The 54,976-nt window shown below is 72.7% G+C and carries 61 protein-coding genes and 1 riboswitch (2 of these 62 only partly in view); of the genes, 27 read left to right on the forward strand and 34 right to left on the reverse strand.

Annotated elements, in window-relative coordinates:
* Together MicB006_RS11060 and MicB006_RS11065 are read left to right on the forward strand one after the other, a co-directional pair.
* Positions 1–137: the 3' portion of a GNAT family N-acetyltransferase gene (locus tag MicB006_RS11060; protein ID WP_192900226.1), read on the forward strand. It extends 373 nt beyond the left edge of the window; only the last 137 of its 510 coding nucleotides appear in the window; its start codon lies off the left edge, out of view; the stop codon is at positions 135–137.
* 73 nt (positions 138–210) lie between these two features.
* Positions 211–645 (forward strand): Hsp20/alpha crystallin family protein, encoded by a 435-nt coding sequence (locus tag MicB006_RS11065; protein ID WP_116505743.1) that lies wholly within the window; start codon positions 211–213, stop codon positions 643–645.
* A 4-nt stretch (positions 646–649) separates the two neighbouring features.
* Here MicB006_RS11065 and MicB006_RS11070 read toward each other — a convergent pair whose 3' ends face one another.
* Entirely contained in the window at positions 650–1,663 is a 1,014-nt protein-coding gene (locus MicB006_RS11070; RefSeq protein WP_116505745.1) for a YafY family protein, read from the reverse strand.
* An 82-nt stretch (positions 1,664–1,745) separates the two neighbouring features.
* Between MicB006_RS11070 and MicB006_RS11075 the strand changes: the two genes are divergently transcribed.
* Positions 1,746–2,735: a tyrosine-type recombinase/integrase gene (locus MicB006_RS11075; RefSeq protein WP_116505747.1), complete on the forward strand. Its 990-nt coding sequence runs from the start codon at positions 1,746–1,748 to the stop codon at positions 2,733–2,735.
* 134 nt (positions 2,736–2,869) lie between these two features.
* On the opposite strand, the gene MicB006_RS11080 is transcribed toward MicB006_RS11075, so the two are convergent.
* Positions 2,870–3,241 (reverse strand): VOC family protein, encoded by a 372-nt coding sequence (locus MicB006_RS11080; protein ID WP_116505748.1) that lies wholly within the window; start codon positions 3,239–3,241, stop codon positions 2,870–2,872.
* A gap of 122 nt (positions 3,242–3,363) precedes the next feature.
* Between MicB006_RS11080 and MicB006_RS11085 the strand changes: the two genes are divergently transcribed.
* Complete coding sequence (locus tag MicB006_RS11085) at positions 3,364–3,822, forward strand: hypothetical protein (protein WP_116505750.1); 459 nt, start codon at positions 3,364–3,366, stop codon at positions 3,820–3,822.
* A 3-nt stretch (positions 3,823–3,825) separates the two neighbouring features.
* On the opposite strand, the gene MicB006_RS11090 is transcribed toward MicB006_RS11085, so the two are convergent.
* From MicB006_RS11090 to MicB006_RS11100, 3 genes are all read right to left on the reverse strand, one after another.
* Entirely contained in the window at positions 3,826–4,512 is a 687-nt protein-coding gene (locus MicB006_RS11090; RefSeq protein ID WP_370013478.1) for a thymidine kinase, read from the reverse strand.
* An 83-nt stretch (positions 4,513–4,595) separates the two neighbouring features.
* The gene (locus MicB006_RS11095) at positions 4,596–5,987 is read right to left on the reverse strand and encodes an MFS transporter (protein WP_116505753.1); all 1,392 of its coding nucleotides are present in this window, start codon (positions 5,985–5,987) and stop codon (positions 4,596–4,598) included.
* A gap of 20 nt (positions 5,988–6,007) precedes the next feature.
* Positions 6,008–6,775 carry a glycerophosphodiester phosphodiesterase gene (locus MicB006_RS11100; protein ID WP_116505755.1) on the reverse strand — a complete coding sequence of 256 codons (768 nt, stop codon included), beginning with the start codon at positions 6,773–6,775 and terminating at the stop codon, positions 6,008–6,010.
* 88 nt (positions 6,776–6,863) lie between these two features.
* On the opposite strand from MicB006_RS11100, the gene MicB006_RS11105 reads away from it, so the two are divergent.
* Together MicB006_RS11105 and MicB006_RS11110 are read left to right on the forward strand one after the other, a co-directional pair.
* A complete protein-coding gene (locus MicB006_RS11105) occupies positions 6,864–7,307 on the forward strand; it encodes a helix-turn-helix domain-containing protein (protein ID WP_225980699.1) in 444 nt (147 codons plus the stop codon).
* Positions 7,300–7,668: a DUF4180 domain-containing protein gene (locus MicB006_RS11110; protein ID WP_116505759.1), complete on the forward strand. Its 369-nt coding sequence runs from the start codon at positions 7,300–7,302 to the stop codon at positions 7,666–7,668. Before MicB006_RS11105 ends, MicB006_RS11110 begins: the two co-directional genes overlap by 8 nt.
* A gap of 140 nt (positions 7,669–7,808) precedes the next feature.
* On the opposite strand, the gene MicB006_RS11115 is transcribed toward MicB006_RS11110, so the two are convergent.
* Both MicB006_RS11115 and MicB006_RS11120 read right to left on the reverse strand, forming a co-directional pair.
* A complete protein-coding gene (locus MicB006_RS11115; protein WP_116505761.1) occupies positions 7,809–8,459 on the reverse strand; it encodes a flavodoxin family protein in 651 nt (216 codons plus the stop codon).
* A 62-nt stretch (positions 8,460–8,521) separates the two neighbouring features.
* On the reverse strand, positions 8,522–9,292 hold the full coding sequence (locus MicB006_RS11120) for a 1-acyl-sn-glycerol-3-phosphate acyltransferase (RefSeq protein WP_116505763.1): 771 nt from the start codon (positions 9,290–9,292) through the stop codon (positions 8,522–8,524).
* 194 nt (positions 9,293–9,486) lie between these two features.
* On the opposite strand from MicB006_RS11120, the gene MicB006_RS11125 reads away from it, so the two are divergent.
* Complete coding sequence (locus tag MicB006_RS11125; protein ID WP_073829488.1) at positions 9,487–10,899, forward strand: cytochrome ubiquinol oxidase subunit I; 1,413 nt, start codon at positions 9,487–9,489, stop codon at positions 10,897–10,899.
* A gap of 17 nt (positions 10,900–10,916) precedes the next feature.
* Positions 10,917–11,915 (forward strand): cytochrome d ubiquinol oxidase subunit II, encoded by a 999-nt coding sequence (cydB, locus tag MicB006_RS11130; RefSeq protein WP_116505765.1) that lies wholly within the window; start codon positions 10,917–10,919, stop codon positions 11,913–11,915.
* Between the two features lie 70 nt (positions 11,916–11,985).
* Here the strand turns inward: cydB and MicB006_RS11135 are convergent, their stop codons facing one another.
* Together MicB006_RS11135 and MicB006_RS11140 are read right to left on the reverse strand one after the other, a co-directional pair.
* On the reverse strand, positions 11,986–12,672 hold the full coding sequence (locus MicB006_RS11135) for a DUF5320 domain-containing protein (RefSeq protein WP_116511354.1): 687 nt from the start codon (positions 12,670–12,672) through the stop codon (positions 11,986–11,988).
* Positions 12,673–12,737: 65 nt separating this feature from the next.
* Positions 12,738–13,202, reverse strand: a complete 465-nt coding sequence (locus MicB006_RS11140) for a peroxiredoxin (protein ID WP_305021794.1) — start codon at positions 13,200–13,202, stop codon at positions 12,738–12,740.
* A gap of 90 nt (positions 13,203–13,292) precedes the next feature.
* On the opposite strand from MicB006_RS11140, the gene MicB006_RS11145 reads away from it, so the two are divergent.
* Together MicB006_RS11145 and MicB006_RS11150 are read left to right on the forward strand one after the other, a co-directional pair.
* Positions 13,293–13,685 (forward strand): YciI family protein, encoded by a 393-nt coding sequence (locus tag MicB006_RS11145; protein ID WP_184685977.1) that lies wholly within the window; start codon positions 13,293–13,295, stop codon positions 13,683–13,685.
* A gap of 19 nt (positions 13,686–13,704) precedes the next feature.
* Positions 13,705–14,925 (forward strand): RNA polymerase sigma factor, encoded by a 1,221-nt coding sequence (locus tag MicB006_RS11150; protein WP_116505769.1) that lies wholly within the window; start codon positions 13,705–13,707, stop codon positions 14,923–14,925.
* 6 nt (positions 14,926–14,931) lie between these two features.
* Here MicB006_RS11150 and MicB006_RS11155 read toward each other — a convergent pair whose 3' ends face one another.
* A complete protein-coding gene (locus MicB006_RS11155) occupies positions 14,932–15,765 on the reverse strand; it encodes a patatin-like phospholipase family protein (RefSeq protein WP_116505771.1) in 834 nt (277 codons plus the stop codon).
* A gap of 75 nt (positions 15,766–15,840) precedes the next feature.
* Here MicB006_RS11155 and MicB006_RS11160 point away from each other — a divergent pair, with 75 nt between their 5' ends.
* Positions 15,841–16,569 carry an SDR family NAD(P)-dependent oxidoreductase gene (locus MicB006_RS11160; RefSeq protein WP_073829482.1) on the forward strand — a complete coding sequence of 243 codons (729 nt, stop codon included), beginning with the start codon at positions 15,841–15,843 and terminating at the stop codon, positions 16,567–16,569.
* Positions 16,570–16,618: 49 nt separating this feature from the next.
* On the opposite strand, the gene MicB006_RS32600 is transcribed toward MicB006_RS11160, so the two are convergent.
* Positions 16,619–16,744 carry a hypothetical protein gene (locus tag MicB006_RS32600; protein WP_255419521.1) on the reverse strand — a complete coding sequence of 42 codons (126 nt, stop codon included), beginning with the start codon at positions 16,742–16,744 and terminating at the stop codon, positions 16,619–16,621.
* Positions 16,741–18,159 (reverse strand): OFA family MFS transporter, encoded by a 1,419-nt coding sequence (locus MicB006_RS11165; RefSeq protein ID WP_116505773.1) that lies wholly within the window; start codon positions 18,157–18,159, stop codon positions 16,741–16,743. Before MicB006_RS11165 ends, MicB006_RS32600 begins: the two co-directional genes overlap by 4 nt.
* A 180-nt stretch (positions 18,160–18,339) precedes the next feature.
* Between MicB006_RS11165 and pdxY the strand changes: the two genes are divergently transcribed.
* The 5 genes from pdxY (at position 18,340) to MicB006_RS11190 (ending at position 23,031) form a co-directional block, all read left to right on the forward strand.
* Positions 18,340–19,191 (forward strand): pyridoxal kinase PdxY, encoded by an 852-nt coding sequence (pdxY, locus tag MicB006_RS11170; protein WP_116505775.1) that lies wholly within the window; start codon positions 18,340–18,342, stop codon positions 19,189–19,191.
* Between the two features lie 97 nt (positions 19,192–19,288).
* The gene (locus tag MicB006_RS11175) at positions 19,289–19,753 is read left to right on the forward strand and encodes a helix-turn-helix transcriptional regulator (protein ID WP_116505777.1); all 465 of its coding nucleotides are present in this window, start codon (positions 19,289–19,291) and stop codon (positions 19,751–19,753) included.
* A 5-nt stretch (positions 19,754–19,758) separates the two neighbouring features.
* Positions 19,759–20,169: a VOC family protein gene (locus MicB006_RS11180; protein WP_030503949.1), complete on the forward strand. Its 411-nt coding sequence runs from the start codon at positions 19,759–19,761 to the stop codon at positions 20,167–20,169.
* 8 nt (positions 20,170–20,177) lie between these two features.
* Complete coding sequence (locus MicB006_RS11185) at positions 20,178–20,627, forward strand: pyridoxamine 5'-phosphate oxidase family protein (protein WP_116505779.1); 450 nt, start codon at positions 20,178–20,180, stop codon at positions 20,625–20,627.
* 28 nt (positions 20,628–20,655) lie between these two features.
* A complete protein-coding gene (locus tag MicB006_RS11190; protein WP_116505781.1) occupies positions 20,656–23,031 on the forward strand; it encodes an excinuclease ABC subunit UvrA in 2,376 nt (791 codons plus the stop codon).
* A 15-nt stretch (positions 23,032–23,046) separates the two neighbouring features.
* On the opposite strand, the gene MicB006_RS11195 is transcribed toward MicB006_RS11190, so the two are convergent.
* The 3 genes from MicB006_RS11195 to MicB006_RS11205 all read right to left on the reverse strand — a co-directional run bounded on the left by MicB006_RS11195 (position 23,047) and on the right by MicB006_RS11205 (position 25,689).
* A complete protein-coding gene (locus tag MicB006_RS11195) occupies positions 23,047–23,754 on the reverse strand; it encodes a response regulator transcription factor (protein ID WP_073829980.1) in 708 nt (235 codons plus the stop codon).
* Between the two features lie 98 nt (positions 23,755–23,852).
* Positions 23,853–25,112 (reverse strand): sensor histidine kinase, encoded by a 1,260-nt coding sequence (locus MicB006_RS11200; RefSeq protein ID WP_116505783.1) that lies wholly within the window; start codon positions 25,110–25,112, stop codon positions 23,853–23,855.
* Between the two features lie 7 nt (positions 25,113–25,119).
* A complete protein-coding gene (locus MicB006_RS11205) occupies positions 25,120–25,689 on the reverse strand; it encodes a hypothetical protein (protein ID WP_116505785.1) in 570 nt (189 codons plus the stop codon).
* A 285-nt stretch (positions 25,690–25,974) separates the two neighbouring features.
* Here MicB006_RS11205 and lanKC point away from each other — a divergent pair, with 285 nt between their 5' ends.
* The 6 genes from lanKC (at position 25,975) to MicB006_RS11235 (ending at position 34,668) form a co-directional block, all read left to right on the forward strand.
* Entirely contained in the window at positions 25,975–28,581 is a 2,607-nt protein-coding gene (gene lanKC / locus MicB006_RS11210; protein WP_116505787.1) for a class III lanthionine synthetase LanKC, read from the forward strand.
* A 335-nt stretch (positions 28,582–28,916) separates the two neighbouring features.
* The gene (locus tag MicB006_RS11215; protein WP_116505789.1) at positions 28,917–30,188 is read left to right on the forward strand and encodes an MFS transporter; all 1,272 of its coding nucleotides are present in this window, start codon (positions 28,917–28,919) and stop codon (positions 30,186–30,188) included.
* Between the two features lie 135 nt (positions 30,189–30,323).
* Positions 30,324–31,064: a hypothetical protein gene (locus MicB006_RS11220; RefSeq protein ID WP_116505790.1), complete on the forward strand. Its 741-nt coding sequence runs from the start codon at positions 30,324–30,326 to the stop codon at positions 31,062–31,064.
* Positions 31,065–31,649: 585 nt separating this feature from the next.
* Positions 31,650–32,648, forward strand: a complete 999-nt coding sequence (locus MicB006_RS11225) for a tyrosine-type recombinase/integrase (protein WP_116505792.1) — start codon at positions 31,650–31,652, stop codon at positions 32,646–32,648.
* Between the two features lie 40 nt (positions 32,649–32,688).
* Positions 32,689–33,708 carry a hypothetical protein gene (locus MicB006_RS11230; protein WP_116505794.1) on the forward strand — a complete coding sequence of 340 codons (1,020 nt, stop codon included), beginning with the start codon at positions 32,689–32,691 and terminating at the stop codon, positions 33,706–33,708.
* A 93-nt stretch (positions 33,709–33,801) separates the two neighbouring features.
* On the forward strand, positions 33,802–34,668 hold the full coding sequence (locus tag MicB006_RS11235; RefSeq protein ID WP_116505796.1) for a bifunctional 5,10-methylenetetrahydrofolate dehydrogenase/5,10-methenyltetrahydrofolate cyclohydrolase: 867 nt from the start codon (positions 33,802–33,804) through the stop codon (positions 34,666–34,668).
* A 3-nt stretch (positions 34,669–34,671) separates the two neighbouring features.
* On the opposite strand, the gene MicB006_RS11240 is transcribed toward MicB006_RS11235, so the two are convergent.
* Positions 34,672–35,451 carry an endonuclease/exonuclease/phosphatase family protein gene (locus MicB006_RS11240; RefSeq protein WP_116505798.1) on the reverse strand — a complete coding sequence of 260 codons (780 nt, stop codon included), beginning with the start codon at positions 35,449–35,451 and terminating at the stop codon, positions 34,672–34,674.
* 174 nt (positions 35,452–35,625) lie between these two features.
* Here MicB006_RS11240 and MicB006_RS11245 point away from each other — a divergent pair, with 174 nt between their 5' ends.
* Entirely contained in the window at positions 35,626–36,396 is a 771-nt protein-coding gene (locus MicB006_RS11245; RefSeq protein WP_073829466.1) for a TSUP family transporter, read from the forward strand.
* Positions 36,381–37,184, forward strand: a complete 804-nt coding sequence (locus MicB006_RS11250) for a GNAT family N-acetyltransferase (protein WP_116505800.1) — start codon at positions 36,381–36,383, stop codon at positions 37,182–37,184. The genes MicB006_RS11245 and MicB006_RS11250 overlap by 16 nt, the downstream gene beginning before the upstream one ends.
* On the opposite strand, the gene def is transcribed toward MicB006_RS11250, so the two are convergent.
* Together def and MicB006_RS11260 are read right to left on the reverse strand one after the other, a co-directional pair.
* A complete protein-coding gene (gene def, locus MicB006_RS11255; protein ID WP_116505802.1) occupies positions 37,164–37,673 on the reverse strand; it encodes a peptide deformylase in 510 nt (169 codons plus the stop codon). The two genes, MicB006_RS11250 and def, sit on opposite strands and share 21 nt — an antisense overlap.
* A 21-nt stretch (positions 37,674–37,694) precedes the next feature.
* Entirely contained in the window at positions 37,695–38,192 is a 498-nt protein-coding gene (locus tag MicB006_RS11260; RefSeq protein WP_116511358.1) for a MarR family winged helix-turn-helix transcriptional regulator, read from the reverse strand.
* Between the two features lie 48 nt (positions 38,193–38,240).
* Between MicB006_RS11260 and pip the strand changes: the two genes are divergently transcribed.
* Positions 38,241–39,203: a prolyl aminopeptidase gene (pip, locus tag MicB006_RS11265; RefSeq protein ID WP_116505804.1), complete on the forward strand. Its 963-nt coding sequence runs from the start codon at positions 38,241–38,243 to the stop codon at positions 39,201–39,203.
* A gap of 16 nt (positions 39,204–39,219) precedes the next feature.
* On the opposite strand, the gene MicB006_RS11270 is transcribed toward pip, so the two are convergent.
* Positions 39,220–40,413, reverse strand: a complete 1,194-nt coding sequence (locus MicB006_RS11270) for a chorismate-binding protein (protein WP_116505805.1) — start codon at positions 40,411–40,413, stop codon at positions 39,220–39,222.
* A gap of 123 nt (positions 40,414–40,536) precedes the next feature.
* On the opposite strand from MicB006_RS11270, the gene MicB006_RS11275 reads away from it, so the two are divergent.
* Complete coding sequence (locus tag MicB006_RS11275; RefSeq protein ID WP_013286363.1) at positions 40,537–40,737, forward strand: DUF5999 family protein; 201 nt, start codon at positions 40,537–40,539, stop codon at positions 40,735–40,737.
* 94 nt (positions 40,738–40,831) lie between these two features.
* On the opposite strand, the gene gcvP is transcribed toward MicB006_RS11275, so the two are convergent.
* Positions 40,832–43,654 carry an aminomethyl-transferring glycine dehydrogenase gene (gene gcvP, locus MicB006_RS11280; RefSeq protein WP_116505807.1) on the reverse strand — a complete coding sequence of 941 codons (2,823 nt, stop codon included), beginning with the start codon at positions 43,652–43,654 and terminating at the stop codon, positions 40,832–40,834.
* A gap of 72 nt (positions 43,655–43,726) precedes the next feature.
* Positions 43,727–43,817, reverse strand: a riboswitch (glycine riboswitch).
* A gap of 59 nt (positions 43,818–43,876) precedes the next feature.
* Positions 43,877–44,719 carry an NAD-dependent protein deacetylase gene (locus tag MicB006_RS11285; protein ID WP_116505809.1) on the reverse strand — a complete coding sequence of 281 codons (843 nt, stop codon included), beginning with the start codon at positions 44,717–44,719 and terminating at the stop codon, positions 43,877–43,879.
* A gap of 89 nt (positions 44,720–44,808) precedes the next feature.
* On the opposite strand from MicB006_RS11285, the gene MicB006_RS11290 reads away from it, so the two are divergent.
* The gene (locus MicB006_RS11290; RefSeq protein ID WP_116505811.1) at positions 44,809–45,465 is read left to right on the forward strand and encodes an NAD(P)H-binding protein; all 657 of its coding nucleotides are present in this window, start codon (positions 44,809–44,811) and stop codon (positions 45,463–45,465) included.
* Between the two features lie 53 nt (positions 45,466–45,518).
* Here MicB006_RS11290 and MicB006_RS11295 read toward each other — a convergent pair whose 3' ends face one another.
* The 13 genes from MicB006_RS11295 to MicB006_RS11355 form a co-directional block, all read right to left on the reverse strand.
* The gene (locus tag MicB006_RS11295) at positions 45,519–46,202 is read right to left on the reverse strand and encodes a DivIVA domain-containing protein (protein ID WP_116505813.1); all 684 of its coding nucleotides are present in this window, start codon (positions 46,200–46,202) and stop codon (positions 45,519–45,521) included.
* On the reverse strand, positions 46,199–47,365 hold the full coding sequence (locus tag MicB006_RS11300) for a globin domain-containing protein (RefSeq protein WP_116505814.1): 1,167 nt from the start codon (positions 47,363–47,365) through the stop codon (positions 46,199–46,201). The genes MicB006_RS11295 and MicB006_RS11300 overlap by 4 nt, the downstream gene beginning before the upstream one ends.
* Positions 47,366–47,367: 2 nt before the next feature.
* Positions 47,368–47,757, reverse strand: a complete 390-nt coding sequence (locus MicB006_RS11305; RefSeq protein WP_073829457.1) for a group 1 truncated hemoglobin — start codon at positions 47,755–47,757, stop codon at positions 47,368–47,370.
* Positions 47,758–48,193: 436 nt separating this feature from the next.
* Positions 48,194–48,781 (reverse strand): MerR family transcriptional regulator, encoded by a 588-nt coding sequence (locus tag MicB006_RS11310; protein ID WP_192900227.1) that lies wholly within the window; start codon positions 48,779–48,781, stop codon positions 48,194–48,196.
* A 217-nt stretch (positions 48,782–48,998) separates the two neighbouring features.
* Positions 48,999–49,463 carry a bifunctional nuclease family protein gene (locus tag MicB006_RS11315; RefSeq protein WP_043330120.1) on the reverse strand — a complete coding sequence of 155 codons (465 nt, stop codon included), beginning with the start codon at positions 49,461–49,463 and terminating at the stop codon, positions 48,999–49,001.
* 211 nt (positions 49,464–49,674) lie between these two features.
* Positions 49,675–50,376: a MerR family transcriptional regulator gene (locus tag MicB006_RS11320; protein ID WP_192900285.1), complete on the reverse strand. Its 702-nt coding sequence runs from the start codon at positions 50,374–50,376 to the stop codon at positions 49,675–49,677.
* Positions 50,377–50,426: 50 nt separating this feature from the next.
* Positions 50,427–50,879, reverse strand: a complete 453-nt coding sequence (locus MicB006_RS11325; protein ID WP_030503922.1) for an FHA domain-containing protein — start codon at positions 50,877–50,879, stop codon at positions 50,427–50,429.
* A 216-nt stretch (positions 50,880–51,095) separates the two neighbouring features.
* Positions 51,096–51,476, reverse strand: coding sequence for a glycine cleavage system protein GcvH (gcvH, locus tag MicB006_RS11330; RefSeq protein WP_043330119.1), 381 nt, complete (start codon positions 51,474–51,476; stop codon positions 51,096–51,098).
* Positions 51,477–51,530: 54 nt separating this feature from the next.
* Entirely contained in the window at positions 51,531–52,454 is a 924-nt protein-coding gene (locus MicB006_RS11335; protein WP_116511360.1) for a DUF881 domain-containing protein, read from the reverse strand.
* 10 nt (positions 52,455–52,464) lie between these two features.
* Positions 52,465–52,797, reverse strand: coding sequence for a small basic family protein (locus MicB006_RS11340; protein ID WP_007071104.1), 333 nt, complete (start codon positions 52,795–52,797; stop codon positions 52,465–52,467).
* Complete coding sequence (locus MicB006_RS11345) at positions 52,794–53,750, reverse strand: DUF881 domain-containing protein (RefSeq protein WP_116505816.1); 957 nt, start codon at positions 53,748–53,750, stop codon at positions 52,794–52,796. Before MicB006_RS11345 ends, MicB006_RS11340 begins: the two co-directional genes overlap by 4 nt.
* The gene (locus tag MicB006_RS11350) at positions 53,747–54,385 is read right to left on the reverse strand and encodes a CDP-alcohol phosphatidyltransferase family protein (RefSeq protein WP_116505818.1); all 639 of its coding nucleotides are present in this window, start codon (positions 54,383–54,385) and stop codon (positions 53,747–53,749) included. Before MicB006_RS11350 ends, MicB006_RS11345 begins: the two co-directional genes overlap by 4 nt.
* Before the next feature lie 305 nt (positions 54,386–54,690).
* On the reverse strand, positions 54,691–54,976 hold the 3' portion of the coding sequence (locus tag MicB006_RS11355) for a MarR family winged helix-turn-helix transcriptional regulator (protein WP_116505820.1). 185 nt of this gene lie beyond the right edge of the window; only the last 286 of its 471 coding nucleotides appear in the window; the start codon falls outside the window, past its right edge; its stop codon occupies positions 54,691–54,693.

Below are 54,976 nucleotides of genomic sequence, written 5' to 3' on the forward strand. Positions count from 1 at the left end.
ACCTGGTCGAGGCGCGTGCCCTGTACGCCCGGCACGGCTACCGGGAGATCCCCGCGTTCACCAGCGGCCCGTACGCGCAGCACTGGTTCGAGAAGTCACTGCCGGCCCGAGTTGACGACGCGGCGCGGGCGCGTTAAAACAGAATCAGAAGTTGAGTCACCCGGGCTCAACTTGAGACCTTGGGCCAGGAGAACCGAGGAGGCAAGAGCCATGTTGATGCGTACCGACCCGTTCCGCGAGATCGACCGGATCGCCGAGCAGTTCTTCGGCACCGCAGCCCGGCCCGCCGTGATGCACCTGGACGCCTACCGCGACGGCGACTACTTCTACGCCGCGTTCGACCTGCCCGGCGTCGACCCGGACAGCATCGACTGCACCGTCGAGCGCAACGTGCTGACCGTCCGCGCCGAGCGCCGCCGCCCCACCGGCGAGAACATCGAACTTGTCGCCGCCGAGCGGCCGATGGGGACGTTCACCCGGCAGCTCTTCCTGGGCGACACGCTCGACACCGACCGGCTGGAGGCCGGCTACGAGAACGGCGTGCTGACGCTGCGCATCCCGGTCGCCGAGCGCGCCAAGCCGCGCCGGATCACAGTGGCCACGCCCGCCGAGGGCAACGGCCGGCGCCAGCTCACCACCGCCTGACCGGTCACGCCGACGCGGGGGAGGCCGGAGCGCCGGCCGACCCCGCGTCGCCGTAGAGCCGGGTCAGCGCGTGCGCGGTGGCGGTGAACCGGTCCCGCAGCTCCGCCGGGGCGAGCACCTCCACCTCGGCGCCGAGCTTCAGCAGCTCCGCGTGGGCGTGCCGGACCGACTCGATCGGCACGGTGGTCTCCAGCCACCCGTCCGGGCCGGGCTCACCGGCCGCGGCCCGGGCGGCCCGGCTCATCTCCGGCGGGAAGACGTACGGCATGAACTCCAGCGCGGCCACGGTGAGCCGGATGCGTGCCTGGTCGCGGTAGACGTCGCGCTCGTACCGGGCGGTCCATTCCCGCCAGTAGGCGGCCAGGTCGAACCCGTCGTCGCGCTCGTACCGCTCGGCGGTGACCTCCGCGTCGAGCACCGCGCCGACCCGGAAGGTGCGCACCTGCTCCCCGCACCGGCCCACCAGATACCAGCGGCCCGCCTTGAGCACCACGCCCAGCGGCTCGACCAGCCGGGTCACCTCGCGCGGCGCGCGCCAGCGCCGGTACCGCAGCCGCACCAGCCGGTCCTCCCACACGGCGCCGGCCAGCGTGGCCAGGTGCGGGGTGGCTTCGGGGTGCCGGAACCAGCCGGGCGCGTCCAGGTGGAACCGCTGCCGGATCCGGCCGCTGCGGTCGGCCAGCTCGTCGGGCAGCGCGGCGCGCACCTTCAGCTCGGCGGCGGCCACCACCGAAGCCAGCCCCAGCTCGGCGGCGGGTCCGGGCAGGCCGGCGAGGAACAGCGCCTCGGCTTCCGGGCCGGTCATCCCGGTCAGCCGCGTCCGGTAGCCCTCCAGCAGCCGGTAGCCGCCGGCCGGCCCGCGGTCGGCGTACACCGGGACACCTGCGGCGCCGAGCGACTCGACGTCGCGGTAGACGGTCCGCACCGACACCTCCAGGGCGTCGGCGAGTTCGTGGGCGGTCATCCGCCCCCGGGTCTGCAGGAGCAACAGCAGGGAGACCAGCCGGCTGGCACGCACCCGGTGACGGTAACCCGCTGCCGAAAATCGGGCCGGGCGCGCCTCGTCGCCAAACCCCCCGCCTACTGAGAGCCTTTCTCACATGCTTCGCCCCGAGGTGCTGCCCCGCGCCCGTACCGCCGCCCTGCCCGCCGGCCCGGCCGACGTCACCGAGGCGTGGCTGCGCAACCGGCGCCTGTCCGAGCACACCCGTGACGCGTACCGGCGGGACGTCACCGGCTGGCTGAGCTGGTGCGCCGAGCGGGGACTGGACCCGCTGCGGGCCACCTTCCTCGACGTCAACGCCTACGGGCGGGAGCTGGAGTCCACGCCGCGCGGCCGCGACGGCCGCCCGCTCACCCCGGCCACCGTGGCGCGCCGGCTGTCCGCGCTGTCGAGCTGGTACGACTTCCTGGCCAAACTGGGCGCGGTGACCGCCAACCCGGTGTCGGCGGCCGACCGGCCCCGCGTCGACCGGGACCACTCCGCCACCGTCGGCCTCACGCCGGAGGAGGTCGACGCGCTGATCGCCGCCGCCGAGGCCGACACCGGCCCGACCGCCGCCCGCAACCGGGCCGCCGTCGCGCTCCTGGCCGACCTCGGGTTGCGGGTCGGGGAACTGGTCTCGCTGGACCTGTCCGACCTGGGAACGGAACGCGGCCACCGCAGCGTCCGTTTCGTCGGCAAGGGCGGCAAGGTACGCCGGCGCGCGCTCACCCCGGGCACCGCGTACGCCCTCGACGCCTACCTGGCGGTCCGGGCCGAGGCGCAGGGCGTGACGGTGCCGGCGCTGACCGGGCCGCTGCTGGTCACCGCGACCGGTGGCCGGATGGACCGGCACGCCGTGTTCCGCCTGGTGCGCCGCCTCGCGCAGCGCGCCGGGATCGCCGCCTGGGCGAAGTTGTCGCCGCACTCGCTGCGACACGCGTTCGCCACCACGGCGCGCTCGGAGGGGGTGCCGCTGGAGGACGTGCAGGACGCGATGGGGCACGCCGATCCGCGTACCACCCGCCGCTACGACAGGGACCGGCACAACCTGGACCGCGACCCGGCGTACGCGATCTGGGCGGCGCGGGCCCGCCGGCGCGGCTGAGCGTCGTACCCGCGCCGTAGGGTGCCGGCGAGCGGACCTACCTGACGCAGCTGGCGGCGGCGGGCGCCACCTGGAGTACGTTCCGGCCGCGATGCGGGCCGCGGTGGCCCGCGGCCCGCATCGCTGACAGCCGGTCAGCCCTGAGTGCGGGGGCAGAGGCAGAACGGCTGCCCGACCGGGTCCAGGAGCACTGTCCACCGCTCGCCGCCGGGCTGGAACTCCGGCCGGGTCGCCCCGGCCGCCAGCAGGTCCTTCTCGGCGGCGGCCACGTCGTCGACGACGAGGTCGAGGTGGTAGCGCTTGGCGCCGGACTCGTCCGGCCAGGCCGGCGGCGCGTAGCCGGGCACCAGGCCGAAGCCGATCGACGTGCCTTCGGCGACGATCATGGCGTACTCGGCCTCGCTGTGGGTGGTCTCCCATCCGAGCGCGTGGGCGTAGAAGGCGGCGTGCGTGGCCGGGTCGGAGCTGTCGAGGTTGACCATGGCGAGGTCGGCGTGGGTTGTCATGCCCGCAGTCTGCCGCCGGTAGCTGCCACCTCCTGTCAGGTACGCGTGACCACCTCAGACGGTGGGCGACACGCGGCGCAAGCGGCTGCGGCCCGACCGCCGGTTGCCTACGGTCGGGGGTGATGGGCAGGCAGCGGGAGTGGCAGCACACGACTCGGCGGCGCCGGCCGCTGCGCGCCGGTGTGCTGATCGCCGGTCTCGGCGTGGGCACCTGCCTGATCGGGGTGGCCGGGCTGGCGGTGTGGAACGCCCAGGTGGTGCTCCAGGCGGACGGGCCCGTGCGGGAGACGGCCGACGGGTTCTTCCGTGACGTCGCCTCCGGTGACACCGACGCGGCGTACGAGCGGCTGTGCGCCGAGGCCCGGGGTAGGTGGAGCAAAGCCGGCTTCGGCAGTTGGGTGCGGACGCCGCCGCAGGTCAGCGGCTACGAGATCGTCGACGTGTCGGTGGCGACCCGCTCCGGCCGCCCGCACGGCACGGTGGTGGTGCGGATCAACCGCGACGGCGGCGGCAGCGAGGAACGCGAGTTGCCGATCGTGTCGGAGGGCGGGTCGTGGCGGGTGTGCGGGGACCCGTTCTGAGGCTCAGGCGCGCGGGCCGAGGTCCCCGGAGCGGTAGTGGCGCCGGCACAGCACCTGGTAGCGCACGTCGGCGCTGTCCACGGTGTCGCCGATGACGACCTGCGCGCCCTCGCGGACCACCGCGCCCTGCACGACCCGGGCGTTGAGCAGCCCTTCCCGGCCGCACCAGCACAGCACCTCGACCTGGATGCGGGCCACCTCGTCGGCCAGTTCGAACAGCCGCTGCGCGGCCGGGAACAGGCAGGAGCGGAAGTCGGTGGCCAGTCCGAAGGCGTAGACGTCGACGTCGAACCTGTCGACCAGCTCGGCCATCTGCTCGACGTGTTCGAGGTTGTAGAACGACGCCTCGTCGCAGATCAGGTAGTCCACCCGTACCCCTTCGGCCCAGGCGTCGCGGACCAGGTCGCGCAGGTCCAGGTCGTCGGTGACCTCGACGGCCTCGTGTGCCAGGCCGATGCGGGTGGTGACCTGCGGGCCGAGCGAGCGGTCGATGCGGGTGGTGACCAGGCCGCGACGGCCCTGGCGGGCGTGGTTGTGGTTCATCTGCAACGCCATGGTGGACTTGCCGCAGTCCATCGGCCCCCAGAAGAACTTCAGCGCGGCGGCGTGCAGCGGCCGGCCGTCGACGCCGCGGGCGGCGGCGCAGCCGGCGGCTCGGTCGTCGCCGGGCCCCGGCAGGGGACGGGCCAGGCAGGTCAGGGCGGCGTCGTCGGTCACGTCGGGGCAGCCTAGTCCATCGACATCGCCGGATCCGGTCCGCGATGATCCACCCGTCAGAGCACCCGGGGCGGGGTGTTGCCGGCGGCGATGATGGCCCGGCGCATCGGGACGGCGGCCAGCAGCGCGAAGCCGACGACGAAGAAGATCAACAGCGAGACCAGACCCACCCGGTACGACGAGGTCAGCTGGAACACCAGGCCGAACGCCAGCGGGCCGAGCCAGCTGGTGCCCTTGTCGCTGATCTCGTAGAAGCCGTAGTACTCGCCTTCCTTGCCGGCCGGGATGAGCTGGCTGAACAGCGACCGGCTCAGCGCCTGGCTGCCGCCGAGTACCAGGCCGATGCAGCCGCCGAGGATCATGAACGGCACGGGCGCCTCGGCGGGCAGCCGGAACGCGGCGATGATCACACCGGTCCAGAGCACCAGCGACAGCAGCACGGTCTTCCAGGCGCCGATGCGCCTGGCGAGCGCGCCGAGGGCGAGCGCGCCGCCGAAGGCGAGGAACTGCACCAGCAGGATGGTCACGATCAGGGTGCTCTGCTCCAGCCGCAGCTCCTCGGTGCCGTACTGGCTGGCGAGGGTGATGACGGTCTGGATGCCGTCGTTGAAGACCAGGAAGGCGAGCAGGAAGTAGAGCGTCAGCGGGTACGCCTTGATCTCGCGCAGGGTGCGCCCGAGCTGCCGGAACCCGTCGGTGAGCACGTTGCCGCCCGCCTGCAGGGCGGCGGCGGTGGGGTGTTCGCGCAGCCAGCGCAGTGGGATCAGGGTGAACGCCGCCCACCACACGCCGGCCGACACGATCGACCAGCGGGCCAGGTCCAGCGTGCGCTGGGCGTTGCCCTCCTCGCTGAGCATGGTGACCGCGACCAGGTTCAGCGCGAGCAGCAGGCCGCCGCCGAGGTAGCCGATGGCCCAGCCGCGGCTGGAGATGCCGTCGCGCTCGTCCGGTCCGCCGAGTTGTGGCAGGAACGAGTTGTAGACGACCACGGCGGCGCCGAAGGAGATGTTCGCGATCAGGAACAGCGCGCCGCCGAGCAGGTAGCGCTCGCCGGTGACGAACGCGAACGCGATGGTCGCGCCGGCGCCGGTGAAGGCCGCCGCGGCGAGCAGCCGCTTCTTGTGCGCCGACCGGTCGGCGATCGCGCCGATCACCGGCAGCACGAACACGGTGAGGAAGACCGACAGCGAGATCAGGTACGGGTAGAACGAGCCGGCGGCGATCTTGATGCCCAGCGGGTACACGGCGCCGTCGCAGCTGTCCGCGCCCAGTTCGCAGCCGGCGGCCAGCTCGGTGACGGTGGTCAGGAACGGCCCGAGGAAGACCGTGATGACTGTGGTCTGGAACGCGGAGTTCGCCCAGTCGTAGAAGTACCAGCCGGTGCGCTCGCGGCGGGTGCTGCCCGGTCCGGTGGGGTCGGCGACGGCGGGGGTGACCGTATCGGCCATCGGGGGTCGTCCTCGGGGGGTCAGGCGGCCCAGTGGCCGCGGCTGCGGTAGACGTCGCGGAGCACGCTGACGTGATCGGTCATGATGCCATCCACACCAAGATCAAGTAAGTGGTGCATCTGGGCAGGTTCGTCGATCGTCCAGACGTGCACCTGCAACCCGATCCGGTGGCAGTACGCGAGGAAGCGCCTGTCCACCACCGGCACCCGGCCGTAGGAGGTTGGCACCTGGGCGGCGACCACGGACGGGGGCAGCCGCACCGGCCGTCCGTGCAGCGAGGCCAGCCGCAGCCGGGCCACGCCACGCATGCCGAGGCTGGTGGCGACCTTCGGCCCGGCCAGCGCGCGCAGCCGGGTCAGCCGGGCGTCGCTGAACGAGGCGAGCAGCACCCGTTCGCCCGCGCCGGCCCGGCCGACGGCGGCGACAGTGGGCTCCACGCCGCCGTCGGCCTTGACGTCGATGTTGAACCGCACCTGCGGCCAGGCGCCGAGGACGTCGTCGAGCCGGGGCACCAGGGCGGCTCCGCCGACGCGCACCGAGGCCAGGTCGGCCCAGCGCAGGTCGGCGATGCGGCCGGGTTCGCCGGTGACCCGGCGCAGCGTCGGGTCGTGAAAGACCACAGGTACGCCGTCGGCGGTGGCGTGCACGTCGGTCTCCACGTACCGGTAGCCCAGCGCGACGGCCCGGGCGAACGCGGCGGCGGTGTTCTCGTCGCCGTCGGCCGCGCCGCCGCGATGGGCGAACGCCAGCGGCGCGGGCGCGTCGAGGTAGCCGTGACGGGGCTGCACGCGGGCAGTATGCCCGGCCTGGGTGGCGCACAGATGGCCAGCCGACGAAATTACCTATCGCTCCCTATCATCGCTAAGATACGGTGCGATGAGTAATGACATGTACTCGGTCGAGCAGGTCGCCGACCTGCTCGGGCTGCACGTACGCACCGTGCGCGGCTACATCCGCTCCGGTCGGCTGCGGGCCACCCGGATCGGCAAGCAGTACCGGATCGCGCGCGCGGACCTGGACGCGCTGACCGGCCGGCCGGCCGTCGCGGCGACGGGACCGGCGGCGGAGGTGTCGAGCGTCCTGCGGCTCGACGGCGTCGACCGGGCCGCCGCCGACCGGCTCGGCACGCTGGTGCTGGCCGGCGTGAACACCCACCACGACCCGGACCGTCCGCTGCGGGTGCAGACGGTCCACGACGAGGAGCGGCAGCGCATGACCATCATGATCCTGGGTGACCTCACCGCCACCGCCGACCTGCTGCGCCTGGTCGACGCCGTGCTGGGCGGCGGCAACGACCTGCTCGGCGGCGGCCGTGGCTGACCAGATGCAGGACCGGGCCGGCGTGGCGGTGCTGGTCTGCGACCCGGACGGCCCGCCGATCGCGACCGAGAGCGACGCGCTGGACCTGATCGGCGCGGCGTTCCTCGGCGCGACGGTGGTGGCGGTGCCGGCCACCCGGCTCGACCCCGGCTTCTTCACGCTCGGCACCCGCTTCGCCGGCGAGGTGATGCAGAAGTTCGTCAACTACCGGCTGCGCCTGGCGATCGTCGGCGACATCTCCGCCCACCTGGAGCGCAGTGGCGCCCTGCGGGCGCTGGTGGCCGAGTCCAACCGGCACGACCAGGTGTGGTTCGTCCCGGACCTCGACGCGCTCGACGCCCGCCTGCGCGCCACCACCTGACCCCGCCGCGCCCGGCCGCGCCCCGCCCTCGCCTCGCCGATCTTGCGCTTGCGGCCCTCGTCGGGGGCGGTTTGCCGGGTTCGCCGGGGCGCCAACTGCAAGATCGACGGCGGTGCGCGGCGGTGCGCGGGGGCGTCGGGTCAGCCTGGCTGGGTGCTGGGGCCGACGGCCGCGTCACGGGTTCCGGGCGGTGGGTAGGGCCGTTCCGCGAGCAGCCGGGCCAGGTGTGCACTGTTGAGCGCCAGCGCGGCCGTGGTGCGGCCGGTCGTGTCGGGTTTGGGGCGGGCGTCGACGTAGTCGGTCTTGTGCAGCGCCTCCCCGACCCAGTAGGTGGCCCCGGCGGCAGGGCAGGTGAACCCCACCTCGTTGAGGGCCTGCTGCACCTCGGCGATGGTGTGGTGCGCGCCGTCCTCGTTGCCGACCACTGCCACCCCGCCGACTTTGCCGTAGGTGCGCAGGCGGCCCTGGTCGTCGGTCTCGGACAGCTCGGCGTCCAACCGTTCGAGGACCATCTTGGTCACCGACGAGGGCTGACCGAGCCAGATCGGCGTGGCGATGATCAGGATCTGGGCGGCGAGCAGCTTGGCGCGGATGGCGGGCCAGCCGTCGCCGTCGCCCTCGTCGACGGAGACCCCGAAGCGCACGTCGTGGTCGACCACGCGGACGATCTCGCCGTCGACGCCCTGGTCGGCCAGCGCGGCGAGCACCTCCTGACCGAGCACCTGCGAACTGGACGTCGCCGGTGAGCGCTTCAGGGTGCAGTTGAGCACGAGTGCTCGGACAGCGGTCATGACCAGGTCCTCTCCGCCTCGGGAGTGCGGGACTTGATACCCGCCATCGGGTCCGGGATGCGTCAGCCGGCGCGGTGGCGGCGGTGCGCGCGGGCGGTGTCGACCGGCCGCCCGGGGTCGACGTGGCGGGGCAGGTCCGGCTCGTCGGGGCGCAGCGGGACCAGGTCCTCGGTGATCGCGTCGATGATCCGGTCGGTGGCCTGCCGGGCCGCGCCGGGGGAGCCCGAGCGCAGGTCGTCGATCGACACCGGGGCGCCGAAGTGCACCCGGATGGCGGGCCGGCGCACGAGCGCCCGGCCCACGCCGCGCAGCATCCCCTTGGGCGCGCGGTACGGCAGCACCTCGTGCGAGCCCCACTGGGCCACCGGGACGACGGCGGCGCCGCTGGCGAAGGCGAGCCGGGCCGTGCCGGTCTTGCCCCGCTCGGGCCACATGCCGGGGTCGAGTCCGATGCGTCCCTCCGGGTAGACGAGCACCACCGAGCCGCCGGCCACGGCCTGGGCGGCGACCTCCAGCGAGCGGTGCACGGCGGTGGTGCCGCGGTCGACGCGGATGTGCCCGGCGTGGCGCATCAGCGCCCCGATCACGGGAGTGCGGAACAGGCCGCCGGTGGCCATGATCCGGGGCGCGACGTCGCGGGCCCGGCACGCGTCGGCGAGCACGACCGGATCGAACGGGCTGATGTGGTTGGCCGCCAGGATCAGCGGGCCGCGGCGCAGCGCGTCGGGCACGTCGCCGGTGACCTCCAGCCGGCCGACCAGCCCGACGGCGGCGCGGGCGAGCGTCTGCGCGCCCCGCCAGAACAGCGGCGCGCGCCAGAGGGTGCTGTTCATCAGTGCTGGATGGTCGCACGAGCCGGGGCGACCACGGCACCCGGCACGGTGATCCCGGGCCGGCAGGTCCTCCGGCAAGGGTGATCAGGGTCATTGGTCCCGGGCCGGGTGGGGCCCTGCGGCCCTGCTGCTTTCGCTACGACGCCGAGTAGTATCTACTACGTCTCGTAGTATGCACAGCTGGGGGTTTTCTGGTGGACGCGTTGGACGTCGCCCGCTGGCAGTTCGGTGTCACCACCGTCTACCACTTCTTGTTCGTGCCGTTGACCATCGGCCTGTCCGTGCTGGTGGCGATCCTCCAGACCATGTGGCACCGCACCGGCAACGAGCGGTACCTCAAACTCACCAAGTTCTACGGCAAGCTGTTCCTGATCAACTTCGCGATGGGTGTGGTCACCGGCATCGTGCAGGAGTTCCAGTTCGGCATGAACTGGAGCGACTACTCCCGCTTCGTCGGCGACATCTTCGGCGCGCCACTGGCTATCGAGGCCCTTGTCGCGTTCTTCCTGGAGTCCACGTTCATCGGCCTGTGGATCTTCGGCTGGGACCGGCTGCCCAAGCGGCTGCACCTGGCCTCGATCTGGGCCGCCGCGATCGGCACCAACCTGTCGGCGTACTTCATCCTCGCCGCGAACTCGTTCATGCAGAACCCGGTCGGCTTCCGGATCAACCCGGAGAGCGGCCGTGCCGAGCTGACCGACTTCGTCGCCGTGCTCACCAACAAGGTCGCCCTGATCACGTTCCCGCACACCCTGGCCGGCGCGTTCCTGGTCGCCGGCTCGCTGATGGTCACCGTCGGCCTGTGGCACGTGATGCGCAACCGCGACAGCGCCGACACCGGCGCGTACCGCTTCGCCACCAAGCTCGGCTCCTGGGTCGTACTGGTCTCCTCGGCGCTGGTCCTCCTCACCGGCGACATCCAGGGCAAGATCATGACCGAGGTGCAGCCGATGAAGATGGCCGCCGCCGAGGGCCTCTACACCACCGAGAGCCCCGCCTCGTTCTCCGTGCTCACCGTCGGCAGCCTCGACGGCAGCCGCGAGCTGTTCGCCATCAAGATCCCGTACCTGCTGTCGTTCCTCGGCACCGGCGACCCCAACGGCACCGTGCAGGGCATCAACGACCTGCAGGCCCAGTACGCCAGCCAGTACGGCCCCGGCAACTACGCCCCGATCATCCCGGTCACCTACTGGAGCTTCCGCTTCATGATCGGCTTCGGGCTGGCGGCCGCCGCGATCGCGCTGCTGGTGCTCTGGAGCCAGCGCAAGGGCCGCACCCCCACCAGCAAGTGGCTGCTGCGCGCCGGCCTGGTCATGCCCGTGCTGCCGCTGCTGGCCAACTCCTTCGGCTGGATCTTCACCGAGATGGGCCGCCAGCCCTGGATCGTCTTCGGCGAGATGCTCACCCGCGACGGCGTGTCCCGCAGCGTCTCCCTGACCGAGGTCCTCACCTCCTTCACCGCGTTCACACTCATCTACGCCGTCCTCGCGGTGGTCGAGTTCAAGCTGCTGGTCCGCTACGCCCGCGCCGGTGTCCCGGACGTCACCCCGCAGACCGACGACGACGACACCGACGACGCCGAGCGCCCGCTGGCGTTCGCCTACTGACACCCCGGAGCCCAACCGTGGAACTGACGACCGTCTGGTTTCTCCTCGTGGCCGTGCTCTTCACCGGCTACTTCATCCTCGAAGGCTTCGACTTCGGCGTCGGGATGCTGCTGCCGGTGCTCGGCCGCGACGACCGGCAGCGCCGCGTCATGATCAACACCATCGGCCCCGTCTGGGACGGCAACGAGGTGTGGCTGATCACCGCCGGCGGCGCCATGTTCGCCGCCTTCCCCGAGTGGTACGCCACCCTGTTCTCCGGCTTCTACCTGCCGCTGCTGCTCATCCTGCTGGCACTGATCGCCCGCGGCGTCGCCTTCGAGTACCGCCACAAGCGGCCCGAGGCGGCCTGGAAGCGCCGCTGGGACCAGGCCATCTTCTGGGGCTCGGCGATCCCGGCCGTGCTGTGGGGCGTGGCGTTCGCCAACATCTTCCGCGGCGTGCCGCTGGACGCCGACCACGAGTACGTCGGCGGGCTGTTCGACCTGCTCAACCCGTACGCGCTGCTCGGCGGGCTGACCACGCTGGGGCTGTTCCTCACCCACGGCGCGGTGTTCCTGGCGCTCAAGACCACCGGCGACATCCGCGAGCGCGCCGGCGCCCTCGCGGTGAAGCTCGGCGTCGGCACCGCCGTGGCCGCCGTGGCGTTCCTGAGCTGGACGCTGACCATCCGTTCCAGCGCCGCCGCCGTCGTGCTCGCCGTCGGCGCCGCCCTCGCGCTGCTCGGCGGTCTGGCCGCGGCCAAGGTACGCCGGGAGGGCTGGGCGTTCACCGGCACCGCCGTGGCGATCGCGCTGGCCGTGGCGACCCTGTTCGCCGCGCTGTTCCCGAACGTGATGCCGTCCACCCTCGACGCGGCCGGCACGCTCACCGCCACCAACGCCGCGTCCACCCCGTACACCCTGAAGATCATGACCTGGGTGGCCGTGGTGTTCACCCCGATCGTGCTGGCCTACCAGGGTTGGACGTACTGGGTGTTCCGCCGCCGGATCGGGGTACAGAACATTCCGCAACACTGATCGACCTGTGGGCGCAGGGGCGCGGGGCCGGTGCGAGGGGGTCGCACCGGCCCCGCGGGGCGTCCAAGGGTCAGCGCGCCTCGCGCAGCTCCGCCAGCCGCGCCTCGATCTCGGCCAGCTCGGCGCGCAGCTTCTCCGCCTGCTGCTCCGCATCGGCCCGCTCGGCGGCCAGGCTCTGCTCCACCGCCTCCTGCACCCCCGGCACGTCCACCAGCGCCACCATCCGCAGCGCCTCGGCCGGCTTCACCACGTACGGCCGGGCCAGCGCCTTCGTGCCCTGCTGCGCGGCGACGGTCCACTCGCCCTCGGCGTAGGCGAGCGTCACCGTCAGCCCCGGCGGGGTCTTCGGCTTCGCCGCCTTCGCCGCCCGCTTGGCCGGCTTCGGTTCCGCCGCCGACTGTTCCACCTTCGGCTCCTCCCGTCGTGGCGCCGGCACCCGCGGCGTGTCCAGCACGAACTCCGGCTCCGGTGGCGCCGGCGGCTGCTCCGGTTCCGGCTTCGGCTCGGCGGCCGGCCTCCGCCCGGCGCCCTTCGGCGCGATCGCCACGTCGGCGGGGGAGAACGGCAGCTCGTCGCGGCCGAAGCGGACCACCACGAACTCCTCCGACGCCTCCGGGTCGGTCAGCTCCACCACCTGCCCGATCTGCCCGGCGATCTGCCCGGCCGTCTCGGTGAACACCACCCGGGGCTTGCGGCCAGCCGCCAGCGCCTCCCGGATCCCCTGAACCTCGTCAGTGGACAAACCCTGACCCGCCATCACGCCCTCTTCCGTACACCTGTTTGACGCAGCCTTGATACCAGCCGGCTGCGACACCTCGGTGATCAGCCCCCGAGGGCCCGCAACGCCGCGTCGGCGTGCTCGTTCATGCTCAGCTCACTGCGCACCACCGCGAGCACCCGCCGGTCCGCGCCGATCACGAACGTCATCCGCCGCGTGCTCAGCGGCCCCAGCGGCAGCCGCCGCCGCACCCCGAACGCGTCCGCCACCGCGCCGTCGACGTCGGAGAGCAGCGGATAGTCGAACCCGTGCCGGCGGGAGAACTCGGCCTGCCGCTCCACCGGATCGCGGCTGATCCCCACCCGTTGTGCCCCCACCGCCGCGAACTCCGCCGCCAGGTCCCGGAAGTGGCAGCTCTCCGCCGTGCAGCCCCGCGTCATCGCCGCCGGGTAGAAGAACAGCACCACCGGCCCGGCGGCCAGGAACTCCGACAGGCGCCGCGGCGTTCCCGTCTCGTCCGGCAGCGTGAAATCCTCGACCAGGTCACCGACACCCATCGTGTTACTCATGACGCGAGGATATGTAGACATCGGCGATCCGGCTCCGTCGTACCTGGCGAGCGGCGGGGAGGCACCGCCGCACGACGCGAAGGACCGACAGTGAAGTACGTAATCATGATCCACTCCAACCCGGAGCCGTGGGGTCACCCCACCTCCGAGTATCTGGCCTCCTACCAGGAGCTGCCCGCCGAGGTACGGGACCGGCTCAATGCCGACTTCGAGCAGGTGCTGACCGAGCTGCACGCCAACGGTGAGCTGGTCGTCGGTGAGGCGCTCGCCGACCCCGGCACCGCACGGCTGTACCGGTGGAGCGACGGCGCGCCGCTGGTGACCGACGGCCCGTACTCCGAGGCCAAGGAACACCTCGCCGGTTTCTTCCTGATCGACGTGGAGGACCAGGCCCGCGCCGAGGCCGTCGCCGCGAAGTTCGCCGGCCCGGGGGAGACCGTCGAGCTGCGGCCCCTGATGTGGCCGGGCGGCTCCGATCAGTAACGCCACGGCGCTGGCGGACGTGTGGCGCCGGGAGGCGCCGCACGTCCGCGCCGCGCTGCTGCGCCGCTACGGGCACCCCGACGCCTGCGAGGACGCCCTGCAGGACGCGGCGGAGGCGGCTACCGCCCACTGGCCGCGCACCGGCGTCCCCGACGACCCCCGCGCCTGGCTCATCCGGGTCGCCGCGCGACGGCTGATCGACCGGATCCGCGCCGACGCGGCCCGTACCCGCCGCGAGCGGCTCGACGCGGCCCGGCAACCCGACGCCGGCGTCGTACCGGCCGTGGACGACACGCTTGTGACCGGCGCCGACGACACGTTGCGGCTGCTGTTCCTGTGCTGCCACCCGGCGCTGAGCCGCCCCTCCCAGGTCGCGCTGACCCTGCGCGCGGTGGCCGGCCTGCGCGTGGAGCAGATCGCCGCCGCCTACCTGGTGCCGGCCCGGACCATGACCCAGCGGCTGAGCCGGGCCCGCGCGACGCTGCGCGAGGCGGGCGCCCGGTTCACCATGCCGCCGCCGCACGCGCTGCCCGGCCGGGTGGCCGCCGTGCTCGACGTGTGCCACCTGGTGTTCAGCGAGGGCTACACCCGTACCTCCGGCGACCAACTCCTGGACGTCGAGCTCGCCGAGGAGGCGATCCGGCTCACCCGCCAGGTCCACGCCGCGCTGCCCGAGCACCACGAGGTGACCGGCGCGCTGGCGCTGATGCTGCTCACCCACGCCCGGTCGCCCGCCCGTACCGACGCCGCCGGTGACCTCGTGCCGCTCGCCGACCAGGACCGCTCCCGCTGGCGTGACGCCCTCGTCGACGAGGGCGTCACGCTGCTCGGCCAGGCCCTGCCCCGGGGCCCGGTGGGCCGCTACCAGCTCCAGGCGGCCATCGCGGCCGTCCACGCCGAGGCCCCGACCTTCGACGACACCGACTGGATGCAGATCAGCGTCCTCTACGACATGCTGAGCCGGGTCGCCCCCAGCCCGTTCGTCACGCTCAACCAGGCCGTCGCCGTGGCCATGGCGCACGGCCCCGACGTCGGGCTGGCGCTGCTCGGCCCGCTGCACGCCGACCCGGCCATGCGCGGCCACCACCGGCTGCACGCCGTCCGCGCCCACCTGCTGGAGCTGCACGGCGACCCGCAGGCCGCCGCCGAGCACTACCGGCTGGCCGCCCGGCTCACCGGCAGCCTGCCCGAACAGCGCTACCTCAACCGGCGGCTGGCGCGCCTGACGAGTGGCTCCTGATCGCTGTCACTGCCACACCCCGGCCACCTCGGCGGCCACGACGTCGGCCTGGGCGAACCCGGCCCGCGCTGACGCCGCCCGCCGCGCCGGGTCCAGCACGTTACGGCCGATCGCCGTCCGCGCCGCCCGGTCCGGCGACACCACGGCCACCCGCGCGCCCGCCGCCCGCAGCGCCGCCACCTGCGCCGACAGCCGCGGCATCGGCCCCACCGCCGCGCGGGTCGGCGCCAGCACCACCACCCGCTCGCACCCGGCCGCCAGATCCGCGTTCACCGGGGAGCGGACGCCGCCGTCGACGAACCGCCGGTCACCGATCGTCACCGGCGGCCAGACCCCGGGCACCGCGCAACTGGCCCCGACCGCGTCCACCAGCGACGCCCCGCTGTCGGCGTCGAACACCACGAACTCTCCGGAGGCCGCGTCCACGGCGGTCACCAGCAGCCGCGCCGCCGGCCACTGCGGTGACGGCAGCCGCGCCGCGATCACCGCCCGCCGTGACTGCTCCGACGGGGTACGCGCCGACAATGCCATCGCACCGATACGTGCCCGGGCCCGCGCCGCGTCCCGGCCCCGCCCACCGGCCCACGCCCAGCGCAACAGCACCGCCGTCCCGAGCCGCGCCGACGCCTCCTCGCGGGGCGGCCGCAGCTGCGCCTCGTACAACTGCGTCAGCGGCGTGCCCGAGCGCACCTGCGCGCCGACCACCGACCCGGCGGACGTGCCCACCACCAGCTCCGCCTCGTCCAGCCGCAGGCCGTGCCCGGCCAACCCGGCCAGCAGACCCAGCTCCCAGGCCACCCCGGTGACACCGCCACCACCCAGCACCAACGCGCGCCCCATGTGACAGTCCTCTCCACCCCGGATGGTCCCGCCCACGGTAACGTCGCCCCCACCACACGACAGGGGAGAAGGGCATTGACCTCCGTCACCATCGTCACCGGGGGAGGGCGCGGCATCGGCGCGGCCACCGCCCGCCGGCTCGCCGCCGAGGGCCACGACCTGGTCATCGGTTACCGCGCCGACCACACCGCCGCCGAGGCGGTGGCCGCCGACGTGCGCGCCGCCGGCCGCCGCGCGGTCACCGTCGCCGCCGACACCACCGACCCCGACCAGGTACGCCGGATCTTCGACGCCGCCGACCAGCTCGGCCCGCTCACCGGCCTGGTCAACAACGCCGGCGTCACCAGCCCGATCGGCCCGTTCACCGACCTGCGCGTCGACGACCTGCGCGAGGTCGTCGACGTCAACCTCATCGGGTACGTGCTCTGCGCCCAGCAGGCGGCCCGTCGGCTCACCCACGGCGGCGCCATCGTCAACGTCTCCTCCGTGGCAGCCACGCTCGGCTCACCCGGCGAGTACGTCCACTACGCCGCCGTCAAGGCCGCCACCGACACCCTCACCGTCGGGCTGGCGAAGGAACTCGCGCCGCGCGGCATCCGGGTCAACGCCGTCGCTCCGGGCATCATCCGCACCACCATCCACGCCCGCTCCGGCGCGCCCGACCGGCCCGACACCGCCGCCGGACGGATCCCGCTGGGCCGCGCCGGGGAACCCGAGGAGGTCGCCGGCGCGATCGCCCACCTGCTCGGCCCGGACGCCTCGTACACCACCGGCGCGGTCCTGCGCGTCGGCGGCGGGCTCTGACACGACGGCGGCCCGGGGGTCCCGCCCCCGGGCCGCCGCGTCGCGTCTCCTACTGGGTGAACAGCTTCGCCGCCGTGATCACCGTCTGCACCACGCCGTAGCCCAGCAGCGCCGACACCACCAGCCACGACACCACCAGGCGAACCAGCTGCCCGCCACCGCTGTGCTCGTTCACGATCCGCTCCTCTCCGTCGACCCCGGCTGTCCCTGCTCCGTCTCGCCCCGCCCGGACGCGGGCTCGTGGTAGCGCTCCGGCACCGGCCGCACCAGCAGGTTCGCCACCAGGCCCACCGCCAGCACGCCGACCATCGTGAACAGCGCCGGCCGGTACGCCGCCGCGGTCAACGTGCCCGGCTCGCCCTGCGCGTCGAGGAACCCGTTGACGATCAGCGGCCCGGCCACGCCCGCCGCCGACCACGCGGTCAGCAGCCGGCCGTGGATCGCGCCCACCTCGAACGTGCCGAACAGGTCCCGCAGGTACGCCGGAATGGTCGCGAACCCGCCGCCGTAGAACGACAGGATCACGGACGCCAGCAGCACGAACAACGCCGTCGAGGTCTGCCCCACCAGCGCCAGCACCAGGTACAGCACCATGCCCACACCCAGGTACACCACGTAGATCGGCTTACGGCCGATCACATCCGACGTGGACGACCACACGAACCGGCCCGCCATGTTGAACAGCGACAGCAGCCCCACGAATCCGCCGGCCGCCGCCACCGACACCGCCGACGTGCCGCCCTCGCGGAAGAAGTCCTGGATCATCGGACTGGCCTGCTCCAGGATGCCGATGCCCGCCGTCACGTTGCAGAACAGCACCACCCACAGCAGCCAGAACGACCGCGTCCTGACCGCGTTGGCCGCCGACACGTTGGCGGTGGTCACCAGCGGCTTCTCGGCCACCTGGGCCGGATCGAACCCGGCCGGGCGCCAGTCCGGCGCGGGCACCCGCACGTTGAACACCCCGAACATCATGATCACGAAGTAGCCGATGCCGAGCGTCACGAACAGCCACACCAGCGCCGACCCGGACGCCGTGGAACCGCTGTCCGACGGGTCGTATCCGGCGTCGTAGAACGACAGCAGCTGTCGGGACAGGGGAGAGGCCACCATCGCCCCGCCACCGAACCCCATGATCGCCAGCCCGGTCGCCAGACCCGGCCGGTCCGGGAACCACTTGATCAACGTGGAGACGGGGGAGATGTAGCCGATTCCCAGACCGATGCCGCCCAGCACGCCGTACCCCAGATACAGCAGCCACAGCTGCCCGGTCGCGATGCCCAGCGCACCGACGAGGAAACCCGCCGCCCAGAAACACGCCGAGACGAACATCGCCTTACGCGGCCCGTTCGCCTCCACCCACGTACCGGCCACCGCGGCCGACAGCCCCAGCATCACGATCGCGATGCTGAAGATCACCCCGATCGCCGTCTGACTCGTGTCGAAATGCGCGATCAGGGAGTTCTTGTACACGCTCGTCGCGTACACCTGCCCGATGCACAGATGGATCGCCAGCGCCGCCGGAGGGATCAGCCAGCGGCTGTACCCCGGCGGCGCGACGGTGTGCCGACGATCGAGTGCGGAAAGCATCGTTGCTTCCTCCGTCCAGATGGCGAGAACACAGGCGGTTCATGCCCCCACCGCACGCTGCGCCCAAACCCGCTCCGCGCCGGGCGGTCGAAACGCTGAGCCGAACGGTCACCGCCGCAGCCACCCGTCATCACGCCACCACCGCCCGTCACACCCGCCCCGGGATGCGACCATGAGCAGGTGAAGATCCTGTCCATCCAGTCGTCGGTCGCCTACGGCCACGTCGGCAACTCCGCCGCCGTGTTCCCATTGCAACGCCTCCGACACGAGGTCTGGCCGGTTTTGACCGTGCACTTCTCCAACCACACCGGCTACGGCGCCTGGCGCGGCCCGCTGCTCGCCCCCACCGACGTCGCCGACGTCATCGCCGGGATCGAGGACCGCGGCGTGCTCGGCACCGCCGACGCGGTCCTCTCCGGCTACCAGGGCGACCCGGCCGTCGGCGCGGTCATCCTCGACGCGGTCGCCCGGGTCAAGGCCGCCAACCCGGCCGCGCTCTACTGCTGCGACCCGGTCATGGGCGACGTCGGCCGCGGCATGTTCGTCCGCCCCGGCATCCCCGAATACCTGCGCGACACCGTCGTGCCCCGCGCCGACATCGTCACCCCCAACCAGTTCGAGCTGGAGTTCCTCGCCGGCCGCACCACCGACACCCTCGACGACCTGCTCGCCGCCGTCGACACCGTCCGCGCCGCCGGCCCACGGCACGTCCTGGTCACCAGCGTCCTGCACGGCGACCTGCCCGCCGGGCACCTGGAAGTCGTCGCCGTCTCCGACGACGGCGCCTGGGCCGTCACCACCCCGCTGCTGCCGATCGCCCCCAACGGCGGCGGCGACGTCACCGCCGCCCTGTACCTGGCGCACCTCGTCACCACCGGCTCGCCGCAGACCGCGCTGGAACACACCACCAACTCGATCTACGCGGTACTCGAGGCGACCCTCGAAGCCGGCACCCGGGAGCTGCAGATCGTCGCCGCCCAGGACGCCATCGCGCAGCCGCCGACCCGGTTCACCGCCCGCCGGCTGCGCTGACCGTCGCCCGGGTGCACCTGCCGCGCGGGTGCACCCGGCGACGACTCGCCGCCCGAACTGGTGGACGACACCACCGCCCAGCAGGCAGGATGCGGACGTGTCACCGCACCAGGGCACCGACGACCCCGCGTTCGCCCAGCGCCTGCGCGACCTGACCCGGCTCCGCCGCGTCCGCGACCGCATCGACCGCGAGTACGCCAGACCCCTCGACGTCGAAGCCCTCGCCCGCGGCGAGCACATGTCCGCCGGCCACCTCAGCCGCCAGTTCCGCCTGACCTACGGCGAATCCCCGTACGCGTACCTCATGACCCGCCGCATCGAACGCGCGATGGCCCTGCTGCGCCGCGGCGACCTCAGCGTCACCGATGTCTGTTTCGCCGTCGGCTGTCAGTCCCTGGGCACCTTCAGCACCCGGTTCACCGAACTCGTCGGCGAGCCGCCCAGCGCCTACCGTGCCCGCCACGCCCCCGACACCGCCGAGCCGCCTCCGTGCCTGACCAAACAGGCGACCCGACCGGTCAGGAATCGAGAAGCCCGCACCGCCCGGCCACCACTAGCGTGACCACCATGACGATCACCATTCACTACACGTTCCTGCCGCACACCGACGCCGACGCCGCTCTCGCCTTCTACCGCGACACCCTCGGCTTCGAACTGCGCAACGACGTCGGCTACCAGGACATGCGCTGGCTCACCGTCGGCCCACCGAACCAGCCCGAGACCGGCATCGTCCTGCACCCGCCGGCCGCCGACCCCGGCATCACCGACGACGAACGCCGCACCATCCTCGAACTCATCGCCAAGGGCAGCTACGGCGCGCTCACCCTCGCCACCGACGACCTCGACGGCCTGTTCGACCGCCTCCAGGCCAGCGGCGCCGACGTCGTCCAGGAGCCCACCGAACAGCCCTACGGCGTACGCGACTGCGCCTTCCGCGACCCCACCGGCAACCTCATCCGCATCAACGAGCGGCGCTGACCCCGCCCATGGCCGACGCGCCCCGCACCCGCGCCCAGCGCCGCCACGACACCACCCACCGCCTCGACCACGACGTCGACTGCTGGGTCGCCACCGCCGGCCCCGACGGCACCCCGTACCTCGTGCCGCTGTCCTTCGACTGGGACGGCCACACGCTGCTCGTCGCCACGCCGGCCGACAGCCCCACCGGCCGCAACCTCGCCGGCGGCCGCGCCCGCATCGGCCTCGGCCCCACCCGCGACGTCACCATGATCGATGGCGACGTGGAAAGCCTCGCCATCGACGCCCTGCCGACCGCCCGAGCCGACCGCTTCGCCACCCGCACCGGCTTCGACCCCCGTACGCTGACCACTTCCTACCGCTGGTACCGCCTCACGCCACGCCGCGTCCAGGCCTGGCGGGAGGCCGACGAGCTGCCCGGCCGCACGCTGATGCGCGACGGACGCTGGCTCGACTAGAGCACCACCCGACCCGGACGGAGAGACCATGAGCGAGGCCACCGCCGGCCTGCACCGCGCCGACAGCCACGACGTCATCCGCGTCCTCGGCGCCCGCGAGAACAACCTGCGCCACGTCGACGTCGAACTGCCCAAACGCCGCCTCACCGTCTTCACAGGCGTCTCCGGCTCCGGCAAGAGCTCACTGGTCTTCGGCACCATCGCCGCCGAGTCGCAGCGCCTGATCAACGAGACCTACAGCGCCTTCGTCCAGGGCTTCATGCCCACCCTGTCCCGGCCCGAGGTCGACGTCCTGGAGGGCCTCACCACCGCCATCATCGTCGACCAGGAACGCATGGGCGCCGACCCGCGCTCCACAGTCGGCACCGCCACCGACGTCAACGCGATGCTGCGCATCCTGTTCAGCCGTCTCGGCGACCCCCACATCGGCCCGCCCAACGCGTACTCGTTCAACGTCCCCTCCGTACGCGCGGCCGGCGCCATCACCGTCGAGCGCGGCCCCGGCAAGACCCAGACCAAGAAGGGTACCTTCAACCGCCTCGGCGGCATGTGCCCCCGCTGCGAGGGACGCGGCGCGGTCACCGACTTCGACCTGACCGTCCTCTACGACGAGAAGCTGTCCCTCAACGAGGGCGCCATCACCATCCCCGGCTACAGCATGGACGGCTGGTACGGCCGCATCTTCCGCTCCAGCGGACTGTTCGACCCGGACAAGCCGATCCGCGACTACACCAAGCGCGAGCTGAGCGACCTGCTCCACAAGGAACCCACCAAGATCAAGGTCGACGGCATCAACGTCACCTACACCGGCCTCATCCCGGCCATCCAGAAGTCGATGCTCGCCAAGGACGTCGACGCCATGCAGCCGCACATCCGCGCCTTCGTCGAACGCGCCATCACGTTCACCACCTGCCCCGACTGCGACGGCACCCGCCTGAGCCCCGAGGCCCGCTCCTCGAAGATCAACGGCATCAGCATCGCCGACGCCTGCGCCATGCAGATCAGCGACCTCGCCACCTGGGTACGCGACCTGCGCGAACCCTCCGTCGGCCCGCTGCTCACCGCGCTGGGGGACACCCTCGACTCGTTCGTCGAGATCGGCCTGGGCTACCTGAGCCTCGACCGGCCCGCCGGCACCCTCTCCGGCGGCGAGGCCCAGCGCACCAAGATGATCCGCCACCTCGGCTCGTCCCTCACCGACGTCACCTACGTCTTCGACGAACCCACCATCGGCCTGCACCCGCACGACATCGCCCGCATGAACAACCTCCTGCTGCAACTGCGCGACAAGGGCAACACCGTCCTCGTCGTCGAACACAAACCCGAGACCATCGCCATCGCCGACCACGTCGTCGACCTCGGCCCCGGCGCCGGCACCGCCGGCGGCACCATCTGTTACGAGGGCACCGTCGCCGGCCTGCGCGCCAGCGACACCACCACCGGCCGCCACCTCGACGACCGCGCCACCTGCAAGGACAAGCTGCGTACGCCCACCGGCGCGCTGCCGATCCGCGGCGCCCGCACCCACAACCTGCGCGACGTCGACGTGGACATCCCCCTCGGTGTCCTGGTCGTGGTCACCGGCGTCGCCGGCTCCGGCAAGAGCAGCCTCATCCACGGCTCACTGGCCAAACGCGAGGACGTCGTCAGCGTCGACCAGACCGCCATCCGTGGCTCCCGCCGCAGCAACCCGGCCACCTACACCGGCCTGCTCGACCCCATCCGCAAGGCGTTCGCCAAGGCCAACGGCGTCAAACCCGCCCTGTTCAGCGCCAACTCCGAAGGCGCCTGCCCGACCTGCAACGGCGCCGGCGTCATCTACACCGACCTGGGCATGATGGCCGGCGTCGCCAGCACCTGCGAGGACTGCGAAGGCAAGCGGTTCCAGCCCGCCGTGCTCGACTACCACCTCGGCGGACGCGACATCAGCGAGGTCCTCGCCATGTCCGTCGACGAGGCCGAGACGTTCTTCAGCAACGGTGAGGCCCGCACCCCGGCCGCCCACACCATCCTCGACCGGCTCGCCGACGTCGGCCTCGGCTACCTCACGCTCGGTCAGCCGCTGACCACGCTGTCCGGCGGGGAACGGCAGCGGCTCAAGCTCGCCACCCGGATGGGGGACAAGGGCGGCGTGTACGTCCTCGACGAGCCCACCACCGGCCTGCACCTGGCCGACGTCGCCCAACTGCTCGGCCTGCTCGACCGGCTCGTCGACGCGGGCAAGTCCGTCATCGTGATCGAGCACCACCAGGCGGTCATGGCACACGCCGACTGGATCATCGACCTCGGGCCGGGCGCCGGTCACGACGGCGGACGAATCGTCTACGAAGGCACCCCGGCCGACCTGGTGGCCGCCCGGTCCACGCTCACCGGCGAACACCTCGCCGACTACGTCGGCGCGTGAGCGCCACACCGGACCTCAGCGGGACAGGCCGGCCATCCGGGCCGGCGGCGCCGTGCCGGGCTCCACCAGGCCGCACTGGTACGCGGCCACCACCGCGTGCGTCCGGTCCCGCATCCCCAGCTTCGTCAGGACCCGGCTGACGTGGGTCTTGACCGTCGCGTCGCCGAGCACGAGATGCTCGGCGATCTCCCGGTTCGACATCCCGTACGCCATCAGCACCAGCACCTCCCGTTCCCGCGGAGTGAGCCCGCGCATCTGCACCGGAGTGGGCAGTCCCGGGTCGGGCCGGGCGGCGAGGTCGTCGAGCAGCCGCCGGGCCACCGCCGGATCCAGCCACGCCTCCCCGGCGGCCACCGCCCGGATCGCCGACACCAGCTCGGCGGGCGCGGCGTCCTTGAGCACGAAACCGGAAGCGCCCGCCCGCAACGCGGCGTGCACCGCCTCGTCCACGTGGTACGTGGTCAGCATGATGATCCGTACCGGCCGCTGCGGATCGTCGATGAGCTGCTCGTCGGCCATCAGCCTCGTCGCGGCCAGCCCGTCGGTGCCGGGCATCCGCACGTCCATCAGCACCACGTCCGGGCGCAGCCGGCGACTGACCTCGACGGCCTGCGCCCCGTCGTCGGCCTCGGCGACGACCTCGATGTCAGGCTCGTTGGTGAGCAGCATCGCGAGTCCCGCCCGTACGAGCGGCTGGTCGTCGGCGAGCAGCACCCGGATCATGAAGGCTCCCGTCGTCGGCGGCCGTGACAGCGGCCCCACCACATGATCATCGACGTCGCCGCCGTCGGCCAGCCCGATGTCGCACAGCGGACACGCGTTCACCCGACAGCCGGCGCCCCGCCGTCACCCGATGCCGCCACGAGGTCGCCGCGCTGCGCTACCGGCAGCGTCGCGCTCACCCGGAACCCGCCCTCGGGACGCGGCCCGGCGACCAGGCGACCGCCGACGCGCTCCAGCCGCTCGGCGAGGCTGGCCAGCCCGTTGCCGGTGGACAGTCCCGCCGCCGCGCCCGGGTCGCGGCCCGTGCCGTCGTCGTCGACGCGCAGCAACAGCACCCGCTCCTGCCACCCGAAATGAACAGTCGCGCAGGCCCGCCGGCCGACGTGCTTGAGCGTGTTCGTCAGGCTCTCCTGCACCGTCCGGTACGCCGCCAGCTCGATACTCGGATCCAGCGGCCGGGCACTGCCGGACACCGACATCGTCACGGTGAGCCCCGCGCACCGCATCGACGTCAGCAGTACCTCGATGTCGTCCAGCCGCGGCTGCGGGCCGGGCTCACCGTCGACCGCCGGGCCCGACTCGGCGCGCATGACCGCCAGCAGCCGGCGCAACTCCGCCATCGCCTGCTGCCCGGCCTGCTGGATGTGCAACAGCGCCTCCCGGGTCCGCTCCGGATCCGACGCGCTGATCCGCGCCGCCCCGGCGGCCTGCAGCACCATCACCGTGACCGAGTGCGACACCACGTCGTGCAGTTCCGCGGCGATGCGGCGACGCTCCAACGCGACCGCCTCCGCCCGCGCCACACGCCGCTCCCGTTCCAGCTGGGCCACCCGCCGCCGGTGCCGCCGCACCACCGACCCGGCGGTCCACGCGGCCGCGTAGATGAGCGCGAACATCAACGCGGTCACCACGAACTCCCCGGCCCGCGCGCCCGGGCTCGGCTCCACCCGGAACGAGTCGAACGCGCTGAGCAGGCTCCGCGCGCACGCCGCCGTGTACGCCGCCGCCGACACCACCAGCGGCCGCAGCGCCGCCACCGTGTACAACGCCACGATCAGGCCCACCCACGGCCGGTAGTCGTGCAGCAGGAACCACATCGCCGCGCCGTGCACGCACTCGAACGCGAACACCGCGACCGGCGCCCGGGCCCGCCACCACAGGGCGCCGACCGACAGCACCGCGGCGAGCACCTGCAGCCACTGCCGGGCCGGACCGACCGGCTCGCTCTGGATCACCACGGACGACGCCGTGAACAGGTCGAGCAGGCCCAGCACCGGCAGCAGCAGAAGATCGTGACGCCACCAACTCGCCGCCCGCGCCGGAGCGGACGGCGCCACCGCACCGGTCACCGAGGTCATCGGCGGGCTAGGAGTCTTCGGCGGGGCAGCCGATCCCGAACAACCGGCACGTCCAGGACAGCGGCGAACCGTCGTCGTCACCGCCGCCGTCACCGTCGGGCGGCGGCGTGGCCGCGCTCACCCGGTGCGTGGTCACCGGCACCGCCGGCCGCCCCGGCTCACCCGCGCGGCCCGCCCCGGCCAGCACCACCGTCGCCACGACGTCGGCCGCGGCGTCCGCGGCCACCCGCCACCGCCCGTCCGCGTCGTCGGCGAGCATCGCCAGCACCCGCCGCACCGCCGAGGCGTCCGTGCCGTAGCCACCCGGAACCGTCGCGCCGGCGAGGGAAACCATCAGCAGGTCCGCCTCGTCACGGTGCAGCACCGACACCTCCGCGACAGTCAGCGACCGCGCATCCCCGCCGGCCACACCCACCAGGCGCACCGCGTCGCCGGACCGGGCCCGGCCCGCACCGACAGTCCTCAGCAGACAACGCCGACCGTCCAACGGCACCCCACGCGCGACTGTCACCCACCCGGCCGGCCGCTGCGCCTGCAGGAACACCACCATCGGCGGCGACTGGACCTCGGTTCTCATCACGGACCTCCACAGAAGGAATTGCGGGCGAACAGCCCGCGTACGCGAGAAATTCTGGCCCACACCGGCCCGCCGGACGTCCCCGTACCGGGTGACATCCGGTGTCACCTTCCAGACGGACCCCCGACGCCCACCACCGGGCCGGGACGGACACCGAACCTCGCCCCACGGCCGGACGCCAGGACCGGCCGGTGACCACCACGATGGAACCAGTCCGGACGACAGCGGCAACACACCGAACACCCCGGACACCCTTCCCAACCCGTCACGGCCGCGAGGTTTGCCATGCCCACGCCCGGTGCGTTCCTGATCGCCGACCCGGTCCACGTCGACTCACCGGCGTACGTCGCCGACGCGGCGAGCCGGTTCCCGCTGGCCGACCAGACCCCGCCCGACGGCTGGCGCGTCGCCGAGCACGGCGGCTGGGTCATGTGGCACCCGCCGCACGCGCAGCTGCCGCAGCAGGGCTGGAAGGTGCACGTCTCGGTGAACCTCGACGACGCCGCCGACGCCCTCGACCTGGTACGCGAGCACTGCGTCCGCCACCGGATCGCCTTCAAGTTCCAGCGCAGCCGACGCCTCGCCCTGGTCAACAACGAGAAGTACGCCCACCGCGCCGGCAGCGGCAAACTCGCCGCCCTCTACCCGGCCGACGACACCGCCCTGCGCCGCATCCTCGACGACCTCGGCGCCCAGCTCGCCGGCTACCGCGGCCCGTACGTCCTCAGTGACCTGCGCTGGCACGACGGCCCCCTCTACCTGCGCTACGGCGGATTCGCCGAACTCTGGTGCGTCGACGGCGACCATCCCGTCCCCGCCGTCACACGCCCCGACGGAACCCTCGTCCCCGACCGCCGCGAACCCGTCTTCACAGTGCCCGACTGGGCCCCCGTACCCGACTTCGTCGCCGAACACATCGCCGCCGTCGACGCGCAGACCGACGACGAACCGCCCTACCGCATCGAGGAAGCCCTGCACCACTCCAACGCCGGCGGCGTCTACCGCGCCACCGACCTGCGCGACGGCCGCACCGTCGTCCTGCGCGAAGCCCGCCCGCACGCCGGCCTCGACGGCGCCGGCACCGACGCGCTCACCCGCCTACGCCGCGAGGAGGACATGCTGCGTCGGCTCGCCGGCCTCGACTGCGTCCCACAACTGCTCGACCGCCTCACCTGGTGGGAACACCAGTTCCTGGTCGAGGAGCACATCGAGGGCGACACCCTCCAGCACCACCTCGCCATGCGGCACCCGCTGATCCACCCCGACCCCACCCACCAGGACCTGACCGACTACACCACCTGGGCACTCCACGTCATCGACCAGGTCGAAGCCGCCCTTGCCCAGGTACACGCCAGGGGAGTGGTCTTCGGCGACCTGCACACCGCCAACGTCATGATCCGCCCCGACGGCCGCGTCGTGCTCGTCGACTTCGAACAGGCGTACCTGACCGACGAGGACTTCACCCCGTCACTGGGCGACCCCGGCTTCGCCACACCCCGGATCCGCCGCGGCCCCGCCGTCGACACCTACGCGCTCGCCTGCCTGCGCCTCGCCGTCTTCGTACCGCTGACACCACTCGCCGCGCTGTGCGACGAGAAGTTCGACGACCTCCTCACAGTCGCCCGACGCTTCCCGCTACCGCCCGGCTACCTCGACCGCATCCGCGACGACCTGCACACCGCACTGAACCCACCCGCGCCCGACCGCCGCCGCGTCACCCGCTACCCCTGGCCCGCCGACCAGCGCCGCCTGATCGAATCACTGGCCGCCGGCATCCGCGCCACCGCCACACCCCACCGCACCGACCGGCTCTTCCCCGGCGACCCCGGCCAGTTCCCGCACGGCGGCGCCACCCTCGCGCACGGCGCCGCCGGCGTCATCTGGGCACTCGTCAACACCGGCGTCGACTACCCCGAACGCGACGAACACCTCGACTGGCTCACCCGCGCCGCCCGCCGCCTGCCCACCGCCCACCTCGGCCTCTACGACGGCCTGGCCGGCATCGCCGCGCTCCTCGACCGCACCGGACGCCACGACGACGCCGGTGAACTGCTCGACCGATGTCGCACCGGCCTCCACCACCGCTACGGCCCCGGCCTGCACAGCGGCCTCGCCGGCATCGGACTCGCCCTGCTCCGCCCCGGCAGACCCGCCCCCGACGACGCCCTGCACATCGGCGACCGACTCGCCCGCACCCTCGCCGGCGACACAAAGCAACCCGTGCCCGAACCCGCACGCCCCGGCCTGCTCCACGGCTGGTCCGGCCCCGCGATCTTCCTCACCCGCCTCCACGAAGCCACCGGCGACCCCGCCTGGCTACGCGCCGCCCGCACCGCCCTGCGCCGCGACCTGCAACACACCGTCCGCGACGACAACGGCAACCTCCACGTACGCGACGGCGCACGACGGCTGTTCTACCTCGACGAAGGCAGCGCCGGCATCGCCGTCGCCGCACACACACTGCTCCGCCACGGCGAACGCCAGTGGCTGCGCGACGTCGTCACCACCGTCCGCCGCACCATCGACGTCGAATTCGTCCTGCTGCCCGGCCTCTTCCACGGCCGCGCCGGACTACTCGCCACCGCCGCACTGCTCACCGACGACCCACCGCGCGGCACCACCCCGCACGGTCCCGTCGGACTCGTCCGCGACGACGCGCCCCACCACGTCCCCGCGCACCTGGCCCGCCTCGCCTGGCACGCCTACGCCCTCGACGGCCGGCTCGCGTTCCCCGGCGACACCCTGCTGCGCATCTCCACCGACCTCGCCGCCGGCGGCGCCGGAATCCTGTCCGCGATACACGCCGCGCTGCACCGCACCGCAGTGACGCTGCCCTTCCTCGACGCACCCACCCACGTCGCGCCCACCGGCCACCTCCTCGCCGCGAGCTGAGACCCGCCCGGCGCCCACAGACCCCGTCGGAACCACCGACGGCCAACCCCACCACACCCGAGAAGGAGGTGAACCCCCATGACGAAGCTCCTCAACCTGCAGGCCATGGCCACGCAGAACGGCACCCGCCACGCGGTCCCGCCGCAGTCCAGCAGCATCAGCATCGCCTGCTGCAACGGCTGAGACGGCAGTGGCGAACGGGCCGCCGGCCCCAGCCACACCTGATCCGCCTGGCGACCCGGGCGGGCGGCCACCGCCCGCCCGGGTCCGTCGTCAACCCGCCCCACAGCCGGTGGAGCCGACCTCCCGCCCGCCACCACGCCCACGGAGCCCTCATGCCGCCCACCGGCCTGCGACACAACCGCGACTTCCTCCTCATCACCGTCGCCCGCACCGCGTCGAAACTCGGCACCCAGGTCACCGCCGTCGCCACGCCGCTCCTCGTGCTGCTGACCACCGGCTCCGCCACCGACGCCGGCCTCGTCGCCTTCGCCGAAGGAATCGCCCTGGTCCTCGTACTCCTGCCCGCCGGCCTGCTCGCCGACCGCCGCGACCGGCGCATCCTCATGCTCTGCTGCGACGGCGGCGCGCTGCTCGCCGTCGCCGGCGTCACAGTGCTCGCCCTCGTCGGACACGCGCCCGTCCTGCTGATCGCCGTCCTCGCCGCCGCCACCGCCGGCCTCGGCGCCGCCCTGCAACCCGCCGCCGCGGCGGCCACCCGCGCCGTCGTCCCGGCCCGGGACCTGCGTACGGCCACCGTGTTCAACGAAACCCGCAACGGAGTCGTACACCTGGCCGGCCCACCGCTCGGCGGCTTCCTGTTCGGCCTCGCCCCGGCACTGCCGTTCCTCGTCGACGCGATCTCGTACGCCGTCTCCCTGGTCGCTGTGGCCCTGCTACGCGGCCCGCTCGGCCGCTCCCTGACCACGCCGGGGGAGTCCCTGCCCCAGCAGGCCGTCGCCGGGGTCCGGTTCCTGTGGCGGCAACCGTCGCTGCGGTTCACGCTGCTCTGCGGCGCCGTCCTGAACTTCGCGTTCGCAGGCGTCCTGCTGGCGATCATCGTCGTGCCGGTCCGCAACGGCGCCTCCGGACTGTCCGCCGGAACCGTCATGGCATGCGTCGGGCTCGGCGCCGTCGCCGGATCACTCGTCGCGTCCTGGCTGACCGCGCGGGTACCCACCCGCTGGCTGATCCTCGCTGTCGTCTGGGCCTGCGCCGTGCTGACCGCCGCGATGGCCACCACCGACAACGGACTGATCCTGGGCGCGCTGGCCGGCGCCTGCGTCCTGGTCGTACCCGCCGCCAACATCAGCATGCTGACCCTCCAGACCCTGCTGACCCCCGGCGACCTGCAGGGGAGAGCGAACGCCGCGACCAGCTTCATCGCGCTGATCGTGGCGCCGTTCGGCCCGGCCCTGTCCGGCCTGCTGATCGACCGCGTACCGGCGCCGGTGGTGTTCGGCAGCTTCGCGGCCGTCATGCTGACGCTCGCCGTGGGCGCGGCCGTCGCACCCGCCGTGCGCGCCATGCCCGATCTGCGCGCCGTCGAGGACGTCGCGGAGCCCGAGCCCGGCGAGGCCGAGCGGCGCGACCCGCAGCCGGTCTGAGTCGATCTCCGTACCGGCAGGCAGGGGAGAGGCGTCGGTCTTTTCCGGGGACGTTCGGATGATCACGACAGCGCACCGCCCGTGCCACCATGTAGGGCCCCTCCCAGGACAGGCCACAAGGGACGAGGTGCCGGCATGGATCTGCGTAGGAGCCGACAGACGCTGTGGAAGGGCCTCACGGTCTTCGGAGTCGGCGTGTTTCCACTGCTGTACCTCACGTCCGCGTCGACCGGACGATGGATCGTTCTCGGCCTGTGGCTGGTGTCGGCCGGCGTGTTCGTCGCCTACCAGCTCAGGCCGTTCCGGTTCCGCATCGGAGCCGACGGACTGGACCTGCGGGTCGCCGGGCTCAACCGGCTGGTGGCGTGGGCCGAGATCGACGCCGTCGTCCTGGACCAGCCACTACCGTCCGGTGGCCGGAAGCAGCGAGCCGCGTCGGTGCTGCTGGTGCCGGCCACCGCCTCGACCATCGATCGTCGGCTCACCGGGCGGAGCCCGGTCGACGGCCGCCCGGCCCTGGTGCTGCTCGACCTCGATCAGGTGCAGCAGCCGGCGGACGAGGTGGCGGCCGCCCTGGCCCGGTTCGGAGCAAGCCGCTTCGCGGACGTCCGGCAGCGAGCCCCGGAACGGTCCGACGACCCGGGTGCGCCGGACATGGAGGCCCTGACGTTGTTGGCCGACCTGACACCGCGAGTCCAGAAGGCGCTCGACTCGGGGCAGGCGTCGCAGCGGCAGGCGGTCAAGGCAGAGGTGGACGCGGCACTCGCGAGGCTGCGCGAGGCACCGGCGGGTAGTGACCAGCCACGGTTGGCCGCGCTTCTGAAGGTCATGTCCGAAACTCTCGGCGAAGAGGGCGAAGGCGTGAAGGCGTCCTGAGCACTGCCACGCGCTGAGTCGCCGATTCGATAATGTACATTATGTCAAGCTGGGCTCAGGAGGGGTCCCCGGGCGCCACGCTAGGCCACTGACCGACCTTCCGGGCTTGGAGGTCCAACCGGTCGCCCCGTCGCACCGCCGAACTCGGCATCAGCTCGTCGTCCACCGCGCGGTCCGGCCAGTTGGTACGCACCCAGGCCGCGATGCCGCTGGCGCTTGACCGCGAGCACCGATCGCCCGGGTGCCCCCCGAGCACGAATCTCGCCGACACCGGCCTCCACGCCGCCCACTCACCCCCATCCCACCCATCCGGCGATCATGAGGTTGGCGGGGGCAAATTGGACAGCGTCCGCGGTCAACCTCATGATCGCCGGAGCAGAGAGGGTGCCGGCCCTTCCGCCTGCCCTCCGGTGCCCGACCGAGTGCCCGACGGGTGTGACTGCCGCCAGTTCGCCGATGTGGCTGCATCGGAGCGCCCGGGTTGCCGCAACCTCGGCGAGGTGGAGTTGATCATCGCTTGAGCGACTGCGCTCCCCCTGGACCGGCCCCCTGGCGGGAACGCGAGAATCATGCATAATATCCCTTATGCATGACAAACCGGACGAAACGGTAGGGGTCCTGATCGAGGAGTTCCTGACCGCCCGGGCCACCCGCAAGCCCTCCCCCCACACCCTGGCCGCGTACCGGCGGGACCTGACCACAGTGGCCGAGCTCGTCGCCGCCGACGGTGACACCACTCCCCTCCCCCTGGACCGGCTGGCGGTCGGGAGCCTGTCCCCCAGGGTGATGCGCGCGGCGTTCGCGAGGTTCGCCGCTCCCCGCGCCGCCGCGTCGGTCCATCGTGCCTGGTCGACGTGGAACAGCTTCTTCACTTTCCTGGTGGCGGAGGGCGTCGTACCGGGCAACCCGATGCCGGCGGTGGGGCGACCGCGTACGCCGCTCCCCCGGCCCAAGCCGCTACGGGGCGAGGACACTCCGGAGGAACTGCTGGCGGCGGTGGCGCGCGCGGAGGGCAGGCAGCGTGATCCGTGGCCGGAGCGCGACCTGGCGGTGCTGGCGCTGGCGTTGTGCGCGGGGTTGCGGCTGTCGGAGCTGCTGGCGCTGCGGGTGTCGTCGGTGGCGGGGCGCGACGGCGAGCGGCGGGTGGACGTGGCAGGTAAGGGTGGGCGTCCGCGTACGGTCCCGATCGAGGATGCCGTGGACCGGGTGCTTGCGGGTTACCTGGACAGCCGGCGGTACCGGTTCGGGTCGCGAAGTGTGCGGCCGGACGCGCCGTTTCTGGTGGACCGTCAGGGTGAGGCGTTGCGGCGGGGTGGGCTGCAGTACCTGGTGGAGTCGTGTTACCGGCGGGCGGGCATCGGTGACCGGGTGCCGCGGGGCGCCCGGTTGCACGCGTTGCGGCACACGTTCGCGACGCGGTTGGCGGAGGACGGGGCGAGCGCGTCGGAGATCATGCGGTTGCTGGGGCATGCGTCGTTGGCGTCGTCGCAGACGTACATCGAGGTGACGGCGGGTCAGCAGCGGGCGGCGGTGGCGGCGAACCGTACCAACCGGGCTTTGTCGGGGTTGACGCCGCGGCGGTGAGGGCCGCGCGGCGGTCTGCCGTGCTGGCAGGATCGGGCGGATGCGGGTGGGTGCGGCACGGGCGGTGGCGGTCGGTTGGGTACGGGAGCGGATGCGCGTCGATCCGTCGATCGAGGGGGCGTTCTTCAGCGGTTCGACTGTGGGGTTGCCGGACGATGCGGTGCTGCCGCCGTGGTCGGACGTGGACGTGTTGCTGGTGCGCTGGAACCCCGGCGTGAAGGTGGGCAAGTTCGTGCACCGGGGGGTGCTGCTGGAGGTCAGCACTGTCACCTGGGAGGAGTTGGGCGGCCCGGAGGATGTGCTGGGGTCGTGGGTGTTCGCGCCGATGTTCCGTACCGATGGGGTGATCGCGGATCCGTCGGGCCGGCTGGCCGCGGTGCGGGAGCGGGTGGCGGCGGGGTTCGCGGATCCGGTGTGGGTGCGGGCGCGGTGCGCGGGCGTGCGGCGGCGGATCGAGGCCGGGTTGCGGGCGGTCGGCGGTTCGGCGCCGGTGGCGGAGCAGGTGCTGGCGTGGGTGTTTCCGACGTCGTTGCTGGCGGTGTGGCCGGCGGTGGCGGGGCTGGCGGATCCGACGGTGCGGCGGCGGTACGTGCGGGCGGAGCGGGTGTTGTCGCGGTTCGGGTTCGCCGATCGGTATCCGGAGCTGCTGGACACGTTTGACGGCGGTGGGGTGGGTGTGGACGCGGCGCGGGTGCGGGCGCATCTGGCCGGGTTGGCGGTGGTGTTCGACGAGGTGTCGCGGTTGCCGCGGGAGGGGTTCGCGTTCGGGGCGGATCTGGGCGCTGCGGGGCGTCCGGTGGTGTTCGACGGTGCGGCTGAGCTGATCGCGGCGGGCCGGCATCGGGAGGCGATGTTCTGGGTGCTGGTGACGTACGCGCGGTGTCATGTGGTGTTGGGCGCGGTGGCGCCGGAGCGGGAGCGGGCGTTCGGGGCGGTGCTGGCGGATCTGGGTGTGGCGTCGGCGGCGGATCGGCGGCGGCGGGCGGACGCGTTGCTGGCGGCGTTGCCGGGGTGGCAGTCGGTGGTGGATGCGGTGGCGGCGGAGGCTGTGGCAGGCTGAGGGAGAACGCGACTGGCGGCACGGGGATGGGTGAACCATCGGGGAGCTCGTCGTGGGGGTCGACCGCCTGGGCCTCCGCGGGCGAGGTGTCGTATGTCTTCTGCACGGTTGTTGCCGGGTGCCCCGGTGGCGGAGCGGGTGTTGTCGGAGGTCGCCGCGTCGGTGGCGGAGCTGCGCGCGGCGGGTGTGACGCCGGCGCTGGCGACGGTGCTGGTGGGTGACGACGACGCGAGCGCGGGCTACATCCGGATCAAGCAACGGCAGGCGGCGGAGCTGGGTTTCGTGTCGCCGCACGTGCATCTGCCGGCGTCGGCGTCGCAGGCGGATCTGCACGCGGTGCTGGCGGATTTCAACGCGGACAAGACGGTGCACGGGGTGCTGGTGCAGTATCCGATCCCGGGGCGTCTGGACTACGACCGGGCGTTGGCGGAGCTGGATCCGGACAAGGACGTGGACGGGATGCATCCGGTGAACATGGGCCGGCTGGCGTTGGGGTTGCCGGGTCCGTTGCCGTGTACGCCGGCGGGGATCGAGGCGTTGCTGGCGTTTCACGGTGTGCCGGTGGCGGGCCGGGAGGTGGTGATTCTGGGCCGGGGTGCGACGTTGGGTCGGCCGTTGGCGATGTTGCTGGCGCAGAAGCGGCCGACGGCGAACGCTGCGGTGACGGTGGTGCACACGGGGGTGGCGGACTGGCCGCGGTACACGCGGCGGGCGGAGATCCTGGTGGCGGCGGCGGGGGTGCCGGGGATCGTGCGGCCGGAGCATGTGCGTCCGGGTGCGGTGGTGGTCGGTGGTGGGGTGCGGTACGAGGGGCGGCGGTTGCTGCCGGACGTGGACGAGTCGTGTGCCGAGGTGGCGGGCGCGATCACGCCGCGTGTGGGCGGGGTGGGTCCGACGACTGTGGCGATGTTGTTCCGTAACGCGGTGGAGGCGGCTCGGCGGCAGAGCGGTCTGGGTTGAGCGTCAGCCGAGGTCGACGACGAGGGGCCGGTGGTCGGAGATGGTGGCCAGCGGGGTGTGCACGGCGGTGACCGGTGGGAGGCGGTCGAGGGCGTGCCGGTCGGCGAGGATGTGGTCGAGTTGGACGCGGGGTTGCCCGGCCGGGTAGGTGGGGCGGCGGGCCAGGGGTCGCCAGCGGGTGAGCGCGGCGGCGGGTCCGGCGGGCAGGTTGAGGTCGCCGAGCAGGATGCGGGGCGCGGGCAGGGTGCGCAGGGCGCGGACGACGCGGCGTAGCTGCCAGACGTTCCAGCCGGGGACGAAGGACAGGTGGGTGGCGGCGACGGTGAGGGGGCCGTGGGGGGTGTCGAGGACGGCGGCGAGTACGACGCGGGGTTCGTCGCGGAGCAGGATGAGGCCGCCGCCGGGGCCGGGCGCGTAGATGGGTGAGCGGACGGGGGCGGCGCGTAGCCGGGTGACCTGCCAGGAGCGGACGGGGTGGCGGCTGATCAGGCCGATGCCGTAGAGGGGTTCGCCGTGGCCGTCGTCGTCGTGGGTGAGGGGGCGGAACTGTTCGCCGGGGGTGCCGACGACGGCGGCGGCGAAGCGGTGGTGGTCGGCGTGCAGGGCGCGGGCGGCCAGGGCGGTGAGGTCGAGTTTGCCGCTGCGGCTCTGGTCGCAGTCGACTTCCTGCAGGGCGAGGACGTCGGCGTCGAGGGCGGTGACGGCGGCGGTGAGCCGGTCGGGGTCGACGAGTCCGTCGGTGAGTGATCGGCCGTGCAGCAGGTTGAAGGTGGCCAGGCGCACCTGGACACCCTACGTCGTCGTGGCAGTCTTGCCGGGTGCTGAGACTGTTGTGCTGTTCGATGCTGGTGTTCGTGGCGGTGGGTTCGGTGGGGGTGTGGTTGCGGCGTCGCCGGGGCCGGTGAGGCTGGCCACAGGTGGCCTTGTCGCTGGTGGCGGGGTAGGCAGAATGCGGCGGTGGATGCCCTGTCGTTGACGACGTTGCTGACCGCTGCCCTTGTCGCCGGGTGGGTGGACGCGGTGGTGGGTGGTGGTGGCCTGTTGTTGTTGCCGGCGTTGCTGGTGGCGGCGCCGGGGGTGCCGGTGGCGACGGCGTTGGGGACGAACAAGCTGGCGGCGATCTTCGGCACGTCGACGGCGGCGGTGACGTATGCGCGGCGTACGAAGCTGGACTGGGCGGTGGCGGGTCCGGCGGCGGGGTTGGCGGTGGTGACGGCGGGGTTGGGTGCGGCGTTGGCGGGTGCGGTGCCGGGCAGCGCGTACCGGCCGGTGGTGCTCGTGGTGCTGGTGGCGGTGGCGGTGTTCGTGCTGGCGCGGCCGTCGTTGGGTGTGGTGTCGTCGCCGCGGCGGACGCCGAGGCGGGTGGTGGTGGCGGTGGCGGTGGCCGGGTTGGGCATCGCTCTGTACGACGGGTTGATCGGGCCGGGTACGGGGACGTTTCTGGTGTTGGCGTTCACGGCGATTCTGGGTTCGGATTTCGTGCACGCGTCGGCGATGGCGAAGGTCGTCAACGCGGGCACGAATCTGGGTGCGCTTGTGGTGTTCGGGTTGACCGGGCATGTGTGGTGGGCGCTGGGCGCGGCGATGGCGGTGTGCAACGTGGTGGGGGCGGCGGTGGGCGCGCGGATGGCGTTGCGGCGGGGTGCCGGGTTCGTACGGGTGGTGCTGCTGGTGGTGGTGCTGGCGTTGGTGGTTCGGTTGGGTTACGACCAGTGGGTGGCGGGCTGATCGCGGTGGCGGTGCGGGCGGAGCACGATCGGGCGGTGCTGGCGGGTCTGCTGGGCCGGGATCCGGTGTTGCACGCGTACCAGTTGGGTGATCTGGACGATTTCTTCTGGCCGTACACGTCGTGGTTCCGGCGTGGCGACCAGGTGGTGTTGCTGTATCACGGGGTGGAGTTGCCGACGTTGCTGGCGTTCGCGGCGCCGGATCGGGTGGCGGAGCTGGCGGGGTTGCTGGCGGAGGCGGCGCCGGTGTTGCCGGCGCGGATGTGGGCGCACCTGTCCCCCGGTCTGGAGGCGACGCTGGGCCGCTGGTTCGTGGTGTCGGAGGCGGCGGCGCATCACCGGATGGCGTTGACGGATCCGGGCCGGTTGGCGGCGGTGCCGGCGGTGGGTGAACCGTTGGGGCCGGCGGACGCGGCGGAGCTGGCCGGGTTGTACGCGGTGGCGTATCCGGGGAACTGGTTCGACGCGCGGATGCTGGAGACGGGCCAGTACGTGGGGGTGCGCGAGCGTGGCCGGCTGGTGGCGGTGGCGGGGGTGCACGTGTTCTCGCCGCGGTGGCGGGTGGCGGCGCTGGGGAACGTGACGACGCATCCGGATGTGCGGGGTCGTGGTCTGGGCGCGGGGGTGGTGGCGGCGTTGTGTGCCCGGCTGCTCACGTCGGTGGATCATGTGACGTTGAACGTGCAGGCGGACAACGCGGCGGCGGTGCGTCTGTACGAGCGGTTGGGGTTCTCCCGGGTGGCCGGGTTCACCGAGTGCGCGTTGACGTCAGCGGCCGCGGCTGGGTGAGTCGAAGCGGCCGGCGCGGATCTCGCGCAGGGCCCGTCGGCGGGTGTCGCCGCGCAGGGTGTCGACGTAGAGGCGGCCGCGCAGGTGGTCGGTCTCGTGTTGCAGGGCGCGGGCGAGGAAGCCGCTGCCGGTGATGGTGAGCGGTTCGCCGTGCTGGTCGTAGCCGTGGGCGGTGGCGTGCAGCGCGCGGGGGGTCGGGAAGTACAGGCCGGGGATGGACAGGCAGCCCTCGTCGTCGTCCTGGAGTTCGTCGGACACGTCCAGGGTGGGGTTGACCATGTGGCCGCGGTGGCCGTCGGCGTCGTAGACGAACACCTGGGCGTTGACGCCGATCTGGGGTGCGGCGACGCCGGCGCGGCCGGGCGCGCCGAGCAGCGTGTCCATCAGGTCTTCGACGAGGGCGCGTAGTTCGGCGTCGAAGCTGGTGACGGGTTCGCTGGGGGTGCGCAGGACGGGGTCGCCGATGATCCGGATCGGGCGCATAGTCATGTCCGGAAGGCTATCCGTTGCTTACCGGTCTGCGGTGTCCGGTGGGGTGTCGAGCACGCCGGTGTCGGCGATGCGGTCGCGCAGGGGGCGGCGGCGTAGCGCGTCGAGGACGGCGTACAGCTCGTCGGCGAGTGGCACCGGTAGTTCGGTGTCGAGGTGGCGCATGGCGGTGGTGGTGGCGGCCCATTCGGCTTCGACGGCGGGCAGCAGGGCGCGGGCGCGGTCGGTGAGGGTGACGATGCGGTGGCGGGCGTCGGCACCGGGGCGCAGGTCGACGAGGCCGGCGCGGCGCATCTGGGCGATGGTCTGGCTGGCGGCGGAGTGGGTGACGCCGACGCGGGTGGCGAGGTCGCGGATGGGCAGCGGGCCGTCGGCGACGAGCGCGCGCACGACTGGTGAGTAGCGGGGCCGGTAGTCGGTGAGGCCGAGGCGGTGGTGGACGGCGGCGACGTCGCCGTCGAGGACGTCCAGGACGTGGCGTAGCAGGGTGCCGAGGGCGTCGCGGTCGGGGGCGGTCACGTCCACTAATGTAACAGCGCTGTTGTATCTGTCTGAGGAGGCCGCCTGATGTATCCGCCGATCGAGCCGTACGCGCAGGGCATGTTGGACGTCGGGGACGGGCAGAGCGTGCACTGGGAGACGTGCGGCAATCCGGCCGGCCGTCCGGCGCTGGTGGTGCACGGCGGCCCGGGTTCGGGGGCGGGCGCGTCGTGGCGGCGGCTGTTCGACCCGGCCGCGTACCGGATCGTGCTGTTCGACCAGCGCGGCTGCGGGCGCAGCACTCCCCCGGCGTCGGATCCGGCCACCGACCTGTCGGTGAACACCACGGCGCATCTGCTCGCCGACATGGAGCTGCTGCGCGTGCACCTGGGGATCGACAGGTGGCTGCTGTGCGGCGCGTCGTGGGGGTCGTCGCTGGCACTGGCGTACGCCCAGCGCCACCCGCAGCGGGTCACCGAGCTGGTGCTGTTCAGCGTGGTCGCCAACACCAGCCGCGAGATCGAGTGGCTGACCCGGGACATGGGCCGGGTGTTCCCGCAGGAGTGGGCCCGGTTCCGCGACGGCGTGCCCGAGGCCGACCGCGACGGTGACCTGTCCGCGGCGTACGCCCGGTTGGTCAACGACCCGGACCCGGCCGTGCGGGAGCGGGCCGCCCGGGACTGGTGCGACTGGGAGGACGTGCACGTCTCCCTGGCCGGCGGGTACGCGCCGAGTCCCCGGTTCGCCGACCCGGAGTTCCGGTACGGGTTCACCCGGCTGGTGACCCACTACTTCGCCAACCGGGGCTTCCTGCCCGACGGGCAGCTGCTGCGCGACGCCGGCCGCCTCGCGGGCATCCCCGGGGTGCTGGTGCAGGGGCGGCTGGACGTCAGCGGCCCGCCGGACATCGCGTGGCTGCTGACCCGGGACTGGCCGGACGCGCGGCTGGAGATCGTGGAGTCCGGCGGGCACGGCGGCGGGCACGGCATCAGCGAGCGGGTGGTGGCGGCTCTGGACGCGTTCGCCGCCGTGCCCGGCCCCGCCGCCTGAGCCGCCGCGCCGACCGTCAGCCCGCGAGCAGGGCGCGGATCGGGGCGGCCTTGGCGGCGGCCTCGGCGACCTCGGCGGCCGGGTCGCTGTCCCAGGTGATGCCGCCACCGGCCCACAGGTGCAGCCGTCGCCCGTCCGCGGCGGCGGTGCGGATGGTCAGGCCCAGGTCGAGCCGGTCCGGTCCGACCCAGCCGAGCGCGCCCATGCCCGCGCCGCGTCCGACCGGCTCCAGCTCGGCGATGCGCGCCAGCGCGGCGCGTTTCGGGGCGCCGGTGACCGAGCCGCCGGGGCACAGCGCCCGCAGCAGGTCGGCCAGGCCGAGGCCGTCGGCGGGCGCCGCGGACACCGTCGACTCCGCCTGCCACAGGTCACACCAGCGGCGTACGGCGAACAGCTCGTCGACGCGCACCGAGCCGGTACGGGCCACCCGGGCCAGGTCGTTGCGTTCCAGGTCGACGATCATGACGTGTTCGGCGCGTTCCTTGGTCGAGGCGAGCAGGTCGCGGCGTCCGGCGGGGGTGGCCGGGCGGGTGCCCTTGATCGGGCGGGTGACCAGCCGGCCGCGCTCGACCGCGATCAGGGTCTCCGGGGAGGCGCAGCCGAGCGCCCAGCCGGGGCCGTGCAGGGTGCCGCCGTAGCGGGCGCCGGGCAGCGCGGCGAGGCGGGCCAGCGCCGGCAGGGGGTCGCCGGTGTACGCGGCGGCGGCGTGCCCGACGAGGTTGGTCTGGTAGACGTCGCCGCGGGCGATGGCGGCGCGGACCGCGTCGACGGCGGCGGCGTGCGCGGCCGGGGTCCAGCTGTCCCGCCACGGCCCGAGCCGCCAGGGCGTGAGGGCCGGGCGCGGGGGCGGCACCGTCCGGTCGGTGTGGTGGTAGACGACCACGACCAGGTCGGGCAGCGCCGGCGCGGGGCTCGGCGCGCCGGGCGACACGCCGAGCGTGTACGCGCCGGCGGCGGCGGACAGGTAGAGCGCCGCGCCGCACACCGCGGCCTGCGGGTCGTGGCGGCCGGGGCGGGACAGGTCGTCGCGGGTGATGCCGTGCGCGGCGAGGAAGCGTTGTGCCAGGTCGGCGGGGTCGCCGCCGTCGCCGATCGACCAGTGCAGGCGGGCTGTCTCGATCAGCCGGCGGCGGCATCCGGGCGGCGCGCCGGGAACATCGACCTCCACCTGTGGGAGCGCTTCCACGACGTCCGGGCCGTTACGGGTCATCCGTTCAGCCCATTCTGGGTGAACAAGACGCATCCTTGCTCGTTGCCGCTCAGTTTTCCTTGGTACTGTGCGTCACTGGTCATGTGAACCATGACACAGTGCCCCCACAGTCCGGAGAACCCGATGTGTCAGCACCAGCCCACCTGCCCCTCCGCCGACGCGACCGACCGTGAGGCCGCCCGCGTCCTTGCCTGCTTCCCTGAGCAGGGCTGGAGCCTGCTCTGCAACGGCGTCATCGTCTTCGAGGACACCGGTGAGCTGCTCCCCGACGGGCGCACCATCGCCCCGCACCGGGGTCCGGCCCGCCACGCCCTCGTCGCCTGAGCGATCACGCAGCGTCAGTGAGCGTACGCGCCGGCCCTGACCGGCCGGCGCTCCGGCCGGGGCGGCGACAGTCCACCGCCCCGGCGTCAGCCGCTCAGTCCTCGAACGCCTCCGGCGCGGGGCACGAGCAGACCAGGTTCCGGTCGCCGTACGCGCCGTCGACGCGCCGCACCGGAGGCCAGTACCGGCCCGCCCGCTCCACGCCCGCCGGGTAGGCGCCCACCGACCGCGGGTACGGGTGCGGCCACTCGTCGGCGGACACCATCGCCGCGGTGTGCGGCGCGTTGGACAGCGGGTTGTCCCCCGCCGGCCACTCCCCCGAGCCGACCTTGTCGATCTCCGCCCGGATCGCGATCATCGCGTCGCAGAAGCGGTCCAGCTCGGCCAGGTCCTCACTCTCGGTCGGCTCCACCATCAGCGTCCCGGCCACCGGGAACGACATGGTCGGCGCGTGGAAGCCGTAGTCGATCAGCCGCTTCGCCACGTCGTCCACGCTCACCCCGGTGGCCTTGGTCAGCGCACGCAGGTCCAGGATGCACTCGTGCGCGACCAGGCCCTTGTTGCCGGCGTACAGCACCGGGAAGTGCGCGCGCAGCCGCGCCGCCACGTAGTTCGCGGCCAGGACCGCCACGCCGGTGGCGCGGGCCAGCCCGTCGGCGCCCATCATCCGCAGGTACGCCCACGGGATCGGCAGGATCCCCGCCGACCCGTGGTTCGCCGCGGAGATCGCCGGCCGCCCCTCGGCGCGCGCACCCAGGGGGTCACCGGGCAGGAACGGCGCCAGATGCGAACGCACCGCCACCGGACCGACACCGGGGCCACCGCCGCCGTGCGGAATGCAGAACGTCTTGTGCAGGTTCAGGTGCGACACGTCCGCCCCGAACCGGCCCGGCTTGGCGAACCCGACCAGCGCGTTGAGGTTCGCGCCGTCGACGTACACCTGACCGCCCGCGTCGTGGACCTTCGCGCACAACTGGGCGATGCCGGTCTCGTACACGCCGTGCGTCGACGGGTACGTCACCATGATCGCGGCGAGCGCGTCCCGATGCTTGTCGATCTTCGCGTCGAGGTCGACCAGGTCGACGTTGCCGTCGGCGTCGCAGCCGACCACCACGACCCGCATGCCGGCCATGACCGCCGACGCGGCGTTCGTGCCGTGCGCCGACGACGGGATCAGGCACACGTCGCGGTGGGCCTCGCCGCGCTCGCGGTGGTAGCCGCGGATCGCCAGCAGCCCGGCCAGCTCACCCTGCGACCCGGCATTCGGCTGCACGCTCACCGCGTCGTAGCCGGTCACCTCGGCCAGCCAGCCCTCCAGCTGCGCGATCAGCTCCCGGTACCCGGCGGTCTGCGCGGCCGGCGCGAACGGGTGCAGGTGCGCGAACTCCGGCCAGGTGATCGGCTCCATCTCGGTGGTGGCGTTGAGCTTCATCGTGCACGACCCCAGCGGGATCATGCCCCGGTCCAGCGCGTAGTCGAAGTCGGCCAGGCGGCGCAGGTACCGCAGCATCGCCGTCTCCGAGTGGTGGCTGTGGAACACCGGGTGGGTGAGGAAGCCCGACGTGCGCGCCAGCCCGTTCGGCAGGCCCGCGTCGACGTCGCCGTCGAACCCGTCGACGCCGAACGCCGCCCACACCGCCTGCAGGTGCGCGCCGGTGGTGGTCTCGTCGCAGGAGACGCCGACCCGGTCGGCGTCGACCAGCCGCAGGTTCACGTTGCGCTGCGCCGCGGCTGCCACCACGTCCGCGGCGCGGCCCGGCACGACAGCGGTGACGGTGTCGAAGAACGGCACGTCGGCCACGTCGACGCCGCCGGCGCGCAGCCCGGCCGCGAGCCGCGCCGCCGCCTCATGGGTACGCCGGGCGATGGCGCGCAGCCCGTCCGGGCCGTGGTAGACGGCGTACATGCCGGCCATCACGGCGAGCAGCACCTGCGCGGTGCAGATGTTGCTGGTCGCCTTCTCCCGGCGGATGTGCTGCTCGCGGGTCTGCAACGCCAGCCGGTACGCCGGGTTGCCGTCGGCGTCGCGGGACACCCCGACGAGGCGGCCCGGCAGCATCCGCTCCAGACCGGAGCGCACCGCCAGGTAACCGGCGTGCGGCCCACCGAAGCCCATCGGCACACCGAAGCGCTGGGTGGTGCCGGCGGCGATGTCGGCGCCGATCTCGCCCGGCGGGCGCAGCAACGTCAACGCCAGCAGGTCCGCCGCCACGGTCACCAGCCCGCCCGCGCCGTGCGCCGCCTCGACCAGGGCCCGGTGGTCCCGGACCGCCCCGGACGCGCCCGGGTACTGAAGGTGCAGACCGAAGAACTCCGCCGGCAGCTCGTCGCGCTCGACGTCGACCACGCGCACGTCGATGCCGAGCGGCTCGGCGCGGCTGGCGATCACCGCGACGGTCTGCGGCAGCGCGTCGGCGTCGACCACGTACACCGGGCTCTTGCTCTTCGACGCGCGGCGCGCGAGGGTCATGGCCTCGGCCGCGGCGGTGCCCTCGTCGAGCATCGACGCGTTCGCGGTGGCCAGCCCGGTCAGGTCGGTGACCATGGTCTGGAAGTTCAGCAGCGCCTCCAGCCGGCCCTGGCTGATCTCCGGCTGGTACGGCGTGTACGCCGTGTACCAGGCGGGGTTCTCCAGCACGTTGCGGCGGATCACCGCCGGGGTGTGCGTGCCGTGGTAACCCAGGCCGATCATGGACACGGCGACGGTGTTGCGGGCGGCCAGGGCGCGCAGCTCGGCGATCGCCTCCCGCTCACTCGCCGGGGCCGGCAGGTCCAGCGTGCCGTGCCAGCGGATCACCTCGGGGATCGCGGCGTCCATCAGCTCGTCGACGGAGCTGTACCCCACGGCCTCCAGCATCCGGCGCTCGTCGTCGCGGCCGGGGCCGATGTGCCGGTCGGCGAACTGCTCTGCGGTCATGCGCTGCGCTCCTTGTGGGGCGAGGTCGACGGATCGGCCTCCCCCTGAGTCGCGCTGACGCGCTCCACAGCGCCTGCCCACGTGGTCCTTTTGCCTGAGAGGTTCCGGGGAGAATCTGCCCCTTCGGCGCCGTCGGGTCGACGGTCTCTCCCACGTGGGTGGTACCGGCACCCCCAACGCTACCAGCGGCCGTGTTTCCGGCTCATGTCCCAGGGTCGTTGATCACACCGGCGCCGGGGCCGCCGCGCACCGGTCGGCCAGCGCGCTCAGGGTGGCGCCCAGCGGCGCGTCCAGGCGCAGCGTCGCGTACCCGTCGCCGCGGGTGACGCCCTGGTTGACGATCCCCACCGGGATGCCGTGGCGGGCCGCGCGCAGCACGAACCGCCGCCCCGACATCACCGTCAACGACGAGCCGAGCACCAGCAACGCCCGGGCCCGCTCCACGAGCGCGAAACAGTCCGCGACCCGCGGCGCGGGCACCGTCTCGCCGAAGAACACCACATCCGGTTTCAGCATGCCGGTGCCGCAGACGCCGCAGTCGACGGTGCGGAACCTGGTCACCGCCTCGTCGGGCAGATCCACGTCGCCGTCGGGGTTGACGTGCGCCACCTGGGCGTCGAAGCCCGGATTCGCCTCGGACAGGCGCCGGTGCAGCTCCTCGCGGCCGGTGGCGTTGCCGCAGTCCAGGCACGTCACCTCGTCGAGACGCCCGTGCAGCTCGATCACCCCGGTCGCGCCGGCCGCGGTGTGCAGCCCGTCGACGTTCTGGGTGATGATCCCGCCGAGCAGCCCCGCGTCCTGCAACCGGGCCACCGCCCGGTGCCCGTCATTCGGCGCCGCCCGGGCGATCGTCTGCCAGCCCAGGTGGCTGCGCGGCCAGTACCGCCGCCGCGCCGACGGATCCCGGGTGAACACCTGGTACGTCATCGGGGTGTGCCGGCGCGTCGCGCCGCTGGGCCCCCGGTAGTCCGGGATGCCCGACTCGGTGGACAGGCCCGCGCCGCTGAGCACCACCACGTCCCCGGCGGCCACCAGCCGCGTCAACGCCTCGAACGCCTCACTCACCCGTCCATGGTCCCTCGCCGACCCCCGCACCTCCCACCCGCTCACCCGACCGCCCGGCGAGGCGCGCCCGAGCGGGCTACGTTGATCGCATGCGCGTCGTCATCGCCGGAGGGCACGGAAAGATCGCCAAACTGCTGGAGCGGGAACTGGCCGGACGCGGCGACACCGCGCTCGGACTCATCCGCAACCCCGACCACGCCGCCGCGCTGCGCGCCGCCGGCGCCGAACCGGTCGTCTGCGACCTGGAACACACAGACGTCGACACCCTCGCCGCGCACCTGGCCGGCGCCGACGCCGTCGTGTTCGCCGCCGGCGCCGGACCGGGCAGCGGCGCCGCCCGCAAGGACACCGTCGACCGCGGCGCCGCGGTGCTGCTCGCCGACGCCGCCGTACGCGCCGGGGTCCGCCGCTACCTGCTGGTCTCCTCCATGGGCGTGGACGACGCGCCCACCGAAGGCACCGACGAGGTGTGGTCGGCGTACCTGCGGGCCAAGAAAGCCGCCGAGGACGACGTCACCGGCCGGGACCTCGACGTGACGGTCCTGCGGCCCGGCCGGCTCACCGACGACGAACCCGAAGGCCGCATCACGCTGGCCCGGCACGTCAGCGGCGGCGCGATCAGCCGCGCCGACGTGGCCCGCGTCCTGCTGGCCCTGCTCTACGCCCCCGGCACCGCCGGTCACACCCTCGAACTCGTCGGCGGCGACACCCCCATCGCCGAAGCGATCAAAGCCGTCACCGACTGACCCGCCCGGACCCTCACCGCCCGGCCCGCCGCACGGCAGGCCGGGCGGTACGGTCACCGCTGGTGGCGAGGCAACGCCGGCTGCGGCGCGCCGCCACCAGCCGGCGGCAGCTCCCGGGAGATCCGCTCCATCGTGCGCGCCAACTGCTCACTGCCGTCGTCGAGATGCCGGGCCGCCGCCTGCATGTGGGAGATCATCATCTCGCCGAAGATCCGCAGCGCCTCCCGCGTCGCCACCGAGTCGTCGAAGCTGCCCCCGGCGGCGCTGCGGTACTCCGCCACCGCCCGCTCGGCCTCCTGCTTCGCCTCCTCCGCCGCCGCCCGCATGTAACTCTCGTACTGCGTACGGGCGTACTCGGCCACCCGGCGCGCGTAGTCGTGCGCCTGCGCGATGATCTGCTCGGCCTCCCGCTGCGCCGCCGACAGCAGGTTGACCTCCTTCGCCGCCGGCGCCGCCACCACCTTCTCCGCGCTCGGGATCACCCCGTGCCGGTGCAGCTCCAAATGGTCGTTGAGCCGCTCGTTCTCCGCCCGCAGGTCCCCCACCTGCGCCGCCAGCAGATCCAACTCGTCGGCCACCTGCAACCGGAACCGGTCCACGTCGGCCGGGTCGTACCCGCGCCGGGTGAACGCCGCCGACCCGAACTCCCACCGGCGCACCCGGTCCGCGGTCAGCCGCACCTGCACCGGACCCGACACGTGCTGCGCGTCATAGCTGCTGATCGGGCTCGCGCTCACCGGATCACCTCAGTCCCCTCGGAACCGGCCACCGTCCGCCAGGACGGGCCGTACCAGTGCTTGCCGAAACCCTCGTGGTGCACCTGGCCCGGCTGGTAACCGGCCGCGGTCAGCGCCGCCACCGAGTCACCGACCATCTCGTCGGACCCGCACACGTACACGTGCCTCGACCGCCAGTCCCCGTCGGCCAGCACCCGGTCGGCCAGCCGCACCATCTCCCCCGGCCGCTGCGGATCCGATCCGGCCACGTACGACACCCGCAGCCACGGATGCGTCGCCGCCAACTTGTCGATCGCCTCGCTGTCGTAGAACTCCGTCCGCGACCGGGCCCCCACGTACAGATCGACCCGCCGGCCCGCACCCTCCGCCGCGACCTGCTCCACCAGCGCCTTCACCGGCGCCCAGCCGGTGCCCGCGGCCAACAGCAGCAGATCCGACGACCCCGCCTGCCACAGCGTCAACCGGTCACCCACCGGCGACGCCAGATGGATCTGGTCCCCGGCCGCGCACCCGTACACCAGACGCGACGACACCACACCACCCGGCGCGGCCCGCACGTGCAGCTCCACCGTGCCGTCCGGACGCGGCGCGTTCGCCGGCGAGTAGTACCGCCACGACCGCACCGCCGGATGCGACACCCCGATCGACTGCCCCGGCGCGAACGGCAGCAGATACTGCGGGCGGACCGTCAGCACCGCCACGTCGAACGTGCGCTGCTCGTGCGACAGCACCTCGGCCACCCACCACGGCGGCGACTGCGACTCCGCCGCCTGCGCGCCGTCGGTCATCACCTGCGCCACCAGGCCGTACGCCGCGGTCCAGTCGGCGGCCAGTTCCTCGGTCCACGCCTCGCCGCAGAAATGCCGCAACGTCGCCAGCAGCGCCTCGCCCACCGCCGGATAGTGCTCGGCGCGCACCGCGAACTTCCGGTGATCCGCGCCCAGGTCCCGCAGGAACCCGACCAGCCGGTCCACCTGGTCCACATGGGACACCACGTGCCCCAGCGCCGCCACCAGACGATCCCGCTGCCCGGCCATGTTCGTCGGGAACATCTGCCGGGTCTCCGGATGCGCCAGGAACAGCGTCGAATAGAAGTAGAGCGGCACCTGGTCGCCGTGCGCGGCGACCAGGGCCCAACTCTGCTTCAGCCGTGCCGCGTCCACGCTCAGGCATCCCCCGCCGACACGACCTGATCGCGCACCTGACCCAGCACGACCTGCACGTCGGCGATCACGTCGCCCGGCACGCCCAGCTCCACGAGCGTCGCCGTCAGGTGCTCACCGACCTTCGCGTAGTGCCCACCCGGAATGTTCAGCGGCTGGTGCGCCTCGGCCAGCCCACGGCCGGCGTACTCGTTCGGCCCACCCAGCACCACCGCCAGCATCAACGCCAGGTGCCGCCGCTGCTCCACCATGTCCACCTCGGTGAAGTAGCCCGCGAGATCCGGATCGGCCAGCACCTTGTCGTAGAACAACTCCACAGCGGCCTTCACCGCCGCCGCGCCGCCGATGCGCTCGTAGTGGGAGATCGGGGTGGTCTCGCTCGTCACCGTCATGCTCGGTCCTTCCACCAGGGGTCCGCGGGCAGCGCCGCGTCAGGGGCTCGCCGTCCGGCGCGGCGTCACACAGCGTTTCACCGTGACGCCGACACGCCGACGACCGGAACGGACGATAGCGCGCCAGCCACCAGGCTTCACGCCGCCCCTGTCCCAATCCCGAGAACCGTCAACTACGGACAGTCAACAACCGCGGCGAATCCGATGAACACACCGCAGCCGGCCCACCACCCATGGTCAACCCGCGACGCGTACCGTCCCTTTCGGACATTGCGCACCGACCCGCCGCGACCTGCGAATACACCGACCGGGCCGCGCCCACCCACCGGACCGAACCCACCCGGCCGCGACACAGCACACCCCGTCACCAAAAACACGAATCGCGCCGCACCCTTTTCGGGCGCGGCGCGATCCCGTCAACGAGACGCGACGCAGGTCACCCGGCCCGGCGCCGCGCCCGGCGCGCCGCCAGCTCGTCACCCACCGCATCCGACTCCGGCTCCGCCACCGGCGCAACCGGCTCCTGCCCACCCACCGGCTCCGCCGGCAGATGCGACAACGAACCCTGGATCTCCTTGAACGCCCCGCCGATCGCGATGCCGAACACGCCCTGGCCGCCCTGCAACAGGTCGACAACCTCCTCCGGCGACCGGCACTCGTACACAGTCGTCCCGTCGGAGATCAACGTGATGCCCGCCAGATCATCCACCCCACGCGAGCGCAACGCCTCAATCGCCTTGCGGATGTTCTGCAACGACACCCCGGCGTCCAACAGCCGCTTCACGACCTTCAACACCACCAGGTCGCGGAACGAGTACAACCTCGACGTCCCCGAACCCGAAGCGTCCCGCACACTCGGCACCACGAGCGCCGTACGCGCCCAGTAGTCCAACTGCCGGTAACTGATGCCCACCGCCGAACACGCGGTCACACCCCGGTAGCCGACGTCACCGTCACCGACCGACTCAGGCCCCACACCCGCCTGCTGCTCCGCACCCGGACCAGGATCCCGTGGCTCGTGCATCCGGACCAACCTCCCCGCGCCCGTGGCGGTGCCGCGCCGACTCCCCGTCACGCGCACCCCTCGACACGGCAACCCTATCGCCGCCGCCCGCCCTTCACCCGCAGGAGACACCGCGACACGCCGCGCGACCGCCCCGCAACACCACACACGGCGGCCAGCCGTCACCCACAGTGACACCCGCCGCCGCGCCGACCCCGGCCACCCGGCCGGGAACACCTCAACCCGCGAAGTCCTCCGGACGCACCTGGTCCAGGAACTCCCGGAACTTCTCCACCTCGTCCTCCTGCTCGTCCGGGATCACGATCCCCGCCTCGCCGAGGACCTGTTCCGCACAACGAATCGGAGCGCCGACCCGCAACGCCAACGCGATCGAGTCACTCGGCCGCGCCGACACCCGCACCCCGTCACCCAGCAGCAGATCCGCGTAGAACACGTTGTCCTTCAACTCGGTGATCTCCACCGCCCGCAACGGCGCCTGCAACGCCGCCAGCACATCCCGCAGAAGATCATGCGTCAACGGCCGGGCCGGCTTGACCCCCTGCTGCTCGTAAGCGATCGCCGTCGCCTCGACCGCGCCGATCCAGATCGGCAGATAGCGGTCCCCCTCGACCTCCCGCAGCAGGACGATCGGCTGGTTGCTGGGCAACTCCACCCGAACTCCGACCACGCTCAGCTCGCGCACCGCCGCCTCCGTGTCGTCGTCACCTTGCACCGCGCCCTTCCCTGCACGGTACACGGACCAGGACACGGGAGTCCCACACGCTACGTGCACCACGCCTCGCCGGAGGGGCTTACCCCGGCAAGCCTACGACACGCTCCTCCGGCCAGATCTTTCCGCGCCACCCACGACGAAGGGCCGGGCGTCCAGGACACCCGGCCCTTCACCGACAACCTCACCGGCCCAACGTCGACCGCAGCCCCACCCGCACCAACGCCGCGTGCAACCGCTGCGACAACGCCACCAACTCCCGCGCCGTCTCCGCCGCACGAGCCCGCGCCGCCGGATCACTCTGCCGCGCCAACGGCGCCACAAGCTGCGCGAACAAACCGACCTCACGATCCGCCGCCGACCGGTACGCCCGCAGATGCCGAGGCTCCAACCCGTACGCCGCCAGACCCGCCACCGCACTCGCGATGATCAACGCGTCCGCGTCGTACCACCCCGGCGGATCCGACACCAGCACACCCAGCCGCTCCAACTCCGCAAGCGTCGACTCGTCCACGCCACTACGAGCGATCAGCCCCGCCCGGTCCAGCCGCACCTCCGACGACTCGACCGAATCCACCGACTCCCGGCCCGGCACCTCACCACCCGGACCCACAGCCACCAGATTCGGCCGCCCCCGCCCCGGCGACGGACCAGACCCGTCCCACTGGGCCAACTGCTCCCGGATCACCCGCAACGGCAGATACTGATCCCGCTGCGCGGTCAACACGAACCGCAGCCGCGCCACATCGTCCCAGCCGTACTTGCGATAACCCGCCGGCGTCCGCTGCGGCTCCACCAGGCCCTCGGCCTCCAGGAACCGCAACTTCGAGATCGTGACGTCCGGAAACTCCGGCCGCAACTGCGCCAGCACCTCGCCGATACTCATCAGCGCAGGCGCCCGCCCAGCCCCGGACGGCGTCGAAGCCGCAGGCTCGTTCACCCCCGGCCGGCCTCACCCTCCGGGCGCGGACCGGCGATGAACACCACCCGGAACTTGCCGATCTGCACCTCGTCACCGTTGCTCAACGTCGCCGCCTCGACCCGCTCACGATTCACGTACGTGCCGTTCAGGCTGCCCACATCCCGCACCGTGAAAGTCCCACCGTCCCGGTGGAACTCCGCGTGCCGACGCGACACCGTCACGTCGTCGAGGAAGATGTCACTGTCCGGGTGCCGCCCACTCGTCGTCACGTCGTGGTCCAACAGGAACCGGGCGCCCGCGTTCGGACCCCGGCGAACCACCAGCAACGCCATACCCGGCGGCAAAGAACCGGACATCCGGCTCGGCACCACATCGGTGTCCGGACCCTCCAGCACTTCGTCGAGCGAACCGAGATTGAGCGTCGAAGTGACGTCGAGCGGGGGGAACTCGTCGTCTGGGCGCGTCATGGGACCACCTCACGGATCTGTTCGGTCGGCGTCAAGGAATGCCGGTTCTGGCCGCCGGGCAACACCACACCCGGCGGCTGGCTCCCCGTGCCCGGGAAGGCGCATTCCGCAACGCTCAAACTATTGGTTCTCGGTCGACTGGGCGAGCCTAGCCAGCGCCGAAATGCAGGGCAACCGGACGCGCGGAACCTCGCCGCCGCCCGGAACAGCACGAACTCAGCTCTCGGTGAGCTCGCGGTACGCATCAGCGGTCAACAACCCCTCGACCGCCGCCGGATCATCCGGAGTGATCTCCACCAACCACCCCGCACCGTACGGATCCGTGTTGATCACCTCAGGGGTGTCGGCCAACGCCTCGTTGCGCGCCGCCACCGTGCCGCTCAACGGCGCGTAGATCTCCGACACACTCTTCGTCGACTCGATCTCGCCCAGCGACTCGCCCGCCGCCACCACCGAACCGGAATCCGGCAGCTGCACGAACACGATGTCACCCAGAGCGTCCTGCGCGAAGTGCGTGATACCGACGCGGACGACACCACCGTCACCACCGACCACCCACTCGTGCTCGGCGGTGTACCGCAGATCCTCAGGAATCACCAACTGCGTCCTTCGTCATCGGTGCACCGGAGAAACCGGCGCGGCCGCGACCGGTCAGGAAACCGGCCGGGCGTGGTCCAGCTTGATCGGCGCGTGCAGCTGCGAAACCTCCACAACCTCACGATCCTCGGAGGTCACGTTACCGCCGGCGTCCCGCACCGATGCGACCACCCCGCCAGGAATGTTCAACGCCGTACGCATCGTCGCCGGATCCCCGATCACCATGATCGTAAACGGACCCGTCAGCCGCCGCCCGTCCACCACCAGAGCACCATCGGCCCCGTCCACGAAATACGTCGACGCGATCACCCGCACCGCCGAACCATCAGCGCCCTGGATCTGCATCGCCTCCGCGCCCGCACCCCGCAGCTCCTGCACCGCATCCAGGATCCGCGTCGACGACACCGCCTTCTCCGGCCCCGAGAACCGCACCTCCAGCCCCGGACCCACCGCCGGCAACGTACCCGCCAGGATGCCCAGCTCGTCCGCCCGCCGCGTCGCCTCCTCCAGCGCCGCCTGCCGGCCCTGCTCACCCGAGCGCAACTGCCGCTGACTCTCCTCCAGGGCCTCGATGTCCTGACGCAGCCGCCGCTCCCGCGAATCCAGATCCGACGAGATCCGCACCAGATCCTCCTCCCGCGTCGCCGCAAGCGTCGGATCCGTCGACGTCGTCTTCAACTGCACCACGAGCGTGAAACCCAGCAACGCCAGCAACACCGCGATCATCAGACCCGCAGAGGAGAACCGCCGCGCCCGCGACGGCTGCGCCACCGCACCCGGCTCCGGCTCGGACTCCGGCACCGCCTCCCGCTCCGCGGGATCCTCCTCCGGCGCCGGCTCCACCGGCGCCAACGGGCTCAACTCGTCCGGATCGGGCGCGTCCGGGCGCGGATCCGGCTCACCCGCCGGACCCGACGGCCGCTCCGGCTCCACCGGACGCGGCCACCCCGTCCCCGTCTCCCTGTGTTCCTCACTCATCGCCACAAACCTACGCCCGGAACAGGTGCCGACGGATCGCCGCCACATTTCCGAAGATGCGCACCCCGAGCACGACCACCACACCCGTGGACAACTGACCACCCACGCCCAGCTGGTCACCCAGGTACACGATCAGCCCCGCCACCAGCACGTTCGAGATGAACGACACCACGAACTGCTTGTCGTCGAAGATCCGGTCCAGCTTCGCCCGCACCCCACCGAACACCGCGTCCAACGCGGCCACCACCGCGATCGGCAGATACGGCTGCAACGCCGCCGGCACCGTGGGGTCCAGATACACCCCGAGCACCACACCGGCGAGCAACGCCAGCACCGCGATCATCGGCCACCTCCCGAGGGGCTGGAAGAACCACCCGGGCCGGACGACCCGGGACTCGACGAACCGGCGGCCCCCGAACCCGACGGACGCGGACTCGGACTTGCCGAAGGCTCGGCGTAGCGTAGCCGCGGCTGCGGCGCCGCCGGCAAGGTGAGGTCGTCGACCCGCTTCACCCCGAACGACAGCCCCGTCGTCCGCGCAACCTCACGCATGAGCGCCGCCGCCCGGCTCTCGTTGAACCGGTCCCGCATCGACCGCGGCCCGATCGCCTGCACCTCGTACGGGCCCGTCACCGGCCGGTAGTCCACCAGGATCGCCTCACCCGCCGATCGGATCGTCGACGTCGCGGTCAACCGCTGCCCGTTCACCGCCACCGCCTCGGCGCCCGCCGCCCACAACGCGTTCGCGACCTTCTGCAGATCCGAGTACAGCACCCGGGACGGATCCCCGTTCCCGCTGGTCACCCCGTCCTGATCCGACGTCGCGTCGGCCAGCCGCACCACCACGCCGTCGCCGCGCACCCGCGCCAGCCCGGTGCCCGCCTCCAGAGTGCGCAACCGGGACGCCTGCGAACCGCTCAGCGCCGCGTCCCGCTGCCGGCCGACCTCCTCGCGCAACTGCTCCGCCCGCTCGGTCAACCGGTCGGTCTCCGCCTCACGCCCCTTGATCTCGGCGATCAGCCCCGCCCGCGCCGTCGCCCGGCTCGGCTCCTCCGCCATCGTCTCCCGGTACGCCACCGCGAACAGGAACCCGATCACCGCCAGGACCAGCAGGCTCACCGGGCGGCCCAGCACCTGCCGCACCCGCGACACCGGACCCGCCGCCCGCCGTGCCGCCGCGTCCCCGTACCCCGGGTCCAGCGGATTGCGGAACAGCTCGGTCAGGAAGTCCGGCGCGTACACCCGGCTCGACGGGTCGCGCTCCTTCTCCCCGTCCCCCGACGTCGGCCTGGTCATGCCGCCGCCTCCGCGCGCCGCGCCCGCATCCGCCGTACGAGCCGGCTCGCCTGCACCACGTACATCGCGCCGGCGACCCAGTAGAGGACCAGACCCCACCAGGCCAGGCCCCAGCCGATCGCGCCGGTAGCGGTGCCGATGCCCGGCGCGGCGTCGGCCAGCAGCAGGAGCGGGAACGCCGCCAGTAGCAGGAAGGTGGCGGTCTTGCCCACGTAGTGCACCGGCGGCGGGCCGTAGCCGTAGCGGCGCAGCACCCCGAGGGAGACCAGCAGCAGCAGCTCACGGGCCAGCAGCGCCCCGGTGAACTGCCAGGGCACCACCTCGCGCGCGGTGAAGGCGAGCAGCGTGGCCAGGATGTAGAGGCGGTCGGCCAGCGGGTCGAGCAGCTCGCCGAGCCGGCTCACCTGCCCCAGCCGGCGGGCGATCCAGCCGTCCACCCAGTCGCTGGTGCCGCCCACGGCGAGCACCACGATGGCCGCGACGTCGGCCTCGACCACGAGGAACAGGTACAGGAAGATCGGCACGCCGACGAGCCGGACGAAGCTGATCAGGTTGGGCAGCGTGAGGACGCGGTCTCCCACGACCGTGGCATCCCCGGAATCCGGGTGCTCCGCTGGAGCCGGCCGACGCGACACCGAACCCTCCCTTCGCAGCACGGTCCGGCAGCCGGACGAGCGGCCGCTGGAGGGACGTGCGCGTTGCCGGCCGGTCAGACGCCGGCGCCCTCTGTGATCCCGGGCTGGGACCTCCCCCGACGCGGCCGGTGATCACCGGCCGCTCAGTTGCGCTGCCACTATATCGGGCTGCCCCGTTCCGGCCGGGGGCCGCGCTGCGTCGTTGCTCAGTGATGTCACGGTGGGGACCGTCACAACCGCTAGGGCATCCTAGGACACTAGCTGACCATCGCGGCCGACGACGACCGCCTTCATGGAGGGCGGGATCAGGCGGTGCGGGCGGTGGAGTCGGCGTCCGCGTTCGGCGCGGCGGCCGTGGCGGCCTGGCTGAACGCCACGAGCGCCAGCAGCAGCTCGTGCTGCTGGCGACTGGGCATCCGGTCGAGCACCGTCTGGACCGCGAGGTGCCGGCGCTCCTGCAGGTCGCGCAGCAACGTCTCCGCCGCGGCGGTCGGGATCAGCCGCACCTCTCGCCTGTCGCGCGGGTCGGCCACCCGGCGCAGCAGGCCGACGGCCTCCAGGCGGTCACAGAGCCGGCTCGCCGACGACGGG

It is taken from the genome of Micromonospora sp. B006 (genome assembly GCF_003408515.1).
GTDB lineage: Bacteria > Actinomycetota > Actinomycetes > Mycobacteriales > Micromonosporaceae > Micromonospora > Micromonospora echinospora_A.

Bases quoted from the DNA above. Each gene is read 5' to 3' on its own strand.
- MicB006_RS11065 (WP_116505743.1), top strand. From the start codon at position 211: ATGTTGATGCGTACCGACCCGTTCCGCGAGATCGACCGGATCGCCGAG.
- MicB006_RS11075 (WP_116505747.1), top strand. From the start codon at position 1,746: ATGCTTCGCCCCGAGGTGCTGCCCCGCGCCCGTACCGCCGCCCTGCCC.
- MicB006_RS11080 (WP_116505748.1), bottom strand. From the start codon at position 3,241: ATGACAACCCACGCCGACCTCGCCATGGTCAACCTCGACAGCTCCGAC.
- MicB006_RS11085 (WP_116505750.1), top strand. From the start codon at position 3,364: ATGGGCAGGCAGCGGGAGTGGCAGCACACGACTCGGCGGCGCCGGCCG.
- MicB006_RS11095 (WP_116505753.1), bottom strand. From the start codon at position 5,987: ATGGCCGATACGGTCACCCCCGCCGTCGCCGACCCCACCGGACCGGGC.
- MicB006_RS11105 (WP_225980699.1), top strand. From the start codon at position 6,864: ATGAGTAATGACATGTACTCGGTCGAGCAGGTCGCCGACCTGCTCGGG.
- MicB006_RS11115 (WP_116505761.1), bottom strand. From the start codon at position 8,459: ATGACCGCTGTCCGAGCACTCGTGCTCAACTGCACCCTGAAGCGCTCA.
- MicB006_RS11120 (WP_116505763.1), bottom strand. From the start codon at position 9,292: ATGAACAGCACCCTCTGGCGCGCGCCGCTGTTCTGGCGGGGCGCGCAG.
- MicB006_RS11135 (WP_116511354.1), bottom strand. From the start codon at position 12,672: ATGGCGGGTCAGGGTTTGTCCACTGACGAGGTTCAGGGGATCCGGGAG.
- MicB006_RS11140 (WP_305021794.1), bottom strand. From the start codon at position 13,202: ATGAGTAACACGATGGGTGTCGGTGACCTGGTCGAGGATTTCACGCTG.
- MicB006_RS11155 (WP_116505771.1), bottom strand. From the start codon at position 15,765: ATGGGGCGCGCGTTGGTGCTGGGTGGTGGCGGTGTCACCGGGGTGGCC.
- MicB006_RS11165 (WP_116505773.1), bottom strand. From the start codon at position 18,159: ATGCTTTCCGCACTCGATCGTCGGCACACCGTCGCGCCGCCGGGGTAC.
- MicB006_RS11180 (WP_030503949.1), top strand. From the start codon at position 19,759: ATGACGATCACCATTCACTACACGTTCCTGCCGCACACCGACGCCGAC.
- MicB006_RS11185 (WP_116505779.1), top strand. From the start codon at position 20,178: ATGGCCGACGCGCCCCGCACCCGCGCCCAGCGCCGCCACGACACCACC.
- MicB006_RS11190 (WP_116505781.1), top strand. From the start codon at position 20,656: ATGAGCGAGGCCACCGCCGGCCTGCACCGCGCCGACAGCCACGACGTC.
- MicB006_RS11195 (WP_073829980.1), bottom strand. From the start codon at position 23,754: ATGATCCGGGTGCTGCTCGCCGACGACCAGCCGCTCGTACGGGCGGGA.
- MicB006_RS11200 (WP_116505783.1), bottom strand. From the start codon at position 25,112: ATGACCTCGGTGACCGGTGCGGTGGCGCCGTCCGCTCCGGCGCGGGCG.
- MicB006_RS11205 (WP_116505785.1), bottom strand. From the start codon at position 25,689: ATGAGAACCGAGGTCCAGTCGCCGCCGATGGTGGTGTTCCTGCAGGCG.
- lanKC (WP_116505787.1), top strand. From the start codon at position 25,975: ATGCCCACGCCCGGTGCGTTCCTGATCGCCGACCCGGTCCACGTCGAC.
- MicB006_RS11215 (WP_116505789.1), top strand. From the start codon at position 28,917: ATGCCGCCCACCGGCCTGCGACACAACCGCGACTTCCTCCTCATCACC.
- MicB006_RS11220 (WP_116505790.1), top strand. From the start codon at position 30,324: ATGGATCTGCGTAGGAGCCGACAGACGCTGTGGAAGGGCCTCACGGTC.
- MicB006_RS11225 (WP_116505792.1), top strand. From the start codon at position 31,650: ATGCATGACAAACCGGACGAAACGGTAGGGGTCCTGATCGAGGAGTTC.
- MicB006_RS11230 (WP_116505794.1), top strand. From the start codon at position 32,689: ATGCGGGTGGGTGCGGCACGGGCGGTGGCGGTCGGTTGGGTACGGGAG.
- MicB006_RS11235 (WP_116505796.1), top strand. From the start codon at position 33,802: ATGTCTTCTGCACGGTTGTTGCCGGGTGCCCCGGTGGCGGAGCGGGTG.
- def (WP_116505802.1), bottom strand. From the start codon at position 37,673: ATGACTATGCGCCCGATCCGGATCATCGGCGACCCCGTCCTGCGCACC.
- pip (WP_116505804.1), top strand. From the start codon at position 38,241: ATGTATCCGCCGATCGAGCCGTACGCGCAGGGCATGTTGGACGTCGGG.
- MicB006_RS11270 (WP_116505805.1), bottom strand. From the start codon at position 40,413: ATGACCCGTAACGGCCCGGACGTCGTGGAAGCGCTCCCACAGGTGGAG.
- MicB006_RS11275 (WP_013286363.1), top strand. From the start codon at position 40,537: ATGTGTCAGCACCAGCCCACCTGCCCCTCCGCCGACGCGACCGACCGT.
- gcvP (WP_116505807.1), bottom strand. From the start codon at position 43,654: ATGACCGCAGAGCAGTTCGCCGACCGGCACATCGGCCCCGGCCGCGAC.
- MicB006_RS11290 (WP_116505811.1), top strand. From the start codon at position 44,809: ATGCGCGTCGTCATCGCCGGAGGGCACGGAAAGATCGCCAAACTGCTG.
- MicB006_RS11305 (WP_073829457.1), bottom strand. From the start codon at position 47,757: ATGACGGTGACGAGCGAGACCACCCCGATCTCCCACTACGAGCGCATC.
- MicB006_RS11310 (WP_192900227.1), bottom strand. From the start codon at position 48,781: ATGCACGAGCCACGGGATCCTGGTCCGGGTGCGGAGCAGCAGGCGGGT.
- MicB006_RS11320 (WP_192900285.1), bottom strand. From the start codon at position 50,376: ATGAGTATCGGCGAGGTGCTGGCGCAGTTGCGGCCGGAGTTTCCGGAC.
- MicB006_RS11325 (WP_030503922.1), bottom strand. From the start codon at position 50,879: ATGACGCGCCCAGACGACGAGTTCCCCCCGCTCGACGTCACTTCGACG.
- MicB006_RS11335 (WP_116511360.1), bottom strand. From the start codon at position 52,454: ATGAGTGAGGAACACAGGGAGACGGGGACGGGGTGGCCGCGTCCGGTG.
- MicB006_RS11340 (WP_007071104.1), bottom strand. From the start codon at position 52,797: ATGATCGCGGTGCTGGCGTTGCTCGCCGGTGTGGTGCTCGGGGTGTAT.
- MicB006_RS11345 (WP_116505816.1), bottom strand. From the start codon at position 53,750: ATGACCAGGCCGACGTCGGGGGACGGGGAGAAGGAGCGCGACCCGTCG.